45 protein-coding genes are annotated in these 41,762 nt (G+C 61.1%); 30 read left to right on the top strand and 15 right to left on the bottom strand.

The genetic code is table 11. The annotated features are described in order from the left end of the window. Positions 1–255: 255 nt before the first annotated feature. From rhtA to HX793_RS18860, 4 genes are all read left to right on the top strand, one after another. Complete coding sequence (gene rhtA, locus HX793_RS18875; RefSeq protein ID WP_178905530.1) at positions 256–1,143, top strand: threonine/homoserine exporter RhtA; 888 nt, start codon at positions 256–258, stop codon at positions 1,141–1,143. A 164-nt stretch (positions 1,144–1,307) separates the two neighbouring features. After that, positions 1,308–1,589 carry a hypothetical protein gene (locus tag HX793_RS18870; protein WP_016980214.1) on the top strand — a complete coding sequence of 94 codons (282 nt, stop codon included), beginning with the start codon at positions 1,308–1,310 and terminating at the stop codon, positions 1,587–1,589. Positions 1,590–1,699: 110 nt separating this feature from the next. Further along, the gene (locus HX793_RS18865) at positions 1,700–2,431 is read left to right on the top strand and encodes an SDR family oxidoreductase (RefSeq protein ID WP_016980215.1); all 732 of its coding nucleotides are present in this window, start codon (positions 1,700–1,702) and stop codon (positions 2,429–2,431) included. A gap of 36 nt (positions 2,432–2,467) precedes the next feature. After that, positions 2,468–3,058 carry a 2-hydroxychromene-2-carboxylate isomerase gene (locus HX793_RS18860; protein ID WP_177052007.1) on the top strand — a complete coding sequence of 197 codons (591 nt, stop codon included), beginning with the start codon at positions 2,468–2,470 and terminating at the stop codon, positions 3,056–3,058. On the opposite strand, the gene HX793_RS18855 is transcribed toward HX793_RS18860, so the two are convergent. Next, complete coding sequence (locus HX793_RS18855) at positions 3,055–4,041, bottom strand: zinc-dependent alcohol dehydrogenase family protein (RefSeq protein WP_177097095.1); 987 nt, start codon at positions 4,039–4,041, stop codon at positions 3,055–3,057. The two genes, HX793_RS18860 and HX793_RS18855, sit on opposite strands and share 4 nt — an antisense overlap. Before the next feature lie 115 nt (positions 4,042–4,156). On the opposite strand from HX793_RS18855, the gene HX793_RS18850 reads away from it, so the two are divergent. Further along, complete coding sequence (locus tag HX793_RS18850) at positions 4,157–5,065, top strand: LysR family transcriptional regulator (RefSeq protein WP_177052004.1); 909 nt, start codon at positions 4,157–4,159, stop codon at positions 5,063–5,065. Here HX793_RS18850 and HX793_RS18845 read toward each other — a convergent pair. The 3 genes from HX793_RS18845 to HX793_RS18835 all read right to left on the bottom strand — a co-directional run bounded on the left by HX793_RS18845 (position 5,058) and on the right by HX793_RS18835 (position 8,567). Further along, a complete protein-coding gene (locus tag HX793_RS18845; protein ID WP_177097097.1) occupies positions 5,058–6,866 on the bottom strand; it encodes an aminopeptidase P family protein in 1,809 nt (602 codons plus the stop codon). The genes HX793_RS18850 and HX793_RS18845 overlap by 8 nt on opposite strands. Positions 6,867–6,903: 37 nt before the next feature. Next, complete coding sequence (locus HX793_RS18840) at positions 6,904–8,064, bottom strand: cysteine desulfurase family protein (protein ID WP_177097099.1); 1,161 nt, start codon at positions 8,062–8,064, stop codon at positions 6,904–6,906. 233 nt (positions 8,065–8,297) lie between these two features. Further along, a complete protein-coding gene (locus HX793_RS18835; RefSeq protein ID WP_038844883.1) occupies positions 8,298–8,567 on the bottom strand; it encodes a hypothetical protein in 270 nt (89 codons plus the stop codon). Between the two features lie 399 nt (positions 8,568–8,966). On the opposite strand from HX793_RS18835, the gene msuE reads away from it, so the two are divergent. From msuE to HX793_RS18815, 4 genes are all read left to right on the top strand, one after another. Then, a complete protein-coding gene (msuE, locus tag HX793_RS18830) occupies positions 8,967–9,530 on the top strand; it encodes an FMN reductase (RefSeq protein WP_177051998.1) in 564 nt (187 codons plus the stop codon). Between the two features lie 9 nt (positions 9,531–9,539). Beyond that, positions 9,540–10,682 (top strand): FMNH2-dependent alkanesulfonate monooxygenase, encoded by a 1,143-nt coding sequence (ssuD, locus tag HX793_RS18825; RefSeq protein WP_068932464.1) that lies wholly within the window; start codon positions 9,540–9,542, stop codon positions 10,680–10,682. A gap of 119 nt (positions 10,683–10,801) precedes the next feature. Beyond that, complete coding sequence (locus HX793_RS18820; protein WP_177097101.1) at positions 10,802–11,989, top strand: acyl-CoA dehydrogenase family protein; 1,188 nt, start codon at positions 10,802–10,804, stop codon at positions 11,987–11,989. A gap of 11 nt (positions 11,990–12,000) precedes the next feature. Continuing rightward, positions 12,001–13,104: a sigma-54 interaction domain-containing protein gene (locus tag HX793_RS18815; RefSeq protein WP_016980226.1), complete on the top strand. Its 1,104-nt coding sequence runs from the start codon at positions 12,001–12,003 to the stop codon at positions 13,102–13,104. On the opposite strand, the gene HX793_RS18810 is transcribed toward HX793_RS18815, so the two are convergent. Beyond that, positions 13,093–13,458: an antibiotic biosynthesis monooxygenase gene (locus tag HX793_RS18810; RefSeq protein ID WP_026000062.1), complete on the bottom strand. Its 366-nt coding sequence runs from the start codon at positions 13,456–13,458 to the stop codon at positions 13,093–13,095. The genes HX793_RS18815 and HX793_RS18810 overlap by 12 nt on opposite strands. A 100-nt stretch (positions 13,459–13,558) precedes the next feature. Here HX793_RS18810 and soxR point away from each other — a divergent pair, with 100 nt between their 5' ends. Next, positions 13,559–14,008 (top strand): redox-sensitive transcriptional activator SoxR, encoded by a 450-nt coding sequence (soxR, locus tag HX793_RS18805; RefSeq protein WP_177097103.1) that lies wholly within the window; start codon positions 13,559–13,561, stop codon positions 14,006–14,008. Positions 14,009–14,111: 103 nt separating this feature from the next. Here the strand turns inward: soxR and HX793_RS18800 are convergent, their stop codons facing one another. Genes HX793_RS18800 through HX793_RS18790 form a run of 3 tightly spaced genes read right to left on the bottom strand, consistent with a single transcriptional unit; the run spans position 14,112 to position 16,804 of the window. Next, positions 14,112–14,882: a MetQ/NlpA family ABC transporter substrate-binding protein gene (locus HX793_RS18800; RefSeq protein WP_177097105.1), complete on the bottom strand. Its 771-nt coding sequence runs from the start codon at positions 14,880–14,882 to the stop codon at positions 14,112–14,114. A 29-nt stretch (positions 14,883–14,911) separates the two neighbouring features. Further along, complete coding sequence (locus tag HX793_RS18795; protein WP_016980232.1) at positions 14,912–15,577, bottom strand: methionine ABC transporter permease; 666 nt, start codon at positions 15,575–15,577, stop codon at positions 14,912–14,914. A 3-nt stretch (positions 15,578–15,580) separates the two neighbouring features. Further along, on the bottom strand, positions 15,581–16,804 hold the full coding sequence (locus tag HX793_RS18790; RefSeq protein ID WP_177051988.1) for an SfnB family sulfur acquisition oxidoreductase: 1,224 nt from the start codon (positions 16,802–16,804) through the stop codon (positions 15,581–15,583). A 226-nt stretch (positions 16,805–17,030) separates the two neighbouring features. Between HX793_RS18790 and HX793_RS18785 the strand changes: the two genes are divergently transcribed. Next, positions 17,031–17,492, top strand: a complete 462-nt coding sequence (locus HX793_RS18785; RefSeq protein ID WP_177051987.1) for a VOC family protein — start codon at positions 17,031–17,033, stop codon at positions 17,490–17,492. Here HX793_RS18785 and HX793_RS18780 read toward each other — a convergent pair. Then, positions 17,489–17,674 carry a hypothetical protein gene (locus HX793_RS18780; protein WP_177051952.1) on the bottom strand — a complete coding sequence of 62 codons (186 nt, stop codon included), beginning with the start codon at positions 17,672–17,674 and terminating at the stop codon, positions 17,489–17,491. The two genes, HX793_RS18785 and HX793_RS18780, sit on opposite strands and share 4 nt — an antisense overlap. Positions 17,675–17,690: 16 nt before the next feature. On the opposite strand from HX793_RS18780, the gene HX793_RS18775 reads away from it, so the two are divergent. From HX793_RS18775 to HX793_RS18765, 3 genes are all read left to right on the top strand, one after another. After that, the gene (locus tag HX793_RS18775; RefSeq protein ID WP_177061138.1) at positions 17,691–18,566 is read left to right on the top strand and encodes an alpha/beta fold hydrolase; all 876 of its coding nucleotides are present in this window, start codon (positions 17,691–17,693) and stop codon (positions 18,564–18,566) included. 84 nt (positions 18,567–18,650) lie between these two features. Beyond that, positions 18,651–19,955 carry a dicarboxylate/amino acid:cation symporter gene (locus HX793_RS18770; RefSeq protein ID WP_177097107.1) on the top strand — a complete coding sequence of 435 codons (1,305 nt, stop codon included), beginning with the start codon at positions 18,651–18,653 and terminating at the stop codon, positions 19,953–19,955. 78 nt (positions 19,956–20,033) lie between these two features. Beyond that, the gene (locus HX793_RS18765) at positions 20,034–20,948 is read left to right on the top strand and encodes a LysR substrate-binding domain-containing protein (protein WP_204937098.1); all 915 of its coding nucleotides are present in this window, start codon (positions 20,034–20,036) and stop codon (positions 20,946–20,948) included. On the opposite strand, the gene leuD is transcribed toward HX793_RS18765, so the two are convergent. Beyond that, entirely contained in the window at positions 20,945–21,559 is a 615-nt protein-coding gene (leuD, locus tag HX793_RS18760) for a 3-isopropylmalate dehydratase small subunit (protein ID WP_177097108.1), read from the bottom strand. The genes HX793_RS18765 and leuD overlap by 4 nt on opposite strands. Continuing rightward, positions 21,556–22,974 (bottom strand): 3-isopropylmalate dehydratase large subunit, encoded by a 1,419-nt coding sequence (gene leuC / locus HX793_RS18755; protein WP_177097110.1) that lies wholly within the window; start codon positions 22,972–22,974, stop codon positions 21,556–21,558. The genes leuD and leuC overlap by 4 nt, the downstream gene beginning before the upstream one ends. Positions 22,975–23,245: 271 nt before the next feature. Between leuC and HX793_RS18750 the strand changes: the two genes are divergently transcribed. From HX793_RS18750 to HX793_RS18715, 8 genes are read left to right on the top strand one after another with little or no spacing between them, the layout of a single operon-like run. After that, entirely contained in the window at positions 23,246–24,448 is a 1,203-nt protein-coding gene (locus tag HX793_RS18750; protein WP_016980239.1) for a PepSY-associated TM helix domain-containing protein, read from the top strand. Further along, positions 24,445–24,981 (top strand): PA2404 family protein, encoded by a 537-nt coding sequence (locus HX793_RS18745; protein ID WP_025859107.1) that lies wholly within the window; start codon positions 24,445–24,447, stop codon positions 24,979–24,981. Before HX793_RS18750 ends, HX793_RS18745 begins: the two co-directional genes overlap by 4 nt. After that, on the top strand, positions 24,978–25,307 hold the full coding sequence (locus HX793_RS18740; RefSeq protein WP_016980241.1) for a hypothetical protein: 330 nt from the start codon (positions 24,978–24,980) through the stop codon (positions 25,305–25,307). The genes HX793_RS18745 and HX793_RS18740 overlap by 4 nt, the downstream gene beginning before the upstream one ends. Then, a complete protein-coding gene (locus HX793_RS18735) occupies positions 25,304–25,864 on the top strand; it encodes a DUF6162 family protein (protein WP_177097112.1) in 561 nt (186 codons plus the stop codon). The genes HX793_RS18740 and HX793_RS18735 overlap by 4 nt, the downstream gene beginning before the upstream one ends. A gap of 19 nt (positions 25,865–25,883) precedes the next feature. Continuing rightward, the gene (locus HX793_RS18730) at positions 25,884–26,804 is read left to right on the top strand and encodes a metal ABC transporter substrate-binding protein (RefSeq protein ID WP_016980243.1); all 921 of its coding nucleotides are present in this window, start codon (positions 25,884–25,886) and stop codon (positions 26,802–26,804) included. Beyond that, complete coding sequence (locus tag HX793_RS18725; protein WP_177097114.1) at positions 26,801–27,547, top strand: metal ABC transporter ATP-binding protein; 747 nt, start codon at positions 26,801–26,803, stop codon at positions 27,545–27,547. The genes HX793_RS18730 and HX793_RS18725 overlap by 4 nt, the downstream gene beginning before the upstream one ends. Next, positions 27,544–28,443: a metal ABC transporter permease gene (locus HX793_RS18720; protein ID WP_177051970.1), complete on the top strand. Its 900-nt coding sequence runs from the start codon at positions 27,544–27,546 to the stop codon at positions 28,441–28,443. Before HX793_RS18725 ends, HX793_RS18720 begins: the two co-directional genes overlap by 4 nt. Then, on the top strand, positions 28,443–29,357 hold the full coding sequence (locus tag HX793_RS18715; protein ID WP_177097122.1) for a metal ABC transporter substrate-binding protein: 915 nt from the start codon (positions 28,443–28,445) through the stop codon (positions 29,355–29,357). The genes HX793_RS18720 and HX793_RS18715 overlap by 1 nt, the downstream gene beginning before the upstream one ends. Here HX793_RS18715 and HX793_RS18710 read toward each other — a convergent pair. Beyond that, on the bottom strand, positions 29,338–30,063 hold the full coding sequence (locus HX793_RS18710; protein ID WP_033900319.1) for a UTRA domain-containing protein: 726 nt from the start codon (positions 30,061–30,063) through the stop codon (positions 29,338–29,340). The two genes, HX793_RS18715 and HX793_RS18710, sit on opposite strands and share 20 nt — an antisense overlap. A gap of 351 nt (positions 30,064–30,414) precedes the next feature. Between HX793_RS18710 and HX793_RS18705 the strand changes: the two genes are divergently transcribed. The 6 genes from HX793_RS18705 (at position 30,415) to HX793_RS18680 (ending at position 35,776) form a co-directional block, all read left to right on the top strand. Further along, positions 30,415–31,491, top strand: coding sequence for an ABC transporter substrate-binding protein (locus tag HX793_RS18705; RefSeq protein ID WP_177097124.1), 1,077 nt, complete (start codon positions 30,415–30,417; stop codon positions 31,489–31,491). Between the two features lie 189 nt (positions 31,492–31,680). Then, a complete protein-coding gene (locus HX793_RS18700) occupies positions 31,681–32,487 on the top strand; it encodes an alkaline phosphatase family protein (RefSeq protein ID WP_177097126.1) in 807 nt (268 codons plus the stop codon). Beyond that, complete coding sequence (locus HX793_RS18695; RefSeq protein ID WP_218178799.1) at positions 32,484–33,320, top strand: ABC transporter permease; 837 nt, start codon at positions 32,484–32,486, stop codon at positions 33,318–33,320. The genes HX793_RS18700 and HX793_RS18695 overlap by 4 nt, the downstream gene beginning before the upstream one ends. Beyond that, positions 33,307–34,107, top strand: coding sequence for an ABC transporter permease (locus HX793_RS18690; RefSeq protein WP_177097128.1), 801 nt, complete (start codon positions 33,307–33,309; stop codon positions 34,105–34,107). The genes HX793_RS18695 and HX793_RS18690 overlap by 14 nt, the downstream gene beginning before the upstream one ends. After that, entirely contained in the window at positions 34,104–35,093 is a 990-nt protein-coding gene (locus HX793_RS18685) for an ABC transporter ATP-binding protein (RefSeq protein WP_016980251.1), read from the top strand. Before HX793_RS18690 ends, HX793_RS18685 begins: the two co-directional genes overlap by 4 nt. 29 nt (positions 35,094–35,122) lie before the next feature. Further along, entirely contained in the window at positions 35,123–35,776 is a 654-nt protein-coding gene (locus tag HX793_RS18680) for an HAD family hydrolase (RefSeq protein ID WP_177097130.1), read from the top strand. A 145-nt stretch (positions 35,777–35,921) separates the two neighbouring features. On the opposite strand, the gene HX793_RS18675 is transcribed toward HX793_RS18680, so the two are convergent. Further along, entirely contained in the window at positions 35,922–36,884 is a 963-nt protein-coding gene (locus HX793_RS18675) for a zinc-binding dehydrogenase (protein WP_177097132.1), read from the bottom strand. Positions 36,885–37,022: 138 nt separating this feature from the next. On the opposite strand from HX793_RS18675, the gene HX793_RS18670 reads away from it, so the two are divergent. Beyond that, on the top strand, positions 37,023–39,104 hold the full coding sequence (locus HX793_RS18670) for a carboxy terminal-processing peptidase (RefSeq protein ID WP_177097134.1): 2,082 nt from the start codon (positions 37,023–37,025) through the stop codon (positions 39,102–39,104). Positions 39,105–39,222: 118 nt separating this feature from the next. Continuing rightward, positions 39,223–40,992 (top strand): bifunctional diguanylate cyclase/phosphodiesterase, encoded by a 1,770-nt coding sequence (locus HX793_RS18665; RefSeq protein ID WP_026000063.1) that lies wholly within the window; start codon positions 39,223–39,225, stop codon positions 40,990–40,992. Here the strand turns inward: HX793_RS18665 and HX793_RS18660 are convergent. Both HX793_RS18660 and HX793_RS18655 read right to left on the bottom strand, forming a co-directional pair. Next, complete coding sequence (locus HX793_RS18660) at positions 40,989–41,360, bottom strand: hypothetical protein (protein WP_005786715.1); 372 nt, start codon at positions 41,358–41,360, stop codon at positions 40,989–40,991. The two genes, HX793_RS18665 and HX793_RS18660, sit on opposite strands and share 4 nt — an antisense overlap. After that, positions 41,357–41,698 (bottom strand): helix-turn-helix domain-containing protein, encoded by a 342-nt coding sequence (locus HX793_RS18655; RefSeq protein ID WP_016980258.1) that lies wholly within the window; start codon positions 41,696–41,698, stop codon positions 41,357–41,359. Before HX793_RS18655 ends, HX793_RS18660 begins: the two co-directional genes overlap by 4 nt. Between the last annotated feature and the right edge of the window lie 64 nt (positions 41,699–41,762).

Genomic DNA, 41,762 nt, shown 5'->3' with positions numbered 1-41,762 from the left:
CCGAAACTTACATAACTCATTGGTTACCAAGGAGTTTTCCGTTTCTACTGCGCCGGAAGTGGGGCGAATTATAGACACCTGGAATCTGCCGTCAACCCTTAATTTGTTTTTTCTATCAACGGGGCTGAAAACCGCTAAATCGCCTTTTTTAGCCTCTCGATAAGGATAATTGAGCAATATATTGCCCAATCTCAAACAGTTAAGCATCATAGCGCCGACGTTTCTCTTAATATGACTTCGGACGAACACTCCCAAATGACCACCTCCCCCCGCAGCCTGGCCTCGACATTGTTCCCTGTCGGCCTGCTGCTGATCGCCATGGCCTCCATCCAGTCCGGTGCCTCACTGGCCAAGAGCATGTTCCCTATCGTCGGCGCACAAGGCACCACGGCCCTACGCCTGATTTTTGCTAGCGTGATCATGCTGCTTCTATTACGCCCATGGCGCGCCAAGTTGACGGCAAAGTCCCTGCGGACGGTGATCGTCTACGGAATGGCATTGGGCGGCATGAACTTCCTCTTCTATATGTCCTTGCGCAGCGTACCTCTTGGGATTGCGGTCGCCCTGGAATTCACCGGGCCGCTTGCCGTCGCGATCTATACCTCTCGGCGCGCCGTCGACTTCCTCTGGATTGCCCTGGCGATCATCGGCCTGCTCTTGCTAATCCCCATGGGTGAAGCGAGCAGCGGCATCGACCTGCTGGGAGCGGGCTACGCTCTGGGCGCCGGTGTCTGCTGGGCGCTCTACATTCTGTATGGTCAGAAAGCCGGTAATGACAACGGGGTACAGACCGCCGCCCTCGGCGTAATGATCGCTGCCTTGTTTGTTGCCCCTATCGGCATCGTCCACGCAGGCAGCGCCTTGCTGACGCCCGCCCTGATCCCGGTCGCCATCGGTGTCGCCATTCTGTCCACCGCCCTGCCCTACACCCTGGAAATGGTCGCACTGACGCGCCTCCCTGCCCGCACCTTCGGCACGCTCATGAGCATCGAACCGGCGTTTGGTGCCCTCTCCGGCCTGCTGTTCCTGCACGAACACCTGTCACTTGCACAATGGCTGGCAATCATGTGCATCATCCTGGCCTCCGTAGGCGCTACCGTGACGATGCGCAGCGAGTCAAAGCCGCTGGTTCCAGCGGATTGAAGGCTGTTTGAATGTAGCTCTGGCATTTGGCGCTCATTTAGGCCATGTTTAAGCCGTAAACGAATGTCATTCATGGAGAATTTCGACAAGGACAGCGCGAACGCTACACCCGAGAGCGAGTAGAGCCAGCCTCTAGCATTGCGAGGCGGCTATTAAGGATAGGAATGAAGCGAATTTTGATACTGTTAATGGTCATGGCGATTGCCGGTTGTGCCGCGACCACCAAGACAGAAGTAAAACGTGGCAAAAAAGGGCTGCATATCAACTGTTCCGGCCTGTCTTCTTCCTGGGACCAGTGCTACACCAGTGCAACCAACTCTTGCGGCGCCAAGGGCTATCGGGTTATCGCAAAGTCCGGTGACAACTCCGAGGAACCAGGGGACTACCCCTTCGGCCTCAACCCTGCCGGCTACACCAGCCGCAGTATGATCGTCATCTGCAAGTAATCGATTGAGCAGTCACCCCCTGACTGCTCTATTAAATTCCAGCTACACATCCAGCCCTTCGCGGCGCTGCGTCTACACTCCTGCTCGACCATCGAGCCAAGGGAGTTCCCATGACGCACAACAAGAAAATCGTATTGGTAGTGGGCGCCGGAGACGCAACGGGTGGCGCCATTGCCAAACGCTTTGCCCGCGAAGGCTACGTGGCGTGTGTCACCCGCCGCAGCGCCGATAAATTGCAGCCGCTGGTAGACAGCATCCACGCGACAGGCGGTGAAGCTCATGGCTTTGCCTGCGATGCACGTAAAGAAGAAGACGTCATCGCGCTGATCGAACAGATCGAAACCGAGCTAGGTCCGATTGAAGCTTTCGTGTTCAACATCGGCGCCAACGTGCCGTGCAGCATCCTGGAAGAAACCGCGCGCAAATATTTCAAGATCTGGGAGATGGCTTGCTTCTCCGGCTTCCTGAATGCCCGCGAAGTGGCCAAACGCATGGTCACGCGCAATCGAGGCACCATTTTGTTCACGGGTGCCACCGCAGGATTGCGCGGCGCGGCAGGGTTTGCCGCCTTCGCCGGCGCCAAACACGGTATCCGGGCGCTCGCGCAAAGCATGGCCAGGGAACTCGGGCCCAGAAACATCCACGTCGCCCATGTGGTGGTCGACGGCGCCATCGACACCGACTTCATTCGCGACAATTTCCCGCAGAAATACGCGCTCAAGGACCAGGACGGCATCCTCAACCCCGAGCATATCGCCGATAACTATTGGTACCTGCACAGCCAGCCACGCGACGCCTGGACGTTTGAACTCGACCTGCGCCCCTGGAGTGAACCCTGGTAAGCACGCCCCCACAATAATAAGCAGCGAGCATCGACCATGCGTAAAACCCTGGAATTCTTCTTTGACCTCGGCAGCCCCGCTACCTACCTGGCCTACACCCAGCTCCCCGCACTATGCGCTTCAACCGGTACGCAGCTGATTTATAAACCCATGTTATTGGGCGGCGTGTTCAAGGCCACGGGCAACGCCTCTCCCATCACCGTGCCCGCCAAAGGTCGCTACATGTTTGATGACCTGGCGCGCTATGCCCGCCGCTACAACGTACCGCTCAAGTTCAACCCGCACTTTCCCATCAACACCCTGCTGTTGATGCGAGCGGTCACCGGCATTCAATTGCGCCACCCCGAGCGCTTCGATGACTTTGTGGATTGCCTGTTCCGCGCCCTCTGGGTGGATGGTCGTCACTTGGGAGACCCTGCCGTTGTTGCTGCCGTGCTGACCGAACAGGGTTTTAATCCCGAAGAGGTTCTGGCCTTGGCCAATGACGAGACGGTAAAAACCGCCCTCAAGGACAACACCGAACAGGCCGTTCAACGTGGCGTGTTCGGTGCGCCCAGCCTATTTGTAGGCAACCAGCTGTTCTTCGGCCAGGATCGTCTGGATTTTGTGCGCGAAGCCCTGAGTTAGATCTCGATCGCCAAGCGCCCTTGCGCGCCGCTTGCGAGCAGATCGTAGGCGGCGTTCGCACTGTGCAAATCGAATGCACGCCCATCCAGGATAGGCTTGAGTTTGCCGGCATCGATCAACCGCGCCGCCTCGGCAAGAATCTGCCCGTGATGCTCGCGCCCCTTGCCGGTCAGCAACGGTAATAGGGTAAACACGCCCGAATAGCTCGCCCCACGAAACGACAACGGTGCCAGGCTGTGTTGCCCCCAGCCCAGGCAACTCACGACATGACCGTGATAGGTCTTGGCGGCTCGAAAGGATGCATCCAGTGTTTCGCCGCCGACGGTGTCATACACAATGTCGAAGCCTTCGCCCGCGGTATGCTGCGCGACGTACTCTTCGACCGTCTGCTGCTGATAGTCGATAAACGTCGCACCCAGCCCCTCGATTAATGAGCGATGCTTGGCGGATCCCGTGGCATACACCTGCGCTCCGTGGGCAAGCGCCAATTGTACTGCGACATGCCCTACACCGCCCGCGCCGCCTTGGATCAGCACTTTGTGCCCGGAACCTACACGTGCCCGGTCCACCAGACCTTCCCACGCGGTGATCAGCACCAGCGGCAACACCGCCGCTTCACGCATGCTCAAGGCCTCGGGTTTCTTCGCCAGCAAACGGGCATCGACGGCCGCGTATTCGGCCAACGAGCCCTGTGCGCCACCGATTCCAGTCGCCACCCCATAGACTTTATCGCCTACGTGCCAATCACTGACCTCTGGGCCGACGGCTTCCACGGTGCCTGCCAGGTCCATGCCGAGCACCGCCGGTAATGGCTGCCGGGCGTGGGCAGCCTGGCCGGCGCGGACTTTCCCGTCCAATGGATTAAGGCCACTGGCGCAGATTCTGACCAACACTTGGCCAACGCCTGCTGACGGTTTGGCAATTGTCGTCAGCCGGAACGGCGCATCCACGGCGTCCACAATCAAAGCGTGCATATCAGTCATGTTGGCGATCTCGCGTCGTCGAAGAATGAAGTCAATGATCCGTCAGCCGACTCATGCCGATAAGACACCAAACGACTATAGTGCGTATGCTCGATAAGAATGAATGGGAAAACCCGTGGACAAACTCAACGCAATGGCGATTTTCGTTCGAGTGATCGAACGCGGCACCTTCTCCGCCGTCGCACGAGAAATGCAAACCACCCAACCCACTATCAGCAAAGTCCTGCGCGCCCTGGAAACCGAACTGGGTGGCAAGCTGATTGCCCGCAGTACACGCCAACTGTCCCTGACCGACGAAGGTCAGCGGTACTACAGCCACTGTCGCGAAATCCTCGCCGCCGTGGACGCTGCCGAACACAGCTTCCAGACCGGCAAAGAGGCCATCGCCGGCCCCCTGCGCGTGGGCTCATCGGTGAGTTTCGGGCGACTGCAGATTGCTTCACGCTTGAGCGATTTCCTGCAGAAATACCCTGGCGTACAAGTAGACCTACAACTCAACGATCACCTGCAGGACATGGTCAGCGAAGGCCTGGACGTGACCCTGCGAATCGGTGAACTGCGCGACAGCGGCTTGATTGCCAGGCAGATCGGCACCACCCACCGTGTCACCCTGGCCAGCCCGGCCTACCTGGCCAACCATCCCACACCGAAAACCCCGCAGGATCTCAGCCAGCACAACTGCCTGCTGTTCAACCTGCTCAGCAGCCAGAACCAGTGGGTTTACGAAAAGGATGGCACGCGACACAGCGTGCGCATCACCGGCAACGCCCAGAGCAACAACTCCGAAGCGGTGCGGGAGATGGTGTTGACGGGGCTTGGCATTGCGCTGTCGCCCCTGTGGTTGTTCCATGACGATTTGAACGCCGGCCGCGTGATTGCGTTATTGCAGGACTACACCCCGCAACCACTGCCGATCCATGCGGTGTCAGCACCCAATCGCCGCCAGTCGGCCCGGGTCAAGGCATTCGTCGACTATATGGCCGACGCCCTGGCCCAGGCGCCCGAATTGCAGGCAATCAAATAGCCGCAGTGCGCACCTGCAACCATTCAAGTGCGGCACCGTCGAGCAATGGACTCAAACGCTCACGCACCTCGGCATGATAAGCGTTGAACCACTCACGCTCGTCTACCGTCAGCAGCGACGGTTCCAGGCAGCGCGTGTCGATCGGACACAGAGTCAATGTTTCGAACTTGAGGAACTCGCCGAACTCAGTCTTGCCGGCTTCGCGGTTCAACACCAGGTTCTCGATACGCACGCCCCAGCGCCCCGGACGGTAAGTGCCCGGTTCAATGGAGGTGATCATCCCCGGCTGCATCGCCGTTTGCGGCGCAGTGGCCGCCTGATAGGCAATCACTTGCGGACCTTCATGCACATTGAGGAAATAGCCTACGCCGTGTCCGGTACCGTGGCCGTAGTCCACGCCTTCGGCCCAGATCGGCGCACGCGCAATGGCGTCCAGCAACGGTGACAGGATGCCTTTCGGAAAATGCGCCCGGGACAAGGCAATCACGCCCTTGAGCACACGGGTGCAGTCGCGCTTCTGTTCCTCACTCGGCGTACCGATCGGCACCATCCGCGTGATATCCGTGGTGCCGCCGAGGTACTGGCCGCCCGAATCGATCAGCAGCAGGCCATCGCCGTCGATCACTGCGTGCTCTTCTTCAGTGGCGTGGTAATGCGGCATCGCACCATTGGCGTTATAGGCGGCGATGGTGTTGAAACTCAGTGACACATAACCGGGGCGACGGGTGCGCGCAGCGGTCAGGTGTTCGTCGATGGTCAGTTCGGTGATACGTTCGCGACCCAGCGCACTGTCCAGCCAGGCGAATAATTCGCACAACGCCGCGCCATCCTGCTCCATGGCTTGGCGGATGTGCTCCGCGTCGGCCAGGCTCTTGCGCGACTTGGCAAGTGTCGTTGGGTTGAGGCCTTCGACCAGCTTGACGCCGGTATCGAGGTTTTCCAGCAAGCCAGCGGTAACGCGAGCCGGGTCGACCTGCAAACTGGCGCCCGCCGGCACCGTACGCAAGGCATCCGCCACTTCGCTGTAGTCGCGCAGCGTCACGCCATCCTGTTCCAGCACCGCCCGCAACTCGGCATCGACCTTGCTCAGCGCCACGAACAACGTGGCCTGCTGTTGATTGATCAACGCAAAGGACACAAACACTGGGTTGAACGAAACATCACCGCCGCGCAGGTTGAACAGCCAGGCGATGTCGTCCAGGGTCGCGATGAAGTGCCAGTCGGCGCCCTTCTCTTTCAAGGCCGCACGCAGCGAGGCGAGTTTCTCACCACGGCTGACGGTGGCCTGAGGCGGCAGGTGTTGATAGATCGGCTGGTTCGGCAGCGTCGGGCGGTCTTTCCAGACTTCATCCAACAGGTCGATATCAGTACGCAGTTGTGCACCGCGCTCTGCCAGCTTGCCGCCCAGGGTACGCGCCGAGGCCACGGCCATCACTGCACCGTCCACCGCGACGACGCCACCTTCCGGCGTCTGCTCGGCCAGCCACTCCAGCGGTCCTGGTTGGCCCGGCTGCAGTTTCACCAATTCGATACCGCTGCCCTTGAGTTCCTTGGTCGCTTGTTCCCAGTAACGGCTATCGGCCCACACACCGGCGAAATCCGCCGTGACTATCAGCGTCCCCACCGAACCATGAAACCCCGACAACCATTGCCGCCCCTGCCAATAACCCGGTAGGTACTCGGACAAGTGCGGGTCGGCCGACGGCACCAGCAGGGCGTGAATGCCCTCGCGGCTCATCAGTTCACGGGTGTGCGCCAGGCGCTGGGGAACCGTTCCATGGGTCAAAGGCTGCGTACTCATTGTGTCTCCTGCTAACCACGAATAATTATTATGTGAATCAGACCGCCCAGAACGCCGGTGCGCTGGCCAGGGCTGCCTTGATCAATTGCACTGCCTGGTCGATATCCTGCTCGGTGGTAAACCGGCCGAGGCTCAAGCGAATGGTGCGGCCGGCGCTACGTGCATCATGGCCCAACGCCAGGAGCACATGGGACGGCGCATTGCTTGCCGAATTGCAGGCCGAGGTCGCGGAAAACGCGATCCCTGCACTCAACGCAGCGGCGTTGAACTCGCCTTCGCCAAACGTGAGGCTCAGGGTATGTGGAATCCGTTGAGTCGCGCTGCCATTTAGGCGCACGCCGGCCACCGACTCCAACTGGTCCAGCAAGCGCTGACGCAAGGCGACGATTACCGCCTCTTCTTCAGCAAAAGACGCCGCCGCCAGGGCAAACGCGGTGCCCATGCCGGCAATCTGATGGGTCGCCAGGGTGCCGGAGCGCAGGCCACCTTCGTGACCGCCGCCGTGGATCTGCGCCAACACCTTCTGCTGCGCCCGTGGGCCGACGTACAACGCGCCGATCCCTTTGGGGCCATACAACTTGTGGGCCGAAAACGACATCAGGTCCACTGGCCACTGCGCCAGATCGATTGCCACCTTGCCCGCGCCCTGCGCCGCATCCACATGCAACAACGCGCCGTGATCACGCACTCGCGCGCCGATGGCGGGGATGTCGTTGAGGGTGCCCAGTTCGTTGTTCACCAGCATCAGCGAAACCAGGAACGTGTCTTCGCGCAAGGCTTCGCTGACAGCATCGGCACTGATCAGCCCATCGGCATCCGGCACCAGGTAGGTGACGGCCACGCCGACTTCCTGCAGTTGCCGCGCGGTATCCAACGTAGCCTTGTGTTCGATCTGGCTGGTGATGATATGCCCACCCGCCACGCCTCGCGCCTGGGCCACGCCCTTGATTGCAAGGTTGTTGGATTCGGTGGCGCCGGAAGTCCAGACGATTTGCTCAGGGTTGGCACCGACCAACTCGGCTACCTGGCGACGCGCCTGCTCGACCGTGTGCCGGGCCGCCTGGCCGAACGCATGGGAACTGGACGCGGGGTTACCGAAATTGGCATTGAAGCCCAGACACTCGACCATTACCTGGATGACCCGCTCATCCACCGGGGTGGTGGCGGCGTAGTCGAAATACAGCGGACGTTTATTCATGACGTTAAAAACTCGCAGAGCAGGTTCCCGAGAGCAGCGTCTCAGGGGCACGGACCGGGACAGAGGTCATCAGGTTTAACCGATCGAATGCCATTAAAGAAGGACCACTTTATGTAAATGTGCGTAGGAACGCTCCTGAAATTCAGCTTAACAGGCTGAAGTCGCACCATGGCAAACAAAAAGCCCGAGGTTCCTTAAGGGAATCCTCGGGCTTTTTGCCGCCAGGCGCAGGCTCAACTGGGACGACCATGCAGGGTCACGCTGCGTTCGGCGTTCATTTCGCCCTGGCGATCAAAACCGAAAGGCTTCTGTGGCTGGCCGGTCAGTGCGGCGCGCTGCTGTTGGTATTCATCAAACGACAAACCACGACGGCTCAATGCTTCCAGGGCCAACTGTTTGGTTTCTTCCGCCGTGTAGGGGCGCAATTCAGGTGAAGGATGGGTCGCACATCCGGCGAGGACTGAGCTGACGATCAATAAGGAAATGGCGAGGAATCGGTTCATGGCGGCGGCCCTGCAAAGGAGGTTTCGAGTCAATGAACACAGGCTACTCCCGGCCCCGCACGGTGAAAAATCACCTGCCTTGATAGTCGCTATCAACCGCCAAGGCACCTGCGATAGCGGCACCTACATATTTCTTTATGATCTATAAATATGGAAATACGTTCATTTACGGAATAAACGCAACCCTCTATAACTGACGCTACAGAGCGCCGGCACTGTTGCCCACGCAACTGTTGCCAGCGCAACAGCCAATCAACAAATCACCAGCCAGACAACAGCGACACTTTTCGGCAGTGAGCTTGCAACCCACGCCAATCAAGGCCTGCGCCCGTTGGTATAGCTCTTGCTCAACAGGTTGCACCTACCCGTTCTGCACCCCTGTTGAAAAAGGAACTGTTCATGACCCGTCCCCTGAATGTCGTTGCCCTCTCCGGCGGAACCTGGCGCCCGTCACGCACCCTCGTGCTGACCCAAGCAGTGCTCGCCGAACTGGGCACCTTGCTGCCGATCCAGACCACCCTCATCGAACTGGGCGAGATTGCCCGACCGCTGGGGGCGGCGCTGTCCCGTGACGAACTGCCGGCAGACGTCGAATCCCAACTGTTGGCCATCGAACAGGCCGACCTGCTGATCGTCGCCGCCCCGGTCTATCGCGGCTCCTACCCTGGCCTGCTCAAGCATCTGTTCGACCTGATCGGCCTCAACGCCCTGATCAACACGCCGGTACTGCTTGCCGCCACCGGCGGCAGCGAACGCCACGCGCTGGTGCTCGATCACCAACTGCGGCCGCTGTTCAGCTTTTTCCAGGCATTGACCTTGCCGATTGGTGTGTACGCCACCGAAGCGGACTTCACCGACTACCACATCACCAGTGAATTACTAAAAGCCCGTATTCAACTGGCGGCAGAACGTGCAGCGCCTTTGTTTGCAGCGCACTCCCCCTCTCTGCTGAAAATCGCTTAAGGATTGGTCATGGATGTTTTCTGGTTTCTACCCACGCATGGCGACGGACATTACTTGGGCACCACCCAAGGTGCGCGGCCGGTCACCCTCAATTATCTGAAACAAGTAGCTCAGGCCGCTGACAATCTCGGCTACTACGGCGTGCTGATTCCCACCGGGCGTTCGTGCGAAGACTCCTGGGTCATCGCGTCGGCGCTGGTGCCGCTGACCGAACGCCTGCGTTACCTGGTGGCGATTCGTCCGGGCATCATTTCGCCGACGGTCTCGGCACGCATGGCGGCGACGCTGGATCGTCTGTCCAACGGCCGCTTGCTGATCAACGTGGTGACCGGCGGCGACCCCGATGAAAACCGTGGCGACGGCAGCTTCCTCGACCACAGTGAACGTTACGAAGTCTCGGATGAATTCCTACAGATCTGGCGCCGCGTATTGCAGGGCGAATCGGTAGATTTTGAAGGCAAACACCTGCGCGTGCAGAACGCCAAGGCACTTTACCCACCGGTGCAGAAGCCTTATCCGCCGCTGTATTTTGGCGGGTCCTCCGACGCAGCCCACGACCTCGCCGCCGAACAGGTCGATGTGTACCTGACCTGGGGCGAACCGCCGGCCGCCGTCGCGGAAAAACTCGCGGATGTGCGTGAACGCGCCGCACGCCACGGACGCACCGTGAAGTTCGGCATTCGCCTGCATGTGATCGTGCGTGAAACCGAAGAGGACGCCTGGAAAGCCGCCGACAAACTGATCGAACACATCAGCGACGAAACCATCGCCGCCGCGCAAAAATCCTTCTCGCGTTTTGACTCCGAAGGCCAGCGCCGCATGGCCGCCCTGCACGACGGGCGCCGCGACAACCTGGAAATCGCCCCCAACCTGTGGGCCGGCGTCGGCCTGGTGCGCGGCGGTGCCGGCACTGCACTGGTGGGCAACCCGCAACAAGTCGCCGAGCGCATCAAGGAATACGCGGATTTGGGGATCGAGAGCTTCATCTTCTCCGGCTATCCGCACCTGGAAGAGGCGTATCGCTTCGCCGAGCTGGTGTTCCCGCTGCTGCCGGAACCCTACGCCAGCCTGGCCGGACGTGGCGTCACCAACCTCACTGGCCCGTTTGGCGAAATGATTGCCAACGATGTACTGCCAACGACAAAGGCCTGAACCGCTGCTCTTCTGTAGGAGCCGGCTTGCCGGCGATAGCTTCAACTCGATACCCATCAGAACCGAGTCGCCCGCATCGCTGGCAAGCCAGCTCCTACAAGGAAAATAGAGGAAACCCCGTGACAGCCAAACCCCACAGCGTCCTGCCCTCCCCCTTGCAGACCGCCAAACTGCTGGCCGCCGAATTCGCTCTCACCGCCGTCGAGCGCGACGAGCGCGGCGGCACGCCCAAAGCCGAACGTGACGCCCTGCGCCACAGCGGCCTGCTGGCCCTGAGCATCCCCACCCAATACGGCGGCCTCGGCGCACGCTGGAGCGAAACCCTGGGCATCGTGCGCGAATTCGCCAAGGTCGACAGTTCCATCGCCCACGTCTTCGGTTTTCACCACCTGATGCTCGCCACCGTGCGCCTGTTTGCGCGCCCGGACCAATGGCAACCCTGGTTTGAACAGACCGCACGCAAAAACTGGTTCTGGGGCAACGCCCTCAACCCGCTGGACACCCGCACGGTGGTCAAGGATTTCAGCGGCTGGCGCGAGTTCTCCGGCAAAAAGAGCTTCTGCTCCGGCGCCAGCGACTCGGAGATGCTGATCGCCTCGGCAGTCGATGAAACGGCCGGCGGCAAGCTGCTGATCGCCGCAATCCCCAGCGGGCGCAGCGGCATTACCTTGCACAACGACTGGAACAATATCGGTCAGCGCCAGACCGACAGTGGCAGCGCCAGCTTCGAACGCGTACGCGTCGAAGAATCCGAATTGCTGCTCGATCCCGGCCCACTGAGCACGCCCTTTGCCTGCCTGCGCCCGCTGATTGCCCAGTTGACCTTCACGCATATGTTTCTCGGGATTGCCGAAGGCGCCTTCGAAGAAGCCCGCAATTACACCCTGACCGAAACGCGCGCCTGGCATAAGTCCTCGGCTGAAGACGTGCGCCAAGACCCTTACGTGCTGCATCACTACGGTGAGTTCTGGGTCGCCCTGGAAGGTATTCGCCTGCTGGTGGAACGCGCCGCCGAGCTGCTCGACCAAGCCTGGGCCAAGGGTGCGAACCTCAGCGAAACCGAGCGCGGCCAATTGGCTATCGCCATCGCCACCGCCAAAGTCGCCGCCACCCGCCAGGGCCTGGACCTGTGCAGCCGGTTGTTTGAAGTGACCGGCGCGCGCTCCACCCACGCCTCGCTGCGTCTGGACCGTCACTGGCGCAACCTGCGCACACAGACCCTGCACGATCCGGTGGACTACAAACTCCACGAACTGGGGGATTGGGCGTTGAACCAATCCCTGCCGATTCCTACGTTCTATTCCTAAGAGAGGTGCCCATGCAGCTGTTGACCCTACCGCCCTCGCCCGCCCTTGCGACGTCGATCCGCGCCACGGCCCAGGTCTTCGAAGACCCGAAATCCCAGGCGTTGCTCGACCATATCCAGCAAGTGGCGCCCAGCGAAGCCAGCGTGCTGATCATCGGCGAGACCGGCACCGGTAAAGAGCTGGTGGCGCGCCATATCCATAACCTCAGCGCGCGGCGCAACCGGCCTTTCGTGGCGGTGAATTGCGGGGCGTTCTCCGAATCCCTGGTGGAAGCCGAGCTGTTCGGCCATGAAAAAGGCGCCTTTACCGGCGCCCTCAGTGCCAAGGCCGGCTGGTTTGAAGAAGCCGACGGCGGCACCTTGTTCCTCGATGAGATCGGTGATCTGCCGATGGCAATCCAAGTGAAGCTGTTGCGCGTCCTACAGGAACGTGAAGTCGTGCGCCTAGGTTCGCGTAAGAGCATTCCGATTGATGTGCGCGTATTGGCCGCGACCAATGTGCAACTGGAAAAGGCCATCAACGCCGGGCATTTCCGCGAAGACCTCTACTACCGTCTCGACGTGGTCAGCCTGGAACTCAGCCCGCTGCGCGAGCGCCCCGGCGATATCCTGCCGCTGACCCGACACTTCATCGAAGCCTACAGCCAGCGCCTGGGCTACGGCCCGATCACGATCAGTCGTGAGGCCGAGCACAAACTCAAGAGCTACAGCTGGCCCGGCAACATCCGCGAGCTGGAGAACGTGATTCACCACACCCTGTTGATCTGCCGTAACGGCGTGATCGAACGAGACGACCTGCGCCTGTCGAATATGCGCATCGAACGTCAGGACGACAGCCCGCACGGCACCGACAACAGCGCCGAAGCCTTGCTCGCGCGCGCCTTCCAAAAGCTCTTCGAAGAACAGGCCGGCGCCCTGCATGAAAAGGTTGAAGATGCCCTGCTACGCGCCGCCTACCGTTTCAGCCATTACAACCAGGTGCACACCGCCAACCTGCTGGGCTTGAGCCGCAACGTCACGCGCACGCGCCTGATCAAGATCGGCGAGCTGGCGGTGAACAAGCGCCGCCCCGGTGAAAACGTGCAAGGCGAGCGCATGCTGCATTTATCCATTTAGGCGGCAGTGCAACGCGTTGTCATGGCTGCGCTCGAAACTGCGCAGCACCTGGAACGAACCAAAGGTCACCGCCGTGGCCTGGTGGGCGCGGATCAGCGTCCAGAAATCTTCCTCGCCATGCTCAAAGCACTGAAACGCCGCCTCGCCGTCTTCACGCGAGCGCCATTGCAGGTAGTTGAGCACCCGCCGTCCGTCATCGCTGACCTGCACACTGGCATTGATAAAGCCGCCGTGGCCTTGGGCCAGGCGTTCGCTTTGGGTGGTCAAGGCCGCCACCAGGGCGACTTGCTGCTGGGGCTCGATCTGAAATTCAATCAATTGAGTGAAGCTGCGATTTTTCTCTGATACCTGCATGAACACTCCCCTTCCTCTGTAGGCGAAATCTTGCGATTCGATGCCACGCAGGGTAAAACCTCTAGTTAAGTCAAGGTCAAGCATTGTCTGGGAGTTTTTCATGCTCAACAAGGAACTCACGGTCGGCCAACTGGCCGCTCGCAGCGGTGTAGCGGTCACGGCTCTGCATTTCTATGAAACCAAGGGCTTGATCAAGAGCAATCGCAATGCCGGCAACCAGCGGCGTTATCCACGGGATGTGTTGCGGCGCGTGGTGGTGATCAAGATCGCCCAGCGTTTGGGCATACCACTGGCAACGATCGGCGAGGCGTTGCAGGCCTTGCCGGATGGACGCACGCCCACGGCGCAGGATTGGGAGCGCTTGTCCGCACTGTGGCGGGAAGACCTGGATGAGCGCATCAATAAACTGATGCTGCTACGGGACAAGCTCAGTGGCTGTATTGGCTGCGGGTGCCTGTCGATGGAGGCGTGCCCGTTGCGTAATCAGGATGATCAACTGGGTGAGCGTGGGCCGGGGGCTCAATTGCTGGAACCCACCCCAACCGCATGACCTGCAAACCCAATCATTGTAGGAGCCCGGCTTGCCGGCGATGGCGGTCATGAGGACGCTATCGCCGGCAAGCCGGGCTCCTACAGGAATGTGTGTTTAATTCTTAGAACCCAGGGGCAATCTGACCTTTGTAACGGGTCAGGATGAACTGACGCACTTCATTGGAATTCAACGCCTTGGCCAGTTTCTGGATGCGCGGGTCGTTGATGTTATCCGGCCGCGCCACCAGGTACTCGACGTACAGCGACTTGCCCTTCTCCACGATCAACGCGCTGTTGGTATCGATCCCCGCTTCCAGCGCGTAGTTGGCAAACACAAACGCCAAATCCACCTGGCTCACCGAACGGGCCAGCAAGGCGCCTTCCAGTTCGCGGATTTTCAAATGCTTGGGGTTTTCCGCGATATCGCGCGGCGTACTCAGGGTGTTACTCGGGTCCTTGAGTTTGATCAGGCCCGCCTCATCCAGCAGCACCAGGGCACGGCCCGTGTTGACCGGGTCGTTGGGGATCGACACCGTGGCGCCGTCCTTGAGCTCCGCGATGTTTTTGATCTTGGTCGAGTAAGCGCCAAAGGGTTCGATATGCACGCCCACCACCGGTACCAGATCGGTGTGACGGGTCTTGTTGTAGTCGTCGAGAAACGGGCGGTACTGGTAATAGTTGGCGTCGATGTTCTTCAACGACAGTTGTTGGTTGGGCTGGATAAAGTCGGTGAAGACTTTGATCTGCAAGTCCACGCCCTCCTTGGCCAGCACCGGTTTGACGAACTCGAGAATTTCCGCATGGGGCACAGGGGTCGCACCGACCACCAGTTTTTCATTGGCAACGGCATTCAGCGACAGGACAGCGGCCAAAATGGCCAGGGACTTTTTCATACAGGCTCCGAAAGCAGTTGTTATAGGAATCAACGGCGGCTGTAACGCGCCACCAAACGGTCACCGGTCATCTGCAGGGCCTGCACCAGCACCAACAGCAACACCACGGTGACCACCATTACGTCGGTCTGAAAACGCTGGTAGCCGTAGCGAATCGCCAGGTCACCCAGGCCGCCGCCACCGATCACGCCGGCCATGGCGGTGTAGTCCACCAGCACAATCGCGGTCACGGTCACTGCCGCCAGCAGCCCGCCCCGGGCCTCCGGCAACAGCGTGTGGCGGATCACCTGCCAGGTGCTGGCGCCCATGGACTGGGTGGCCTCGACCACGCCGCGATCCACCTCGCGCAGCGCGGTTTCCACCAGCCGCGCAAAGAACGGCGTACAGCCCACCACCAGCGGCGGGATGGTGCCCGGCACGCCGAGGGAGGTGCCCACCAGCAAGGTGGTTAGCGGGATCAACACGATCAGCAGGATGATGAACGGCAGAGACCGCAGCACATTGACCACCACCGACAGCAACCGATACACCACCAGCGCCTCGTGCAACTGGCGCTTGCCGGTGAGAAACAGCAACACACCCAGGGGCAGCCCCAGCAGCACGGTAAAACCCAGCGCAGCGGCGAGCATGCTCAGGGTTTCCAGGCAGGCCTGGCCGATATCGGCCCAATAGATGTTCTTGAACAGTTCGGCCATGGATCACGACCAGTCATGGCGCGGCGGCTTGGCGCCGTTGAGCAACCAATTGCCTACCACGTGGTACTTCCAGCGCACCGGGTCGTGCAGGGTGTGGACCCGCGCGTTGCGCCAGTGACGGTCGAAGTTGTGCTTCTTCAAGGTGGAACGGGTGCCCCCCAGTTCGAACAGTTTGTTGCTGGCTTCAATCGCGATTTCAGTGGTCAGCACTTTGGCGCGGGCGACGGCCAGAGACGCGTGGGCGACGTTGTCTTCATCTGGGGCCGGGCGCGCGGCATCCAGGGCAAAACCGGCGCGGTCGAGCAAGGCTTCGGCGGCTTCCAGGCGAATATCCAGGGCACCGACCTGAATGATGGTCAGTGGATCCTGACTGGCTTTCTCTACCCCGGCATCGATCCACGGCCGGGCGAATTGCTGCACGAACTGCACGGTGTCGCGCAGCGCCGCACGGGCAATGCCCGCGTCGATGGCGGCAGTGGTCAGTTGTGCGAAAGGACCGGCCAACGTTGGGGAATCGTAGGATTTGTGCGTGGGAAACAGATTGAATGCCGGCACCCGCAAGTCCTGCGCGAGTACCGTCCCGCTGGAGGTGGTGCGCTGGCCCATGCTGTCCCAATCGTCAACCACCACCAGCCCTTCAGTGCCACGCGGTACAAAGGCCAACTGGGCGTTTTGCTGTTCATCCAGCGCCAGCACTGCCAGCCAATGGGCGTACAGCGAACCGGTGCAATAGCCCTTGCGCCCGTTGATCACATAGCCGTCGCCTTCACGGCGAATAGTGGCCTGGATGTCCTGCACGTGCTTGCCGCCGGTTTCCGACAGCGCATTGGCAAAGCGATGGCCCTGCAAGGCCAAGCCGAAGAAATGCGCCTGTTGCACGGGCGTACCTTGCAGGCGGATATCTTCCAGCAGGCAGTAGTGGTTCTGCGGGATCTGCCCCAATGACGGGTCGGCCGCCGAAATAATCGCGATCACCTGGGCCAGCACCGCGTAAGACACCTGCGCCCCACCAAACTCGCGCGGCACACTGATGCCCCACAGGCCACTGTTGGAATACAGGTCCACCACCTCGGCGGGCACCTGGCGGGTGCGGTCGCGCTCGGCGTCCTGTTCCAGGAGGACGGCGGCGACGCGATGGGCGACGGCGATCGCCTCGGCTGCATCGCGGATCAAGGCGGCATGGGGCGTGTGGATCGGGTAATCGGCAGATACAGGCAGTACAGACATACAACGCTCTCGGGCGAATGGTTTGCCAGAGGTATTGCAGCTTCTGTGCCGAGCCCGGAAACCGGTGGTTTGGCCGTAAAAACGCGCCCCTTACCCGCTTATGGCGCAGCAAACTGCCGGTTCACTGTTGCCTGGCGAACACCTCGTCGGTTGCCCGCAGGCCCCGGCGTACGTGGCCTATAGTGAAAAGGCCGTCCCTCCATAACCACCACTCAAGGAGAACGAAATGAGCGTTAAACCCATTCCCGAGGGTTTCCACAGCGTCACGCCCTACCTGGGCGTCGAAAAAGCGGCCGAAGCCATCGAGTTCTACAAGAAAGCCTTTGGTGCCATCGAAGCCATGCGCCTGAACATGCCCGACGGTAGAGTCGGCCACGCCGAGCTGCGTATCGGTGACTCGCCGATCATGCTGGGTTCACCCTGCGATGAAAGTGCGTTTGGCAGCCCGCGTGATGGCCACACCAGCGTCGGTTTGCATGTGTATGTCAATGACGTCGACGCGCAATACAAACAAGCCATCGCAGCCGGTGGCACACCGATCTCCGAACCCAAGGACCAGTTCTACGGCGATCGCTCCGGCACGCTGAAGGATCCATTCGGCCATGTGTGGTTCCTGGCCACCCACAAGGAAGACCTGACCGAGGCGCAGATACGGGAGCGTGCGATGGAGATGTTCAAGCAAGCCTAAGATTTTGTAGGAGCGAGCTTGCTCGCGAAAAACGCCATGACAACGCCTGCATTCAGCAGGCTGGCGTTATCGTTGACCTTCTTCGCGAGCAAGCTCGCTCCTACATCACACTTCATGAACAACCCCTCCACGTTTTCGCCCTTGCCCCGAACGCCGCGTGATTCCAGGATGCAGGCACTCATCACAAGGAGTCATTCCATGTTCGCCGGATTCCAAAAAGACAGCTGCCACGTCAACGGCGTGGACATCAGCTACCGCAAAGGCGGTACAGGTCCCGGTCTGCTCCTGCTGCACGGGCACCCGCAAACCCACGTCATCTGGCACAAAGTCGCCGAGCAATTGGCCGAGCACTTCACCGTGGTGGCGGCCGACCTGCGCGGTTATGGCGACAGCAGCAAACCGCCGGCCAATGACCACCACACGAATTATTCAAAACGCGAAATGGCCCGGGACGGCGTCGAGCTCATGCAAGCCCTGGGCTTCGAACAGTTCTCGGTGCTGGCCCACGACCGTGGCGCCCGTGTGGCCCATCGCCTGGCGCTGGATCATCCCAACGCTGTGCAACGCATGGTGCTGCTGGACATCGCCCCCACCCTGTCGATGTACGCACAAACCGATGAAGCCTTCGCCCGCGCCTACTGGCACTGGTTCTTCCTGATCCGCCCGGCACCGTTGCCGGAAGCCTTGATCGAGGGCAACCCGGAGCTGTACCTGCGCAGCGTGATGGGCAGTCGCAGTGCCGGGCTCAAGCCATTTACCGATGAGGCCTTCGCCGAATACCTGCGCTGCCTGAAACTGCCGGGCGCCGCCACCGGCATCTGCGAAGACTACCGGGCTGCCGCCGGTATCGACCTTGAGCACGACCAGGCGGATATCGACGCCGGGCATCACCTGAACCTGCCGTTGCTGGTGATGTGGGGCGCCGAAGGCACCGTCGGCCGCTGTTTCGAGCCGCTCAAGGAATGGCAGAAAGTCGCCACCGATGTGCGCGGCAAGGCCCTGCCGGCCGGCCATTACATTGCCGAAGAGGCTCCCGAGTTGTTGCTAGACGAAGTCCTGACCTTCCTTCGCTGACCCCCTGATTCACTCCCCCACGCAGGCGCGCCAACGCCTGCGACGGGGTCTGCTTGCCCAAAAAAAGACTGCGAGATAATAACAATGACAATCAGAAAACTGCTGGGAACCCTGTATATCCAGGTGCTCATCGCCATCGCGCTGGGTGTGTTGATCGGCCATCAATGGCCGCAGATCGGCATCGACCTCAAGCCCTTGGGCGACGGTTTCATCAAGCTGATCAAGATGATCATCGGCCCGATCATCTTCTGCACGGTGGTGTCCGGCATCACCAGCATGCACGACGTAAAGCAGGTGGGCCGGGTCGGCGGCAAGGCGCTGCTGTACTTCGAAGTCGTCTCGACCATTGCCCTGTTGATCGGCATTCTCGCCGCGCACCTGCTGCATCCGGGCGTCGGTTTCAACATTGACGTGAAAACCCTCGACAGCTCGGCCATCGCCGGTTTTGTCGGCCAGGCCGAACACGGTGAAGGCATTGTCGGGTTCCTGTTGCATGTGATCCCCGCGACGTTTTTCGACGCGTTCTCCAAAGGTGAAATCCTGCCGGTGTTGTTCGTTTCCGTGCTGTTTGGCGTCGGCCTGGTGATGGTCGGTGACAAAGGCCGGCCATTGGTGGGTGTGATCAACCAGGCCAGCGAAGTGTTTTTCCGCATCGTCGGCATCATCAGCCGGGTCGCGCCGATCGGGGCGTTTGGCGCGATTGCGTTCACCATCGGCAAATACGGCGTCGGTTCGTTGCTGCCGCTGTTGAAACTGGTGGGCACCTTCTATATCACCGCGTTTTTCTTCATTGCCGTGGTGCTGGGCAGCATCGCCCGCTACGCCGGCTTCAGCATTTTCAAGTTGATGGGTTACATCAAGTCGGAGCTGCTGATCGTGCTGGGCACCAGTTCGTCGGAATCGGCGCTGCCGCAATTGATCCAGAAACTTGAAAGCCTGGGCGCCTCCAAGGGCGTGGTGGGCATCGTGGTGCCGACCGGCTACACCTTCAACCTGGACGGCACCAACATCTATATGACCCTGGCAGTGTTGTTCCTGGCCCAGGCCACCAATATCCACTTGCCGCTGGAACAGCAGTTGACGCTGCTGGCGGTGGCCATGCTGACGTCCAAGGGCGCCGGGGCGGTGGTCGGCGCGGGGTTTGTCGCATTGGCGGCAAGTTTGGCGGTGGTGCCGACCGTGCCGGTGGCGGCGATGGTGTTGATCCTCGGCGTGGACCGCTTCATGGCTGAATGCCGCTCGCTGACCAACATCATCGGCAATGCCGTGGCCGCGCTGGTGGTGGCGGCCTGGGAAGGTGAGCTGGACCGCGAAAAAATGGCGCCTATCGCCCTCAAGCACGGTCGCCATGCGCGGGCGGCGGCTCAAGCGAAGGTCGCGGCAGAGTAACCGTAGACGGCCAGGTGTGCCGGAAGGCACACCGATCCGGTGCTATTCTGGCGGCTCATGCCGCCAGCCCTGTTTCTGATGACAAATAAGAAAGATACCGTGCCCCTACCCGAAGACCTGCGGGTGTTCCTGACCGTGATCCGCAAGGCCGGCTTCGCAGCGGCCGCCGATGAGCTGGGCTTGTCGCCGGCCTATGTCAGCAAGCGCATCCAGATCCTCGAAACCACCCTGGCCACCCGGCTGTTGCACCGCACCAGCCGGCGCATTGCCCTGACCGAAGACGGTGAACGGGTGCAGCGCTGGGCCGTGCGCATCCTGGAAGACTTCCAGCAACTCTCCGATGAACTCTCCGACGCCCACGACAGCCCCCGTGGCCGTCTGCACCTGTGCAGCAGCTTTGGTTTCGGCCGCAACCATGTGGCGCCGGCCCTGTCATTGCTGGCGGAACAGTACCCGGACCTGGAAATCCGCCTGGACTTGTTCGACCGCGTGGTGGACATCGTCAGCGAAGGCTTCGATTTGGAGATCCGCGTGGGCGACGATATCCCCGGCCAGCACATCGGCCGCCGACTGGTGAGCAACCGCCGCGTACTGTGCGCCGCCCCGGCTTATCTGCAGCGCCGCGGCACACCGCAACAGTTGAGCGACCTGGAGCAGCACGACTGCCTGGTGCTCAAGGAGCGCGATAACGCGTTTGGCATCTGGAACCTGGAACACAACGGCGCCCAGGAAAGCGTGCGCGTGCGCGGGCCGTTGTCGTCGAATAATGGCGAGATTGTGTTGCAGTGGGCGTTGGATGGGCGCGGGGTATTGCTGCGCTCGATGTGGGATGTGAAGCCGTTACTGGAACAAGGCAAGCTGGTGCAGGTGCTGCACGGGTATACCCAGAGCGCCAACGTGTGGGCGGTGTACCCGACACGGTTGGCGTATTCCGGCAAGCTGCGCGCCTGCGTGGAGTTTTTGCAGGAGCATTTCAAAGGGTTGTCGATTTAGCTCAGCCAGGGATTGGCTGCCAGGTGCCGGCACTCGAAGGCCTTGATCTCTTCACGGTGTTGCAAGGTGCTGCCAATGGCGTCCAGCCCCAATAGCAACGCAGTTTTACGCAGGGTATCGATCTGGAACGGGAGCACCTCGCCGTCCGCCAAGTGAATGGCCTGGGCTTCAAGGTCCACGCTGATCTGCGCCTGGTCCGCCTGGCTGACCGTCTTACCCAACCGCTGCAACACCGCCTCGTCCAAGGTGATCAACAACACCCCGTTGCGCTGGCAATTGTCATAGAAAATCCCAGCAAAGCTGCTGCCGATCAGGGCGCGGATGCCCATTTGCTTCAAGCCCCACACCGCATGTTCGCGGCTGGAACCGCAGCCGAAATTCGGCCCTACCACCATGAAACTCGCGCCCTGCCAGGCCGGCTGGTTCAGCACGAAGTCGGGGTTGGGCTCGCCGGACGGCAAGAAGCGCAAGTCGAAGAACAACCCACGGTCCAGGCCGCTGCGGTCGATGCCCTTGAGGAACTGCTTGGGCATGATCACGTCGGTGTCGATGTTGGCCGCCAGCATCGGCGCGGCCTTGCCGGTGACCAGGGTGAAGGGTTGCAGGCTCATGGGCGCGCTCCAAAGTGGCGGATATCAGTAAGGCGACCGGTTATGGCAGCGGCGGCGACCATCGCCGGGCTCATCAGGTGCGTGCGTGCGCCCGCGCCCTGGCGACCTTCGAAGTTGCGGTTGGTGCTGGAGGCGCAGCGGTCGCCGGGGGCCAGCACGTCGTCGTTCATGGCCAGGCACATCGAGCAGCCCGACTGGCGCCATTCAAAGCCAGCGTCGATGAAAATCGCCGCCAGCCCTTCGGCCTCGGCCTGGTCACGGACTTCGGTAGAGCCGGGCACGATCATCGCGCGGACGTGGTCGGCCACGTGTTTGCCGCGCACCACGCTGGCAGCGTCGCGCAGGTCTTCGATACGGGCGTTGGTGCAAGAGCCGATGAAGGCGTGGCTGATGACGATCTCGCTCAGCAGCATGCCGGCTTCCAGGCCCATGTAGTTGAGGGCACGGCGCATGTCCTGGCGCAGGATCAGGTCGCTGACATCCTGCGGGTCGGGCACGCGGGCGCCGATGGGTGCAGCCTGGTCGGGGCTGGTGCCCCAGGTGACCATGGGTTCCAGGGTGGTGGCGTCGAGTTGCACCTCCCGGTCGAACACCGCGTCGTCATCGGTGTGGAGTTTTCGCCACTCCAACAGTGCTTTTTCCCACAGCTCGCCTTGCGGTGCGCGTGGTTTGCCCTTGAGGTAGGCGAACACTTTCTCGTCCGGCGCCATGAAGGCGCCACGAGCGCCCGCTTCCACCGCCATGTTGCAGATGGTCATGCGCGCCTCGACGCTCAGCGCGCCGATGGTGGAGCCGCGAAATTCGATGGCGTAGCCCGTTGCGCCGGACGCGCCGATCTTGCCGATCAGCGCCATGATCACGTCTTTTGAGGTCAAACCCGGCGCCAGGTCACCGTCTACGGTCACCCGCATAGTTTTCAAACGTTTGTAGACCAGCGTCTGGGACGCCAGCAGGTGTTCGATTTCCGAGGTGCCGATGCCAAAACCAAAGGCCCCGAGGGCGCCGTAGGTGGTGGTGTGGCTGTCACCGGCGGCAATCACCATGCCGGGCAGGATAAAACCCTGTTCCGGAGCGATTACGTGTTCGATGCCTTGGCGCTTGTCGAGGATGTCCAGCAGCTCGATACCGAAGTCCCGGCAGTTCTCCGCCAGGTACGACACTTGGCGCGCGCCGCCTGCATCCGGCATCGCCGCGATACGCTGGGGCGTGGTGGGGTTCACATGGTCGACCACGGCCAACGCCGTGCCCGGACGCCACACCGTGCGCCCAGCCTCGCGCAAGCCGCTGAAGGCCTGGGGGCTGGTGTATTCGTTGATCACTTGGCGGTCTATATAGAGCAGGACATGGCCCTGGTCATCCAGGGGGCACACCGTGTGGGAGTCGATGTGTTTGTCGTAGAGGGTTCTGGCAGTCATTTCTTAGGCTCACTCAACGGTATGCGCCCATCCTACGCAGCGCCTGGGTCCCATCAATGCCGCTTGGGTGAAGGCTTGGAACATGTTTCGTGTTCGATCAAGGCGTTTAAGCGGCCTGAATGTGAACCTGAAACATTTTCTTTCATATCCGGGTTAGGGATTTCTCATTCTCATCCGTCTTAACTTAGATACAGCCTGTCGCGTCAGCAAAAGCTACGACTGGCCTTTTCCGGGCCTTCACTGCCCCCCTCCGATCAAGACCCTCATTCACATGTCGAAGAAGTCACGCTCCAAACTCTGGTTTCTCGTGCATAGCTGGTTGGCCTTGCCCATCTGGTTCTTTGTACTGATCGTCTGCGTCACCGGCACCCTGGCGGTGGTCAGCCAGGAGATCGTCTGGCTGGCCAACCCGGATATCCGTGCGAGCAAGCCGACGGACGACGCCGAACCGCTGAGCTATGACCAGGTGATCGCCGCGATCAAGCGCGAAGAACCCCAGGTGTTCGTCCAGTCGATCAGCCGCCCCGACGAATCCCACTTCGCCCTCAGCGTCGACCTCAGCTACCCCGACGGGCGCTCCGTCGAGGTCTACGTCAACCCCTACACCGGCGCGATCCAGGGCATCAGCCCGTCGTTCAACTTCCAGGCCTTTACCCGCGCCCTGCACGGCTGGTGGCTGGTGCCATTCACCAATGGCTACAGCTGGGGCTGGTACCTGGTCTCGGCACTGGGTATTCCATTGCTCGCGTCGCTGGTCACCGGGTTGGTCGTATACAAGCGTTTCTGGAAGGGCTTCCTGCGCCCGACCCTGCGTATCCGCCACGGCGCGCGGATCTTCTGGGGCGACTTCCACCGCTTGAGTGGTATCTGGTCGATCTGGTTCATCGCGGTGATCTCCGTCACCGGCATCTGGTTCCTGATCCGGGCGATCCTGGGGGATAACCAGATATCGATCTCCACCGAGCCGGTCATCCCGGTGATTGCACGGGAAAAAGTGCCGATGTCGGCACCCGGCGTGCCGGCTCCCATGATTCCTGTGGACGAGGCGATCAAGATCGCCACCCAGCGCATTCCTGGCCTGGAGGCGAGCTTCATCAGCCTGCCGCTCAATGCCTACAGCCACCTGCAGATCGGCGGGCGCGGCTGGTATCCGCTGATGTTCCAGACCGCGCAGATCAACCCCTATGACGGCGAAGTCGCGGCGGCGCACTTGCTGTCCGACCGCTCGAAGCTGGAGTTCGTCACCGAATCCATGCGCCCGCTGCACACCGGCGACTTTGGTGGGATCTGGATCAAGCTGATCTGGGCATTCTTTGGCCTGATCATGAGCATGATGGTGTTGAGCGGCCTGCTGATCTGGACCAAGCGCACCGCCCTGGCCACCCTCAATGCCCTCAAGCGTGAAGCCAAGACCCAACATAAGCCGGCGGCCGCCCCCGCCAGGCAGGCTGAAACCTCGGAGGTCACCCCATGAGCAAGGTCGCTGCTGCTAAACCTTCGGCGCTGCGGGCCTTCTGGCTGAAATGGCGCTTCCACATCAATGTGCTGCTGTTGCTGATCCCCCTGGGCTTCATGCCCAAGTACTTCGCTGACGCGGCGCTGTTTCGTGGCGACACCGGCATCGGCGAGCGCGTGGCCGGTGAGGTGCAGGTCGGGCCCTGGAGCCTGACCCTCGCGGAGTTCCGCAACGAAGGCCCGCGCCCCGACCCAGCCGGGCCGATGAAGTTCTTCAATGCCGCCCTGTGCGACACCTGTGCCGAGCAGGTCAAGGCCACCTACTTGCGCATCGGCAAGCCGCGCAGCCTGCGCGCCGCCGGGGTGATCTTCTTTGGCACGCCGTACCGCATGGGCGCCGGCCTGCCGATCCCGGAACGCACACCCGCCGACGCCGAACTGTGGGTCACCATGGAAGGCTGGGACGGCACGATGCACCAGGGTTCCATCCCGTTGAGCCAGGCCTCGCCTGCCACTATTGCCTGGCTGAACAAGCAAGGAGTTAAACCATGACTTTGATGCGTATGACCCGCGCCTGTGGCGTCCTGCTGATGTGCGCCGGTTTCAGTACCGTCGCCCTGGCTCACAACCCGATGTGTGAGTGCAAGGAAATCCCCGGCGAGCAGATCCAGTGCAAAGGCGGCTTCTCCGACGGCAGCGGCGCACCCGGCGTGACCCTCGATGTGATCGGCTATGACGAAACCATCCTGGTGCCTGGCAAGCTGGGTGAGGACTCGACCCTGACCTTCAAGAAACCGTCCGCCGAGTTCTACGTGCTGTTTGATGCAGGCCCCGGCCACGTGGTGGAAATCGACCAAGCGGATATACAGCCGCAATGACCACCACACAGGTTGTACGCCCCGCCGGCGCCGGTCATGAAACCCTCTACGTGCTGCTGTTGTGCCTGATCATCCTCGCGGTGGCAGGCTCGGTGATCGCGCTGCACGGTGAATCCCAGGAAGTGGCGGCCGTACCCAGCCACCAATTGGATGCGCGCCGCGACCTGAGCGCCGCCGAGCAAGGCATCTACGCCGACCTGCGGGTGACCCTGGATGAGATCCAGCTGTTGCAGCAGGAGCAAAGCGCACTGCCCAGCCCGGCGCAACTGGCCGAAGAAGGCTTTGCGCCGTTTGCCCAGGACGCCAGTTCGGTCAGCCGTGGCGATCATCGCTGGCAACTGCTGGAGCCTTCAGCCTACCTGGGCTTGAGCCAGGCACCGGCCACCGCCGGCTCGCTGCTGATGCGCGTGCACGGTGCCGAGCCGGATATCTGGCTCAATCGCCAGGCCCACCTCGCCGCCCCTTCCAACCTCACTGACCAGGCGCTGATCGCGGCCGGCTGGCAGCAAGTGGTTGCGCAATTCGATGCCGGCGTCACCCGCCAGCACCGTCACTGAACGAGAAGACCGATTGCCCATGTCTATTTCATCTCCCCTGTTGCGCCTGTTGCTGGTTGGCCTGTTCAGCCTGATGCTCGCTCCATTGGCTAACGCCGAGGCGGCCAAACGCCTGCGTATCGGTATCACCCTGCACCCTTATTACAGCTACGTAGCGAATATCGTCGGCGACAAGGCCGAAGTGGTGCCGCTGATTCCGGCCGGTTTCAACCCCCACGCCTACGAGCCGCGCGCCGAAGACATCAAGCGCATCGGCACCCTGGACGTGATCGTGCTCAACGGCGTCGGCCACGATGATTTCGCCGACCGCATGATCGCCACCAGTGAACGCCCGGACATCCCGGTAATCGAGGCCAACGCCAACGTGCCGCTGCTGGCGGCCACCGGTAACGCCGCGCGCGGTGCGGGCAAGGTGGTCAACCCGCATACCTTCCTGTCGATCAGTGCGTCGATTGCCCAGGTCAACAACATCGCCCGCGAACTGGGCAAGCTCGATCCGGACAACGCCAAGACCTACACCCAGAACGCTCGCGCCTATGGCAAGCGCCTGCGCCAGATGCGCGCTGATGCCCTCGCCAAGTTGACCAGCGCGCCCAACCCGGACCTGCGCGTGGCCACCGTGCACGCGGCCTACGACTACCTGCTGCGCGAATTCGGCCTGGAAGTCACCGCTGTGGTCGAACCCGCCCACGGCATCGAGCCAAGCCCGAGTCAGTTGAAGAAAACCATCGATGAACTGCGCGCCCTGGACGTGAAGGTGATCTTCTCGGAGATGGACTTCCCGTCGACCTACGTCGACACCATCCAGCGTGAGTCAGGCGTGAAGCTGTACCCGCTGTCGCATATTTCCTACGGCGAATACAGCGCCGAGAAGTACGAAGTGGAGATGACCGGCAACCTCAATACGGTGGTGCGAGCCATTCAGGAGTCCGGGTCATGACGGCGGCGGAACAACTGAGTGCAGTCAGCCTCGGCCCGACACTTGAGTTCGACCAGATTGCGCTGACGCTCGGTCGCACCGTGATCCTTGATGACGTGAGCTTCCAGGTACAGCCGGGCAGCATTCATGCGCTGGTCGGCCCCAACGGCGGCGGCAAAAGCTCGCTGATCAAGACACTGCTGGGCCAGACACCTCATCAGGGACGGTTGAGCCTGCACTGGCCGGCCACGCCCGGCACCATTGGCTATGTGCCGCAGGCCCTGGAATTTGACCGGGGCTTGCCGATGACCGTGGATGACTTCATGGCCGCCATGTGCCAGCGGCGTCCGGCGTTTCTGGGCCTGTCCAAGCATTACGCCGGCGCGATTGGCGATGCGCTGGAGCGCGTCGGCATGCAAGACAAACGCAAGCGGCGCATGGGCGCGCTGTCCGGCGGTGAGCGCCAGCGCGTGTTGTTGGCCCAGGGACTGATCCCGGCGCCACAGCTGCTGGTGCTGGATGAACCGATGTCGGCGCTGGATGAAGCCGGTATCCAGGTGTTTGAGCGCCTGCTGAATGACTGGCGCTTGGCCGGCATCACCGTGTTGTGGATCGAGCATGACCTGGAGGCCGTGGGCCGCCTGGCCGACCGCGTCACCGGCCTGAACCGCCGCGTGCTGTTCGACGCTACGCCTAAAGAGGCGCTGACCCCGGATCGCCTGCTGACCCTGTTCTCTACCCACCCTCGGAGCCCGGCGCAATGAGTTATGAAGCCTTTCGCTTGATGGTCCAGGGCTGGGCCTCTTCCGGTTACCTGCCGGAAGCGCTGGCCTACGGTTTTGTGGTCAACGCCCTGCTCGCCGGCCTGCTGATCGGCCCGGTACTGGGCGGTTTGGGCACGCTGGTGGTGGTCAAGCGCTTCGCGTTTTTCTCCGAAGCGGTCGGCCACGCGGCGCTGACCGGCGTGGCGGTGGGCATCCTGCTCGGTGAACCCTACACCGGCCCGTATGGCGCGCTGTTCGGCTACTGCCTGCTGTTCGGCATCCTGCTCAACTACCTGCGCAACCGCACCGGCCTGGCGCCGGACACCTTGATCGGCGTGTTCCTGTCGGTGTCCCTGGCGCTGGGTGCGAGCCTGTTGCTGATCCTGGCCGGCAAGATCAACGTGCATATCCTCGAGAACGTACTGTTCGGCTCGGTCTTGACGGTCAACGGCAACGACCTGCTGGTGCTGGCAGTGGTCGGCTCGTTGGTGATGGCCCTGGCACTGCCGTTGTACAACCGCATCATGTTGGCCAGCTTCAACCCGCAATTGGCGGCGGTACGCGGTGTAGCGGTGAAGACCCTGGATTATCTGTTCGTGATCCTGGTGACGCTGATCACCGTCGCGGCGGTCAAGGTCATCGGCGCGATCCTCGTGGGTGCGCTGCTGGTAATTCCCGCCGCTGCGGCGCGCCTGTTGAGCCAGTCGCTCAAGGGCTTCTTCTGGATATCGGTCACGATTGCCACCGTCAGCACCCTGTGCGGGATCCTGCTGCCGATCATCTTCGACCTGCCTGTGCCGTCCGGCGCCGCGATCATCCTGGTCGCCGGTATCGCCTTCGCCCTGGCCGCCATCGCGCGCGGCACGGTGCCCAGCCTTAAAGGGAATCTTGGATAATGCGCTCCGTTCTTTCTCCCCTGGCCCTGGCCATCGCTTGTTTGTTCACCACGCCGTTGATGGCGGTTGAAGCAGCCAAACCGGCTGCCCACGCGGCAAAGCCGGTCAAAGTGCTGGCCTCGTTGCCGATCACCTACGGCCTGGCTGAAGTGCTGCTCAAAGACACCGACGTGCAGCTTGAACGCGCCGCGCCGGCCAATCTGCCCGGTTCGCGACAAGTGTCCTACTTCACCGGCCGTGGCGCGCCAGCTCTGAGCAAATTGGCGCAGGACGCCGACGCCGCCATCGGCCTGCGCTCGCTGTGGGCCGACGACCCGCTGTACCCGGTAGCGCGGCGCAGCAACATCCGCATCGTCGAAGTCGATGCCGCACGCCCGGTGGACGGCGGTCTGCCGGGCATCGCGGTGCAGCCGGGCGTCACCGATGGCCTGAACAGCCAGCCGTGGCAGTCGAGCAACAACATGGGACGCATGGCCGATGTGCTGGCCGCCGACCTGAGCCGCCTGGCGCCCACCGCCAAACCGAAGATCGACGCCAACCTCGCCGCCCTCAAGCAGCGCCTGCTCAAGCTCACCGCCGACAGCGAGGCGCGGCTAGCCAAGGCGGATAACCTGAGTGTGGTCAGCCTGAGTGATCACTTCGCCTATCTGGTCAGCAGTTTGAACCTGGAAGTGCTCAGCACCGACGCGCGGCCCGACGCGGATTGGACGCCGGAGGCGTTGCAGAAACTGAGTGCCGAGTTGAAGGACAATGAGGTGGCGGTGGTGCTGCATCATCGGCAGCCGAGTGACGCGGTGAAGGCGGCTATCACTGCCGGTGATTCAAAACTGTTGGTGTTGAATGTGGACGGTGCCGAGCCGGTGACAGAGCTGGAAACCAATGTGGATCAGGTGATCAAGGCGCTGACCCCATAACATCCACACCGACATGAATGGCATCATGCCGCCAGAACTCCAGGTCGCAATCGATCAACCGCTGGTGCTGGTCATAATTGACCCGGGCGATCCGCAAGCCCGGGCTGCCCACCGACACGCGCAACGCGGCGGCGGCTTCCACCGGCAGTGACGTCGGCACGATTTCAAAGCGCACGCGCCCATAGTGCAGATCGTATTTGCGCGCATACAGCTCAGTCATCGACTGATTCAAATCACACGCCAGGATCCCCGGAAAATACTGCGGGTTCAGGTAGTGCTCCACATACAAAACCAAGCGCCCATCAATCCGCCGGCCCCGGCAGATCTGAATCACACTGGACAGCGCCGGCAACTGCAACCACGCACACACCGCCGCCGACGCCGGCTGCAAGCGCGCAGAGATGACTTCCGTAGAAGCGACCCGCCCCTGGTCGCTGACCATGGCGTGAAAGTGGCTGCGTTGCATCAGGTTGTAGGCCAGCCGTGGCGGCGAGACAAACCAGCCGCGCCGCTCCTCGCGATAGATCTGGCCTTGGGCTTCCAGTTGTAACAAGGCTTCCCGCACGGTAATCCGGGTGGTACCAAACAACTCGCTGAGCTTGCGCTCAGCGGGCAGTTTGCTGGCAGGCGGCAACAAACCGTGGTCGATCTGCTCTTGCAGCGCCAGGCCAATGGATGTCACCGCCTTGATTGCCTCATCACGCATCAACGTTACCTATCTGGACTAGACCAGCACCGATCCGGTGCACAAACCGCTGCGTAAACCGGCCAGCACTCAAGCTTGCCAGCCTAGGCATTACAGATGACCGACAGATGACAGTCCGTATCCATCGCCCTTAGCACACCCTGCAATACATCGGCCAAGTCCAATCAATGCGGGCACTTGGGCATGGTCTACGCTAACTCTGCAACAAGCGACATCAGCGATTTAAAAACGACATCGACATGAAACTGTCATCCATCGAGCCTAGATTGGCTCAGGTATTGCTGACCTAGACCAACACCACCGCAAACGTCGATAAAAACGCAGCGTTGAAAACGCCCAAAGGAGCTTCGGATGAAACAGCTTTTCCTGGCATCACTGTTAGGCTCGACCATTGCCATGTGCACCGCCGCCATGGCCGCTGATACCGATCTAAAAACCCTGGAAGCTGCCGCAAAGGCAGAAGGCGCCGTCAACAGCGTCGGCATGCCCGATGACTGGGCCAACTGGAAAGGCACCTGGGAAGACCTGGCCAAGACCTACGGCCTCAAGCACATCGACACCGACATGAGCTCGGCCCAGGAAATCGCCAAGTTCAAGGCTGAAAAAGACAACGCCAGCGCCGACATCGGTGACGTGGGCGCAGCGTTCGGTCCGATCGCGGTGAAGCAGGAAGTGACCCAGCCGTACAAACCGTCCACCTGGGCCCAGGTTCCGGATTGGGCTAAAGACAAAGACGGTCACTGGGCCTTGGCCTACACCGGCACCATCGCGTTTATCGTCAACAAGAAGCTGCTGCACGGCTCTGAAGTGCCGACCAGCTGGGCTGACCTGCAAAACGGCAAGTACAAGGTCTCCATCGGCGACGTGAGCACTGCAGCGCAAGCGGCCAACGGTGTACTGGCAGCGGCCATCGCCAATAAAGGCGACGAAAAGAATATCGCCCCCGGCCTGCAATTTTTCACCAAGATCGCCCAGCAAGGCCGCCTCTCGATGTCCAACCCGACCATCGCCACCATGGAAAAAGGTGAAGTCGAAGTGGGCGTGGTCTGGGACTTCAACGGCCTGAGCTACAAGGCCAAGATGGCCAACCCGGATGACTACGTGGTGCTGATCCCATCGGACGGCTCGGTGAAATCCGGCTACACCACCATCATCAACAAATACGCCAAGCACCCGAACGCCGCCAAGCTGACCCGCGAATACATCTTCAGCGACGCCGGCCAACTCAACCTGGCGAAAGGCAATGCGCGCCCGATTCGTGCTGAAACAGACCTGAAACTGCCGGCCGACATCGCCAAGAACCTGATCCCGGGCGAGCAGTACACCAAGGCCAACCCGCAGCCGATCAAGGATGCAGATGCTTGGGAAGCAACTTCCAAGAAACTGCCTCAGTTGTGGAATGAGCAGGTCATCGTAGAGATGAAGTAAGTCCGGCACCCGCATTGGAGCTCCACTGGAGATCCAATGTGGGAGCGGGCTTGCTCGCGAATGCGTTGGTTCAGTCAACTGATTCATGGCCTGACACACCGCTTTCGCGAGCAAGCCCGCTCCCACACTTCTGACCCCGCTCATCCAATGAAATTGAGTCAAACCTACTGTTGCGGAGCGCCAGCCCCCATGAAGCACACTGTCATCCTTGTCGTGCTCGACGGCCTGAACTTCGAGGTTGCGAGGCACGCCATGGGGCACTTGCAGGCCTATGTCGGCGCAGGACGCGCAGCCCTCTACAAACTGGAATGTGAATTGCCCGCCCTGTCCCGCCCGCTGTATGAGTGCATCCTCACCGGCGTGCCTCCGATCCATAGCGGCATCGTGCACAACAACGTCTCGCGCCTGTCCAACCAGCGCAGCATTTTCCATTACGCCACCGACGCCGGCTTGACCACGGCAGCGGCGGCTTACCATTGGGTCAGCGAGTTGTACAACCGCACGCCCTTCCTCGCCGCCCGCGACCGTCATACCGACGACCCGTCACTGGCGATCCAGCACGGGCATTTCTACTGGAATGACCACTACCCGGATTCCCACCTGTTTGCCGACGCCGAGAGCCTGCGCCTCAAACACGCGCCGGACTTCCTGGTGGTGCACCCTATGAACATCGACGACGCCGGCCACAAGCACGGCCTCGACACCCCGCAATACCGCAACAGCGCACGCTCGGCCGACATTATCCTGGCCGACTACCTGCAAGCCTGGCTCGACGCCGGTTACCAAGTGCTGGTGACCGCCGACCACGGCATGAACAACGACCGTTCCCATAACGGCCTGTTGCCGGAAGAGCGCGAAGTGCCGCTGTTCGTTCTCGGCAATGCCTTCAGCCTCGACCCCAACGCCACGCCGAAACAGACCGACCTCTGCGGCACCGTCTGCGAGTTGCTCGGCGTGCCCCACGACAAACCTGTCTGCCGGGAGCTATTGAAATGATCCGTGGCAAATGGTTGGCGCTGCTGTGCCTGGTGCCCTTCGCACTGTTCTTTACCGTGTTCGAAATCGCCCCGTTGGTATGGGTGCTGATCAACAGCCTGCAAACTGAAGAAGCCGGTTGGGGCGTGGAAAACTTCGTACGTATCTTCAGCTCGAAGTTCTACCTGCAAGCCATCCAGTTCAGTTTGGAGATCAGCTTCTACTCCAGCATCTTCGGCATCATCATCGCCACGCTGGGCAGCTACTCGTTGCGCCGGGTGGATTCGCCGCTGCGCAATTTCGTCACCGCCTTCGCCAACATGACCAGCAACTTTGCCGGCGTGCCCTTGGCCTTCGCGTTCATCATTTTGCTGGGCTTCAACGGCAGCATCACGATCATGCTCAAGCAGGCGGGGATCATTCAGGACTTCAATCTGTATTCGAAGACCGGCTTGATCATCCTCTATACCTACTTCCAGATTCCCCTGGGTGTGTTGCTGCTGTACCCGGCCTTCGATGCGTTGCGCGAAGACTGGCGTGAGTCGGCCGCCTTGCTCGGCGCGAATGGCTGGCAGTTCTGGCGGCACATCGGCCTGCCTGTGCTCACCCCGGCCCTGCTCGGTACGTTCGTGATTCTGCTGGCCAACGCCTTGGGCGCCTATGCCACGGTGTACGCCTTGACCACCGGTAACTTCAACGTGCTGCCGATCCGTATCGCCGGGCTGGTCTCCGGTGATGTGTCCCTCGACCCGAACATGGCCAGCGCCCTGGCCGTGGTGCTGGTGGCGCTGATGACCGTGGTCACCGTGGTCCATCAACTGTTGCTCAAGAGGAGCTACCATGTCTCGCGCTGAAGCCGGCCCGGCCTCCCTCTACCATCGGGTGGTGGTGTGGCTGTTGTTTGCCATCCTGGTGCTGCCGTTGGTGGGCACCTTCGTCTACTCCATTGCCAGCAGTTGGTCGGCAACCATCCTGCCCGCTGGCTTCACGGTTAAATGGTACGTGCAACTGTGGAGCGACCCGCGCTTCCTGATGGCCTTCGGGCAATCGTTGCTGGTGTGCGTCGGCGCGCTGATCCTGTCGGTGGTGCTGATTTTGCCGCTGCTGTTTGTGGTGCATTACCACTTCCCCAAGCTCGATGCGCTGATGAACATCCTGATCCTGCTGCCCTTCGCGGTACCTCCGGTGGTGTCGTCGGTGGGCCTGCTGCAACTGTATGGCTCCGGGCCGATGGCGATGGTCGGCACGCCGTGGATTCTGATCGGTTGTTACTTCACCGTCGCGCTGCCGTTCATGTACCGGGCGATCACCAACAACCTGCAGGCGATCAACCTGCGCGACCTGATGGACGCGTCACAACTGCTCGGCGCCAGCACCTGGAAGGCGGCGATCCTGGTGGTGCTGCCGAACCTGCGCAAAGGCTTGATGGTGGCGTTGCTGCTGTCGTTCTCGTTCCTGTTCGGTGAGTTCGTGTTCGCCAACATCCTGGTGGGCACCCGCTACGAAACATTGCAGGTGTACTTGAACAACATGCGCAACAGCAGCGGCCATTTCACCAGTGCCGTCGTGATTTCCTATTTCTTCTTCGTGCTGGTGCTGACCTGGGCCGCCAATATCTTGAACAAGGACAAAAGCCAATGAGCTTCGTCAGCGTCCAACACCTGCAAAAAGGCTACGCCGGCACCCCGGTGTTCAGTGATATCAACTGCGAGATCGCCAAGGGCGAGTTCGTCACCCTGCTCGGCCCGTCCGGTTGCGGCAAATCCACACTGCTGCGCTGCATTGCCGGCCTGACCTCGGTGGACAGTGGGAAAATCCTGCTGGATGGGCAGGACATCGTCCCATTGAGCCCTCAGAAACGTCACATCGGCATGGTGTTCCAGAGCTATGCACTGTTCCCCAACATGACCGTGGAGCAGAACGTCGCCTTCGGCCTGCGCATGCAGAAGGTCAATGCCGACGACAGCCACAAGCGCGTGCAGGAAGTACTGCAACTGGTGGAACTCAAGGACCTCGCCGGTCGTTACCCGCACCAGATGTCCGGCGGCCAGTGCCAGCGCGTGGCCCTCGCCCGCTCCCTGGTTACCCGCCCGCGTCTGTTGTTGCTGGATGAGCCGCTGTCGGCGCTGGATGCACGGATTCGCAAGCACCTGCGCGAACAGATCCGCCAGATCCAGCGTGAACTGGGGCTGACCACCATCTTCGTGACCCATGACCAGGAAGAAGCCCTGACCATGTCCGACCGGATCTTCCTGATGAACCAGGGCAAGATCGTGCAGAGCGGCGATGCCGAGACCCTCTATACCGCGCCTGTCGACGTGTTCGCCGCCGGCTTTATCGGCAACTACAACCTGCTGGACGCCGACAAGGCCACCCAGTTGCTGCAACGCCCGATCAACAGCCGCATCGCCATTCGCCCGGAAGCCATCGAACTGAGCCGTGATGGCGAACTGGACGCCCTGGTGCGCAGCCACAGCCTGCTGGGCAACGTGATTCGCTACCGCATCGAAGCGCGCGGCGTGGAACTGGTGGTGGATGTGCTCAACCGCTCGGCCGACGACCTGCACCCGGACGGACAACGCCTGGCACTTTCCATCGACCCAAGCGCGCTGTGTGAAGTAGCCTGATGCAACGATTGATTGAGAGAGCGTGACCGATGGCATTGGTAATTTTTGATCTGGACGACACCCTCATCCACGGCGACTGCGCCACCCTGTGGAGCGAGCAGATGGGCCGCCTGGGCTGGGTCGACCCTGCGTCGTTCATGCGCAAGAACCACGAACTGATGGATGCCTACAGCCAGGGCAAGCTGAAGATGGAAAACTTCATGGACTTCAGCCTGGAGCCGATGATCGGCCGCACACCGGAGGAGATCGAACATCTGGTGGAGCCGTGGGTCGAGGACGTGATCGAGCCGCTGATCTACAGCGACGCCACCAAGACCATCGCCCGCCATCGCGCGAATGGCGATCGGATTCTGGTGATCTCGGCGTCGGGCACGCACCTGGTCACGCCGATTGCGGCGCGGATCGGGATTGATGAGGTGTTGGGGATCGACCTTGAAGTCAGCCATGGCGTGTACAGCGGGCATACCGTAGGTGTGCTGACTTACCGTGAGGGCAAGATCACGCGGTTGCTGGAATGGTTGGAAAAGGAAGGTGAAACGCTGGAAGGCGCGTATTTCTATTCGGATTCGCGCAATGATTTGCCGTTGCTGCTGAAGGTGGATCATCCGCAGGTGGTGAACCCGGATCCCGTGTTGCGTGCCCACGCGGAACAGGCTGGGTGGCCGATCCATCACTGGACCTGATTCAACAGAGATCAAAATGTGGGAGCGGGCTTGCTCGCGAATGCGGTGTGTCAGATGAAACATTCTTCACAGATACACCGCCTTCGCGAGCAAGTCGAATCGTCGCACCGCCGCTCCCACATTTGGACTGCATTCCAAATTGGGATCAGTTCAAGGCCTCATCGATCACCAACACCAACTTCCCGGAAATCTGGTTACTCGCCAGCTCGGCAAACGCCGCCTCGGCATCCTGTATCGCAAAGGTCTTGGCCAGTTGCGGGCTCAGGCGCCCTTCAACAAACAACGGCCACACATGCTGGCTCAAGTCACTGAACAGGTCGGCCTTGAACTGATCACTGCGGCTGCGCAGAGTCGAGCCCAGTAGCTGAATACGCTTGCCCAGTACCTGCGCCAAGTCGATCTGCGCTTCACGGCCACCCATCAAGCCGATCAACACCCAGCGCCCATCCAGGGCCAGCAGCTTCAGGTCCAGCGCGGCATAGCTGCCGCCCACCGGGTCGAGAATCACATCGAACGGCCCGAAATCCCGCAGCCCTTCAATACCATCGGTGCGCACCACGCCGCCCTGGGCGCCGAGTTCTTCGCAATAGGCCAGGCGCTCCGCCGAGCCGACGCTGACCCAGCACGGGCTGCCGAACGCCTTGCACAGCTGGATCGCCGCCGAGCCCACACCACTGGCGCCGGCATGCAGCAACACCTTTTCGCCAGGCCTGAGACCGGCCAGTTGGAACAGATTGAGCCACGCGGTGCTGTACACCTCAGGCAATGCCGCCGCTTCGATCAGCGACAAACCTTCTGGCACCGGCAATACATGACGCGCATCCACCACCACTTCTTCAGCCATGCCACCGCCGGCCAACAGCGCGCAGACACGGTCGCCAACCTGCCAGGATGAGCCCGATCCCACTTCGCTGATCACCCCGGAACACTCCAGGCCCAACACGGCGCTGGCACCCGCAGGCGGCGGATACAGCCCTGCACGCTGTAATAAATCGGCGCGATTGAGGCCCGCTGCCGCCACACGAATGCGAACTTGGCCTACATCGCAAGTAGGACTGGGTTCTTCCAACCACTCCACATGACCGTCAACGCCTTGCAATGCTTTCACAGTGCCTCCATAGTGAGTCTGGACTGAGCCCGTAGCTGTATCGCCGGGCTTTTTGCATTATGCGACCGGACCATATGGAACCGGCTCCCTCAAAGACGGCCTAATATGCGTTATCAATTGCCCCCGCGTCGAATCAGCATGAAGCATTTGTTCCCCAGCACCGCCCTCGCTCTTTTCATTGGTCTCGGCTTCGCGTCGACATCGACCAATACGTTCGCAGCCAACAGCTGGGACAACCTTCAGCCGGATCGCGATGAGGTGATTGCCAGCCTTAACGTCGTCGAACTGCTCAAGCGCCATCACTACAGCAAGCCGCCGCTGGACGACGCGCGCTCGGTGATCATCTATGACAGCTACCTCAAGCTGCTGGACCCGTCGCGCAGCTACTTCCTGGCCGGTGATATCGCCGAGTTCGACAAGTGGAAGACGCAGTTCGACGACTTCCTCAAGAGCGGCGACCTGCAACCCGGCTTCACCATCTACAAGCGTTACCTGGACCGCGTCAAAGCGCGTCTGGACTTCGCCCTGGGTGAGCTGGACAAAGGCGTCGACAAGCTCGACTTCACCCAGAAGGAAAGCCTGCTGGTCGACCGTAAGGACGCGCCTTGGCTGACCAGCACCGCCGCCCTCGATGACCTGTGGCGCAAACGCGTCAAGGACGAGGTGCTGCGCCTGAAGATCGCCGGCAAAGAGCCTAAGGCCATCCAGGAGCTGTTGACCAAGCGCTACAAGAATCAGCTGGCACGTCTGGACCAGACCCGTGCCGAAGATATCTTCCAGGCCTACATCAACACCTTCGCGATGTCCTACGATCCGCACACCAATTATCTGTCGCCAGATAACGCGGAAAACTTTGATATCAACATGAGTCTGTCGCTGGAGGGCATCGGTGCCGTCCTGCAAAGCGACAATGACCAGGTCAAGATCGTGCGCCTGGTGCCGGCAGGTCCGGCAGACAAGACCAAGCAAGTGGCTCCGGCCGACAAGATCATCGGTGTGGCCCAGGCCGACAAAGAAATGGTCGACGTGGTCGGCTGGCGCCTGGACGAAGTGGTCAAGCTGATCCGTGGGCCGAAAGGCAGCGTGGTGCGCCTGGAAGTGATTCCGCACACCAATGCGCCGAACGACCAGACCAGCAAGATCGTGTCCATCACCCGCGAAGCGGTGAAGCTCGAAGACCAGGCCGTGCAGAAGAAAGTCCTCAACCTCAAGCAGGATGGCAAGGACTACAAGCTGGGCGTGATTGAAATCCCGGCCTTCTACCTGGACTTCAAGGCCTTCCGCGCTGGCGATCCGGACTACAAGTCCACCACCCGCGACGTGAAGAAAATCCTTACCGAGCTGCAGAAGGAAAAAGTCGACGGCGTGGTCATCGACCTGCGCAACAACGGCGGCGGTTCCCTGCAGGAAGCCACGGAGCTGACCAGCCTGTTCATCGACAAGGGCCCGACCGTGTTGGTGCGCAACGCTGACGGCCGTGTGGATGTGCTGGAAGACGAGAACCCGGGCGCCTTCTACAAAGGCCCGATGGCGTTGCTGGTCAACCGCCTCTCGGCCTCGGCTTCGGAGATTTTCGCCGGCGCCATGCAGGACTACCACCGCGCCCTGATCATCGGCGGCCAGACCTTCGGCAAAGGCACCGTGCAGACCATCCAGCCGCTGAACCATGGCGAGCTGAAACTCACGCTGGCCAAGTTCTACCGGGTTTCCGGGCAGAGCACCCAGCACCAGGGCGTACTGCCGGACATCGATTTCCCGTCGATCATCGACACCAAGGAAATCGGCGAAAGCGCCCTGCCGGAAGCCATGCCGTGGGACACCATCCGCCCTGCGATCAAGCCCGCTTCGGATCCGTTCAAGCCATTCCTGGCGCAGTTGAAGGCTGACCACGACACCCGCTCCGCCAAGGATGCCGAGTTCGTGTTCATCCGCGACAAGCTGGCCCTGGCCAAGAAGCTGATGGAAGAAAAAACCGTCAGCCTCAACGAAGTGGACCGCCGCGCGCAGCACACCGACATCGAAAACAAGCAACTTGCACTGGAAAACATCCGCCGCAAGGCCAAGGGTGAAGATCCCCTCAAGGAGCTGAAGAAAGAAGACGAAGATGCACTGCCGGCCGAAGCCGACAAAACCAAGCCGGAAGACGACGCCTACCTGGCCGAGACGGGCCGGATCCTGCTGAACTACCTGAAGATCAGCAAACAGGTAGCCAAGCAGTAAATGATGGCGATTTAATGTGAACGCTCCCCGGAGTGTCATCATATAGACATCATTCTGTCGTGAAATGAAGGACCGCAGGTTTCCAGCCTGCGGTCCTTTTTTTTCGATCGAGATCGCCATGACCATGACCGAACAGCTGAATGCATTGGGCGTTATCCTGGCTCAAGGCAGTTTGCACAGCCTGTTCCAACCGATCATCAGCCTGTCTGAACGGCGCATTCTCGGTTATGAAGCCCTCAGTCGCGGGCCGTCCAACAGCCCGCTGCACTCCCCCGTAGCCCTGTTCTCGGTGGCCGGCCAGGCCGGGCGACTGAGCGAATTGGAAATGGTTTGCCGAGAAAGCGCCTGTCGACGCTTCAGTGAACAGAAGTTGCCGGGCAAGCTGTTCCTCAACGTTTCGCCGCAATCTCTGATGGAAACCGCGCACCAGCCAGGGCGCACGCTGCAACTGCTGCATGACTTCGGCATTCCACCCAGCCAGGTGGTGATCGAACTCACCGAGCAAACCCCCACCAACGATATCGACCTGCTGCAAACCGCCCTGCACCACTACCGCAACATGGGGTTCTCAATTGCCCTGGATGACTTGGGCGCCGGTTATTCCAGCCTGCGTCTATGGTCGGAGCTGCGCCCGGATTATGTGAAGATCGACCGACACTTCATCGACGGCATCCATCAGGACGCGCTCAAACGGGAATTTGTCGGCTCCATCCTGCAAATCGCCAAGGCGTCGCGTGCCCAAGTGATTGCCGAAGGGATCGAGCTGCCTGAAGAGTTGGCAGTACTGACGGAGATGGGCGTGGACCTGGTCCAAGGCTACCTGCTCTGCCGTCCGCAGGAGCAGCCACCGCAGGAAGCACGCCTGATGCTGCCCAAGCCCGACAGCGCCAACGTGGCGCTGAACGACGAAGGCAGCGACCTCAGCGCCCTGCTCAACGAACAGCCGGCGGTGGACCAGGACACCGCCACCGCCCAGGTGCTGGAAGCTTTCCGGCGCCAGGCCAACCTCAATTCCCTGGCGGTGTTGGATGGGCGCGGACACCCGATCGGTATCGTCCACCGGCATTCACTGTCGGATGCGCTGCTGAAACCCTTCGCCACCGACCTGTTTGCGCGCAAGCCCATCAGCCGACTGATGAGCACCGACTTTCTGGCGGTAGAACTGAGCCAGTCCCTGCAGCAGGTCAGCCGCCTGCTCACCAGCCGCGCGCGACAACGCATCGAAGAAGACTTCATCATCACGCTCAATGGCGATTATCTGGGCCTGGGCCGGGTGATCGATGTGCTCAAACTGATCACCGAGTTGAAGATCCAACAGGCGCGCTACGCCAACCCGCTGACCCTGCTACCGGGCAACGTGCCGATCCAGCAATGCCTGACGCGCCTGCTGCAACAACAGCGCGAATCGGTGATCTGCTACGTGGATATCGACAGCTTCAAGCCGTTCAACGATATCTACGGCTATGGGCGTGGGGATGAGGTGTTGTTGTGCCTGGCGCAGTGCCTGAACGACCGCGTCGACCCGAGCCGCGACTTTGTCGGGCATATCGGCGGCGATGACTTTTTGCTGGTGCTGGGCCCGCAGGATTGGCGCAAACGCCTTAATCAGCTGCTGGATGACTTCCACACCCAATGCCGGCGCTTCTACCGTGCCGAACACCTGGATGCTGGCTGCTTCGTGGCGCTCAACCGCCAAGGCGTGCGCCAGGAGTTTGCGCTGCTGTCACTGTCCATCGGCGTGGTGCATTTGTATCCACAGGCCTGTGGACAACTCGATGCCAGCCAGTTGGCGGAGCTGGCCTCGCAGGCCAAGCACCATGCCAAGGACATGGCCGGCTATAGCATCCACGTGATCGACAGCATGGACGCGCTGCCCCAGGCGCTTTAAGCCTCGGCAGACTCCGGGTATTCGTATTCGAACACCCGCACCACTTCGGAGGCGTGCCAGGAGGCCGCGGCCACCCCATCGGATGGCCCGCTGAAGCGCCCCAGACGCTCCACACATTCAAAGAAACCGGTACGTGGCAAACGGCTGGCGCCCTGGCTGATCACCAGCGAGCTGCGCAACGGCTGCTCCGCCTTGGCATCCAGCGCCGCCAGGTGCTCCAGGGCCGCGGCCAGGGTTTGCATGGCGGGCGTCGGAAATTGCAGGCGCTCCAGCAGCGCGCGGTAAGTCAGCAAATGGCGCTGGCGGCGCGCCTGGTCCAGTTCGTTGAGTAACCCATCCCAGTGTTGACGACTGATACGTAGGCTCAAGATTCATCCCTCCAACCTGCAACGCCCAATTCCCAGGCCAGGCTGCGGCGGATCGCGGCATCCGGCTGGCGTTCACCACTTTCAATCAATCCAAGATACGAGGGGCTGATACCCACGGTGCGAGCCAGGGCTTCGATTGCCAAGCCCTTGGCTTCGCGCAAGCCACGCAGGTCTGCAAGCGGGCGCAGGTCCTGCTCAGGGGCGGCTTGGGCAGGCGATGAGAGAGGAGGAAGCGTCGGTTGTTGCTGACCGGCAGCTTTTAGCAGCGCCTGGTACTGGTCCCATGGCAACACCGCGTACTCGGGTTCGCCATTGCGTGAAATTATCTGAATATCCATGACTGCCCCGTAGGATAACTGCACTTACTTAGTAAGCTCTTTCCTTAGGGATGGTCTGAAGTAG

Source organism: Pseudomonas reactans (assembly GCF_013387025.1).
GTDB lineage: Bacteria > Pseudomonadota > Gammaproteobacteria > Pseudomonadales > Pseudomonadaceae > Aquipseudomonas > Aquipseudomonas reactans.
This window is presented reverse-complemented; position numbering and strand designations above follow the sequence as displayed.

Bases quoted from the DNA above. Each gene is read 5' to 3' on its own strand.
- rhtA (WP_178905530.1), top strand. From the start codon at position 256: ATGACCACCTCCCCCCGCAGCCTGGCCTCGACATTGTTCCCTGTCGGC.
- HX793_RS18870 (WP_016980214.1), top strand. From the start codon at position 1,308: ATGAAGCGAATTTTGATACTGTTAATGGTCATGGCGATTGCCGGTTGT.
- HX793_RS18865 (WP_016980215.1), top strand. From the start codon at position 1,700: ATGACGCACAACAAGAAAATCGTATTGGTAGTGGGCGCCGGAGACGCA.
- HX793_RS18860 (WP_177052007.1), top strand. From the start codon at position 2,468: ATGCGTAAAACCCTGGAATTCTTCTTTGACCTCGGCAGCCCCGCTACC.
- HX793_RS18855 (WP_177097095.1), bottom strand. From the start codon at position 4,041: ATGACTGATATGCACGCTTTGATTGTGGACGCCGTGGATGCGCCGTTC.
- HX793_RS18845 (WP_177097097.1), bottom strand. From the start codon at position 6,866: ATGAGTACGCAGCCTTTGACCCATGGAACGGTTCCCCAGCGCCTGGCG.
- HX793_RS18840 (WP_177097099.1), bottom strand. From the start codon at position 8,064: ATGAATAAACGTCCGCTGTATTTCGACTACGCCGCCACCACCCCGGTG.
- HX793_RS18835 (WP_038844883.1), bottom strand. From the start codon at position 8,567: ATGAACCGATTCCTCGCCATTTCCTTATTGATCGTCAGCTCAGTCCTC.
- msuE (WP_177051998.1), top strand. From the start codon at position 8,967: ATGACCCGTCCCCTGAATGTCGTTGCCCTCTCCGGCGGAACCTGGCGC.
- ssuD (WP_068932464.1), top strand. From the start codon at position 9,540: ATGGATGTTTTCTGGTTTCTACCCACGCATGGCGACGGACATTACTTG.
- HX793_RS18815 (WP_016980226.1), top strand. From the start codon at position 12,001: ATGCAGCTGTTGACCCTACCGCCCTCGCCCGCCCTTGCGACGTCGATC.
- HX793_RS18810 (WP_026000062.1), bottom strand. From the start codon at position 13,458: ATGCAGGTATCAGAGAAAAATCGCAGCTTCACTCAATTGATTGAATTT.
- soxR (WP_177097103.1), top strand. From the start codon at position 13,559: ATGCTCAACAAGGAACTCACGGTCGGCCAACTGGCCGCTCGCAGCGGT.
- HX793_RS18800 (WP_177097105.1), bottom strand. From the start codon at position 14,882: ATGAAAAAGTCCCTGGCCATTTTGGCCGCTGTCCTGTCGCTGAATGCC.
- HX793_RS18795 (WP_016980232.1), bottom strand. From the start codon at position 15,577: ATGGCCGAACTGTTCAAGAACATCTATTGGGCCGATATCGGCCAGGCC.
- HX793_RS18790 (WP_177051988.1), bottom strand. From the start codon at position 16,804: ATGTCTGTACTGCCTGTATCTGCCGATTACCCGATCCACACGCCCCAT.
- HX793_RS18785 (WP_177051987.1), top strand. From the start codon at position 17,031: ATGAGCGTTAAACCCATTCCCGAGGGTTTCCACAGCGTCACGCCCTAC.
- HX793_RS18780 (WP_177051952.1), bottom strand. From the start codon at position 17,674: ATGAGTGCCTGCATCCTGGAATCACGCGGCGTTCGGGGCAAGGGCGAA.
- HX793_RS18775 (WP_177061138.1), top strand. From the start codon at position 17,691: ATGTTCGCCGGATTCCAAAAAGACAGCTGCCACGTCAACGGCGTGGAC.
- HX793_RS18770 (WP_177097107.1), top strand. From the start codon at position 18,651: ATGACAATCAGAAAACTGCTGGGAACCCTGTATATCCAGGTGCTCATC.
- HX793_RS18765 (WP_204937098.1), top strand. From the start codon at position 20,034: ATGACAAATAAGAAAGATACCGTGCCCCTACCCGAAGACCTGCGGGTG.
- leuD (WP_177097108.1), bottom strand. From the start codon at position 21,559: ATGAGCCTGCAACCCTTCACCCTGGTCACCGGCAAGGCCGCGCCGATG.
- leuC (WP_177097110.1), bottom strand. From the start codon at position 22,974: ATGACTGCCAGAACCCTCTACGACAAACACATCGACTCCCACACGGTG.
- HX793_RS18750 (WP_016980239.1), top strand. From the start codon at position 23,246: ATGTCGAAGAAGTCACGCTCCAAACTCTGGTTTCTCGTGCATAGCTGG.
- HX793_RS18745 (WP_025859107.1), top strand. From the start codon at position 24,445: ATGAGCAAGGTCGCTGCTGCTAAACCTTCGGCGCTGCGGGCCTTCTGG.
- HX793_RS18740 (WP_016980241.1), top strand. From the start codon at position 24,978: ATGACTTTGATGCGTATGACCCGCGCCTGTGGCGTCCTGCTGATGTGC.
- HX793_RS18735 (WP_177097112.1), top strand. From the start codon at position 25,304: ATGACCACCACACAGGTTGTACGCCCCGCCGGCGCCGGTCATGAAACC.
- HX793_RS18730 (WP_016980243.1), top strand. From the start codon at position 25,884: ATGTCTATTTCATCTCCCCTGTTGCGCCTGTTGCTGGTTGGCCTGTTC.
- HX793_RS18725 (WP_177097114.1), top strand. From the start codon at position 26,801: ATGACGGCGGCGGAACAACTGAGTGCAGTCAGCCTCGGCCCGACACTT.
- HX793_RS18720 (WP_177051970.1), top strand. From the start codon at position 27,544: ATGAGTTATGAAGCCTTTCGCTTGATGGTCCAGGGCTGGGCCTCTTCC.
- HX793_RS18715 (WP_177097122.1), top strand. From the start codon at position 28,443: ATGCGCTCCGTTCTTTCTCCCCTGGCCCTGGCCATCGCTTGTTTGTTC.
- HX793_RS18710 (WP_033900319.1), bottom strand. From the start codon at position 30,063: ATGCGTGATGAGGCAATCAAGGCGGTGACATCCATTGGCCTGGCGCTG.
- HX793_RS18705 (WP_177097124.1), top strand. From the start codon at position 30,415: ATGAAACAGCTTTTCCTGGCATCACTGTTAGGCTCGACCATTGCCATG.
- HX793_RS18700 (WP_177097126.1), top strand. From the start codon at position 31,681: ATGAAGCACACTGTCATCCTTGTCGTGCTCGACGGCCTGAACTTCGAG.
- HX793_RS18695 (WP_218178799.1), top strand. From the start codon at position 32,484: ATGATCCGTGGCAAATGGTTGGCGCTGCTGTGCCTGGTGCCCTTCGCA.
- HX793_RS18690 (WP_177097128.1), top strand. From the start codon at position 33,307: ATGTCTCGCGCTGAAGCCGGCCCGGCCTCCCTCTACCATCGGGTGGTG.
- HX793_RS18685 (WP_016980251.1), top strand. From the start codon at position 34,104: ATGAGCTTCGTCAGCGTCCAACACCTGCAAAAAGGCTACGCCGGCACC.
- HX793_RS18680 (WP_177097130.1), top strand. From the start codon at position 35,123: ATGGCATTGGTAATTTTTGATCTGGACGACACCCTCATCCACGGCGAC.
- HX793_RS18670 (WP_177097134.1), top strand. From the start codon at position 37,023: ATGAAGCATTTGTTCCCCAGCACCGCCCTCGCTCTTTTCATTGGTCTC.
- HX793_RS18665 (WP_026000063.1), top strand. From the start codon at position 39,223: ATGACCATGACCGAACAGCTGAATGCATTGGGCGTTATCCTGGCTCAA.
- HX793_RS18655 (WP_016980258.1), bottom strand. From the start codon at position 41,698: ATGGATATTCAGATAATTTCACGCAATGGCGAACCCGAGTACGCGGTG.